The sequence below is a fragment of the Labrys sp. WJW genome (genome assembly GCF_001676615.1).
In the GTDB taxonomy this organism is placed as follows: domain Bacteria; phylum Pseudomonadota; class Alphaproteobacteria; order Rhizobiales; family Labraceae; genus Labrys; species Labrys sedimenti.
In genome coordinates this window covers 1-57,115 of record NZ_LYXZ01000029.1, presented here as the reverse complement: position 1 = coordinate 57,115, position 57,115 = coordinate 1, and the positions used below count along the sequence as shown (strand labels likewise).

Here is a 57,115-nt window from a genome sequence, read left to right as displayed (position 1 = left end):
ACCATGCGCACGGCTTCGTCGGGATGGACGCCCCTTTCGATCAGCGACAGCGCCTCCCTGTTCACAGGAACATCCGAGGCACCTGCTATATTGGGCAGCCGGTGGCCGGTGACGAAACCCCTGCGGCTGACGACAAGAAACTGGGTGAGCGGCTCCGGACGATCAGGCCCGCTGGTAATCACCGCCGCCAGCGGCGAGGCCATCATCCAGGCCAGATCCGGCCGGGTGGACCATTGGGCCCGAATGGTCTCGAGCCCGCCGCGCTGACACTCCAGGCCGACCGGCTCGCCATCCGGCGCCAGGGCGTAGAACACCGCAAAGCCGTGCAGGTCGCCCTTGCCGAGCCTTTCTGCCTCGGCCCAGGCCGCCCAGACCGCCCGGCCCGCTTCGACCCCAAAGGCAGCAATGCCGATCGTCACGCCCCGAACTCCCCGATTGCCATCAAGATTGCGTTCCCCCAAACGAATCCGGCCGCAAGCCGGGCACCCTCCCCGCTCGCGGCCAGTGATCTCGAACGGACCTGGAGCAATGCGCGATCAGACGGAAACGCTATTTTGCTCCAGCTCTTTGGTTCGACGCGTCCTTGCGATTCCTGGCGATGCCACCAAATCGCAAAACGCTTTCGCGATCAGACCTTGACGACGCTCGCCTTGTAGATCTGATCGATTGCCTTGCCCAGCGTATCGTTGAATTCGGCATCGCTCATCGAGACACGCAGGTCTTCGGCGAGAGCGCGCGAGAAGGAAGCAATCATGCCATGATTGTGGCTGAGCTTCTCGCAGGCATCCGGACAGGTGTAGCCACCCGAGAGGGCCACCAGACGAGCCACGGCTTTGTGATCGACCAACGGCTTGTAGAAATCGGCGACGGTCGGGATGGTGAGCTTGAGCATCACCTGCTCGCCCGCCGGCAGCGCGTCGAGTTCCCGGACGATCTCATCGCGCAGGATGGCCTCGGCTTCCTGCTTGGTCGGGCTCTTGATCGAGACTTCCGGCTCGATGATCGGCACGAGGCCATGGCCGAGGATCTGCTTGCCGACTTCGAACTGCTGCTTGACGACGGCGGCAATGCCGGTCTTGTCAGCATTGGCGATCACCGAGCGCATCTTGGTGCCGAAGATACCCTTCTTCACCGCGCGCGCGAGCAGGGCATCGAGTTCGGGCATCGGCTTCATCACCTGGGCGCCGTTCTCTTCTGCCGCCAGGCCCTTGTCGACCTTGAGGAAAGGCACCACGCCGCGATCTTCCCACAGATAGGTCGGTACCGGCTTGCCCTTGGCATCGCCGTCCATGGTCTTCTCGAACAGGATGGCGCCGATCACCTTGTCGCCGGAGAAAGCGGGCGACGTCATGATGCGCACGCGCATTTCATGCACCAGGCGGTACATCTCTTCGTCGCCACTATAGCTGGATTCGGCGATGCCATAGAGACGCAGGGCGCCGGGGGTGGAACCACCGCTCTGATCGAGGGCGGCGATGAAGCCATCCTTGCCGGTCATCTGTGACATCATCTTGGCGTCTGCCATGCTGGTCTCCCTGTTGCGGGCCGGTGCGCAGCGCGCCCAGCCTCCACGGTTGCCTAGAACAAAGCGCGTTTAGACGAAAACGCTCCTTCGCTCTAGCTCATTGTTTCCGAGCCAATCCAACCGATTGGCTGGAGCGTCCTTGCGATTGCGCCAAATCACCAAACGCATGCTCTTCGAGTCAGCGCGAGTATCGGCATGCCGGAAGAGTGAAGCAAGGGGCTGGACAGTGAAAAGCTTTCGCAGGGAAGCGGGAAATAGGGATCCGGACACCTTCCGGCCCTGACACGAGCACGGGGGTTCGACAACCGTCAGCCACAGCGTTTTTTGCCTGTCGATACCGTCAGCGCTTGCGCGGATCGCCCGCATCGCGAATGGCGGCCTGGTGATACCAGGCGCCGTCTATGTCGACGGGCGGCAAGGGCTGGGTCTCGCGCGAGGAAAGCCGTGTCTCGTCGCGCCCGAGGCTGGATCCCATGCGCGGCCGTGCAGGGAATAGGTAGATCTTGGCGGTCTCTTGCCGGGTACTCGCAGTCATGCTCGTCTCCCTTGTCTGGTGCACCCCGGGGAGGCGACCAAACCAGGATCGAGTCTTAGCACAGCCGTCCGCGCCTTCCTATCATTTGCCTGCTTTGCAGGCAGCGTTTGCCTAAACTATGTGCATTCGAGGCTAAGCCAGCACACTGCGCAGGAAGGCAGCACTCCCGGCAATGACAGCTCCTGCCCCATTCTTCCGTCGACGGCGCGGAAAGACGCGGATTTAACCACATCCGGACCGATGGGATGGCCATCCTCTGCGACAAAAGCGCCGCACCCCCGCGCGCTGGCACGCTTCCTGCTTATTGCACTGCAACCGGCGGCGGTCCGGTGCGAACCGGCTGCCGTCCATTCTATTCACATTAGCGAGTATCCTGAGAATGACGAAGTACAAGCTCGAGTATGTCTGGCTCGACGGTTACCGGCCGACCGCCAACCTGCGCGGCAAGACCATGGTCCGCGAATTCGACGCCTTCCCCACGCTCGAGCAGCTGCCGCTCTGGGGTTTCGATGGTTCCTCGACCAAGCAGGCCGAAGGATCCAGCTCCGATTGCGTGCTCAAGCCGATCCGCGTCGTCCCCGATCCCGAGCGCCTGAACGGCGCCGTCGTGCTCTGCGAAGTGATGATGCCCGACGGTGTCACCCCGCATGTCTCCAACACCCGCGCCACCATTCTCGACGACGATGGTGCCTGGTTCGGTTTCGAGCAGGAATATTTCTTCTACAAGGACGGCCGCCCGCTCGGCTTCCCCGAGCATGGCTTCCCGGCCCCGCAGGGCCCCTATTACACCGGCGTCGGCTACAAGAATGTCGGCAACATCGCCCGCGAGATCGTCGAGAAGCATCTCGACATCTGCCTGGCCGCCGGCCTCAATCATGAAGGCATCAATGCCGAGGTCGCCAAGGGCCAGTGGGAATTCCAGATCTTCGGCAAGGGCTCCCGCGCCGCCGCCGACGAGATGTGGCTCGCCCGCTACTTCCTGCTCCGCCTGACCGAGAAGTACTCGATCGACATCGAATGGCATTGCAAGCCGCTCGGCGACACCGACTGGAACGGCTCGGGCATGCATTGCAACTTCTCGACCACCCATCTGCGCGAAGTCGGCGGCAAGGCCTATTTCGAAGCCCTGATGGCCGCGTTCGCCGCCAACAAGGAAGCCCACATCGCCGTCTACGGCCCGGACAATCATCTGCGCCTCACCGGCAAGCACGAGACCGCCTCGATCGACACCTTCTCCTGGGGCGTGGCCGACCGCGGTGCCTCGATCCGCGTGCCGCACTCCTTCGTGCGCAACGACTACAAGGGTTATCTGGAGGACCGCCGTCCCAACTCCCAGGCCGACCCCTATGAGATCGCCTCCCAGGTGCTCAAGACCATCGCTTCCGTCTCGACCGCGGTGAAGGCCGCGGCCTGACCCCGAACGGTTCTCGACAAAACGGCGCGGATCGAAAGATCCGCGCCGTTTTGCATGCTGCATCCGGATGAAGCCAGCGCGCGCCCACCATGCATCTTTGCCGGTCGCCCTTTCGGGCTGGCTGTGCTATAGCCCCGGCCAACATCAGGAATTTTGCATGTCGGCCCCTTCGCTCGAACAGGCAGCGAGCCCTCAGGCCATTCCCATGGGAATGGCCGATACCGTTGCCGCCCCACAAGCCCTCTCCGCCAAGCCCTCCCTCGCCGGGATGGACCGCGCCGCCTTGACCGAGGCTCTCACCACCGTGGGCGTGCCCGCCGGCGAGGTGAAGATGCGCGTCAACCAGCTGTCGCACTGGCTCTATGTGCGCGGCGCCAGCCGTTTCGATGCCATGACCAACGTGTCCAAGCATCTGCGCGCTTTGCTGGAGCAGTCCTACACGCTCGACCGCCCGGAGATCATCGCCGAGCAGATCTCGGCCGACGGTACGCGCAAATGGCTGATGCGCATGCCCTCCACCGGCCCCGCCGACAAGGGCGCCGAGATCGAGACCGTCTACATCCCCGACGAAAAGCGCGGCACGCTGTGCGTTTCCTCGCAGGTCGGCTGCACGCTCAACTGCTCCTTCTGCCACACCGGCACGCAGAAGCTGGTGCGCAACCTCACCACGGCCGAGATCGTGGCCCAGCTCCTGGTGGCGCGTGACCGCCTCGGCGACTGGCCGGGCCAGGAGGCGCCGGAGGGCGCGATCGTGCCGCGCGATGGCGGCCGCTTCGTCTCCAATGTCGTGATGATGGGCATGGGCGAGCCGCTCTACAATTACGACAACGTCGCCGTCGCCCTGAAGGTGATGTCCGACCAGGACGGCCTGTGCCTGTCGCGCCGGCGCATCACGCTCTCCACCTCCGGCGTGGTGCCGATGCTCGGCCCGCTTGGCGAGGACATCAATCCGGCGCTCGCCATCTCGCTGCATGCCACCAACGACAATCTGCGCAACGAGCTGGTGCCGCTGAACAAGAAATATCCGATCGCCGAGCTGCTGGATGCCTGCCGCAACTATGCGGGCCTGTCCAATGCCCGCCGCATCACCTTCGAATATGTCATGCTCAAGGGCGTCAATGACAGCCCGGCCGAGGCGCGCGCCTTGGTCAAGCTGCTCAAGGGCATTCCGGCCAAGATCAACCTGATTCCCTTCAATCCCTGGCCCGGCACCTTCTACGAATGTTCGGACTGGGAGACGATCGAGGCCTTCTCCGACATCGTCTTCAACGCCGGCTATGCCTCGCCTATCCGCACGCCGCGCGGGCGCGACATTCTCGCCGCCTGCGGCCAGCTCAAGAGCGAGAGCCAGAAGATGCGGGCCCGCGAGCGCCTTGCCATCGAGGCCGACGCCATGAAGAAGCTGGCGGTGGAGGCCTTCTACGCCCACGGCGTGGAAGAGTAGTCCTCCTGGGATCGCAGGCGTCTCGCCTGCTCTTCCTCACCTGCCAGTGTAATGCTTCCAAGTGCAGGCGAGGTGCCTGCGGTCCCAGAAAGCTCATGTCCTCTCCCCCACCCGCCCCCAACCGCCCGCGCGGCGTCATCGGCTTCGTCGACCGTCTGGTGCTGGTGGCCTTTGCTGCCGTCCTGGCCGCCATCGCCGCGCTGGTGGTCGGCGTGATGGGCCTCGCCAATCACGATTTCGGCCAGGAACTCACCGCCACCGCCGAATTATTGGGCCTGAAGGCCCTGGCGACGCTGCTCGACGGCACGGCGGTGGAGGATATCGGCGCCATGATCCAGCAGGCCGCAACTGCTGCCTTGGCGATCTGGCTCGCCCCGATCGCGCTGGTCGCGGTGATCGGCGAAACCATGGGCAAGGCGAGCTGGATGTTCTACGCCGTGGGCATGGCGCTCGCCTTCGCGGTGGCACCGATGGTGATGAGCCTGAACATCCTCGCCATCATGCTGCTCTACCGCGCCTTGCTGGGCCTCCTTGCCATCGGCATCGTCGCCGGCACGGTCTACTGGCTGGTCGCCGGCCGGAGCGCCGTGGGTTGAGCGGAGCCGGGATTGCACGCCATGGTTCTTTTGGCCCGATTTAACCATTTACTCACCGCGTCCGCGTAGGCTTCGAAGCGTTCCGGTCGAACTTTCGCCGGAATCCCTGTCTTTCGTCGCAGTTGCGCGAGGCGCTCCGATTCACGATGATCGGCGCCACCGCTTCCTGCCCTCTTATTCGGGATCGATCGAGCCAGCATGATGTCCTCAACCCTTCGCATCGCGCTCATCGCCACCGCCGTCGTCGCATTCACCGGTTCGGCTCTGGCAGCACCTCGCAAACCCAAGGCCGAAGCGCCGGCCCCGGCTGCCGCAGCCGGCGCCCAGCCGACGCCGCTCGGCCAGTTCGGCGATTGGCAGGCCTTCCAGAACGGCACGGCCAAGGGCAAGTCCTGCTTTGCCATCACCAGCCCGAAGGACCGCAAGCCTGCGCGGCTGAAGCGCGACCCGGCCACGCTCTTCATCACCCGCCGCCCGGGCGAGGGTGTGAAGAACGAGCTGAGCATGATCACCGGCTTCGGCATGAAGGATGGCGGCGACGCCACCCTGAAGGTCGGCCGCTCCTCCTATACGCTCTACACGAAGGGCAGCAATGCCTGGGTGAAGAACGCCGCCGAGGAAGGCACCGTGGTCAATACCATGCGCAAGAGCCGCGAGGCGGTCTTCACCGGCGCCTCCAAGCGCGGCAACAAGACCATCGACCGCTATTCGCTCGACGGCCTGCCGCAGGCCCTCGACGCCATCACCAAGGGCTGCCCGTAAGGCCTTGAGCCTTCTCCATGAAAAAGCCGGCCTCGGAGGCCGGCTTTTTTACGAAATCGGCTGATACCAGCGCCTTACACCGTCTTGGCAGCGAGCCTGTCGCGGAAGACGAGATAGCCATAAACAGGCATCACCACGAAAACCATGGCGATCTTGATGGCATAGTCGGCAATGCCGAGGCTGACCCAGGGCACGTCCGTGCCGACGAAGGCGATCACCCAGAACAGCACGCTGTCGACTGTCGAGGCCAGGATGTTGGAGATGGACGGCGGCACCCACCAGGCATACTGGCGGAAGCGGTTGAAGACCTGCGCATCCACCATCTGGCCGGAGATGAAGGCGACGCCGCTGGCGATGGCGATGCGCGGATCCGCCGCCACGAAGGAGACGATCACCGCGATCACGAAGGAGGCCATCACCACCTTGCGCGTCATTTCCACGCCATGGCGCCGATTGCACAGATCCGTGATGAAGAAGGCGACCGGGAAGATGAAGGCGCCCCAGGTCAGGAAATCGGACGTGCCCGGCACGACATATTGCACGCCCCAGTTGGCGGCAGCCACGATCACGGCGTGGGCCAGCACGTAGGACCAGCGCAGGCCGGCGAAGAAAGAGAGAGACGAAGAGCTGCTCACGGCGTCATACCCAGCGAAAACACGGAAATTGCAGGCTGGCATACAGCAAAAGCCGGATCAGGCCTACCCATAAAACAGCATGGCGGGCCTTCGGCGCATTCGCTCTCGTCACGCCGCCGTGTCACGTGGCTTCACGAAGGGCTCGATGCCGGAAAGCCCCGTGTAATGAATTTCCAAGGGCAGGCCGAGACGGGCGGCGGCGGCGGCGGCTTTCTTCTCCAGCGCCTTGTCCGGGATCTGCACCAGAAACATCACCCGCTTGTAATGGCCGAAATACATCGGCAGCAATTGCGGATGGACGTCGAGCTTCAGGCCCTTGACCACGAAGCGGTCGAAATGGCGCACCAGGAAATCGGTGAGGTAGAAGGTGCCGATCTCCTCCTCCTGCATGCGGTCGAAAACGTCCGCGCCGGCAAAGAAGGAATAGCAATGCGGCCCTTCGATGCGCTCGACGCCCTCCTCCTTGAGGACCTCGTCGAGCAGGCCACCGGTGCCGCAATCGCCGTAGAGCACCAGGATCTCGTCATATTTGGCACGGTTGGCGCGGATCTTGCGGCGAATGCCGTCCGGGATCTTCTGCGGATAATTGTGCCAGATCGCCGGCAGGCAGGTGACCTCCATATGGTCCCAGCCATTGGCCGTCTTCACCGCCAGGAATTCGCGCGCCAGCGCCCCGCAGGCAATCACCAGCGTCGAGCGGGGTGCGTCTGTCTGTTTCGAAGGACTGGTCATCGCCCACTCCCCGAGGTCGGTTCCCGCCGTCCATCGGGCGGAACGGCGTCATGCCGCCCCGCATGGATGCGTCGTCAGGCTCAGCCCGCCATGCCCTGGCGCTTGCCGATCAGCGACTTGGCCATCTCCACCGCAATGGCGGCGTCGCGGCAATAGGCATCGGCGCCCACGGCTTCCGAGAAGGCCTCGTTCAGCGGCGCGCCACCGACCAGCACGATGTAGTCGGAGCGGATGCCCTTCTCCTTCATCGTGTCGATCACGACCTTCATATAGGGCATGGTCGTGGTGAGCAAAGCCGACATGCCGAGAATTTCGGGCTGGTGCTTCTCCAGCGCCTCGAGATAGTTCTCGACCGGATTGTTGATGCCGAGGTCGATAACCTCGAAGCCGGCGCCTTCCATCATCATGGTGACGAGGTTCTTGCCGATGTCGTGGATGTCGCCCTTGACGGTGCCGATCACCATCTTGCCGACCTTGGGGGCGCCGGTCTCGGCCAAGAGCGGGCGCAGCACGTTCATGCCGGCCTTCATCGAATTGGCGGACATCAGCACTTCCGGCACGAACAGGATGCCGTCGCGGAAGTCGACACCGACGATGCGCATGCCCTCGACCAGGGCCTTGGTGAGCACGTCATAGGGCGTCCAGCCGCGCTTGAGCAGGATATTGACGCCCTCGACGATCTCGTCGGCCAGGCCGTCATAGAGGTCGTCGTGCATCTGCTCGACGAGCTCGTCATCGGGGAGTGCGTTGAGATCGAGATCGCCGTCGGACATGACTTGCTGTTCCTGCACTGGGTGAAGCACGGATTACTATAGAACGCTTCTTAATGCGAGGTAGCCTGACAGGGGCGCCTTACGCTGTCGCACCGGGGACATCGTATATTCAATCTGCGACAACAGCTCAAAAGAGCGATAGCTGCCAGGCAGCGGGAACCCGATTTCGGGGGCGGATCTTATCCACAATCCGGCTCCCGCAAACCGAGCCCGCTATTGGCTCGGCCGGCTCGTCCAAGCTTGTGGGTCGGGCACCTTTCGCAAGAGCGCTCATTTGCCCCACAGCCTGCCGTTCCGGAGCCTTTGCGATTCCCGCCGAGTCCGGCTATTCGCGGAGCGCTTCGGCAAAACGTTTCGTGCCCGACGTCGTATTGGCTTGCGTGAACGTTGCAGGAAATAGTAGGCCTACCTAACGGAATGTCGTGGCGCCGGCCTTTGGCGTGATTTCGATACTGATGGCTGTTCGGAAAAGGTTGTGATGCCCGGTTTATCTCGTCGTGTCTTTGTTTTCGGTGCTCCTTTGCTGCTCGCCGGCTGCGCCTCCTCGCGTGCCACCATCGGCTCCCTGTTCGATAGATCGAGCGACAGCGGCTTCAACTATCGCGAGATCTATGCCGGCGGCACGGAGAACGGCCATGACTATCCGCCCATCAATCTGAAGGCGATCGATCCCAGATATTTGCGGCGCGTCGTAGTCGCCCCCGCCGGCGAGAAGCCCGGCAGCATCATCGTCGATCCCGACAATCGTTTTCTCTACCATGTCCATGACGACGGCACCGCCACCCGCTATGGCGTTGGTGTCGGCCGCGAAGGTTTTGGCTGGAGCGGCAAGGCCACCATCCGGCGCAAGGCGGAATGGCCGCGCTGGACGCCGCCGCCGAAGATGGTCAAGCGCGATCCGCTGGCCGCCAAATTCGCCGGCGGCATGGAAGGGGGCGTCGAAAACCCGCTCGGGGCCCGCGCCATGTATCTCTACCAGGGCGACCGCGACACGCTCTATCGCCTGCACGGCACCAACGATCCGACCTCGATCGGCAAGTCGATGTCGTCGGGCTGCATCCGCCTGCTCAACCAGGACATCATGGCCCTCTATCACAACACCCCGGTGGGCGTGCGGGTGGTGGTGCGGCCTTCCCACGGCGGTACCGAGGCGAGCTGACACGGGCGCTGAGCCCGCAATCGTCCTCAGCCCGGCTTGCGCAGCCCGCTCGACACGGCTCCGACCAGCGCGAGGCCCGCGCCGATCCAGGCGATCAATTCGGTCTGTCCTTGCGCGACCAGGCTGAAGATGACGGCCGCGACGGCTGCACCCATCGACTGGCCAAGCAGCCGGCCGGTCGATTGCAGGCCGCTGGCCCCGCCGCTGCGCTCGCGCGGCGCGCTGGTGATGATGATGCGGTTGTTGGGCGACTGGAACAGGCCGAAGCCGAAGCCGCACAAAGCAAGCCGCCAGACGATATCGAAGCTGTCGGGCCGCTCGCCCATGCTGGCGACGGCCGCTAGCCCCGCCGCCAGCAGGCAGAGCCCGGCAATGCCGAGCTTCTCAGGCGAGATCCGATCGGACAGCCGGCCCGAGATGGGAGCGATCAGCGCCGTCATCAGCGGCCAGGGCGTCATCAGGAATCCCGTGGCCGCCTCGGAATGGCCGAGCGTGCGCTGCAGGAAAAAGGGCAGCGCCACATAGGCCATGCTCTGTGACGCGAAGGAGCAGATCGAGGTCGCCATCGACAGCGAGAAGACCGGCCGCCGCAAGAGATCGACCGGCAGCATCGGCACCGGCTGCTTCACCGATCGCCGGACCAAGATGAGGGCCGCCACCGCGGCCCCACCGATCATCGCGAGCGCGATCGGCATGGTTCCGGTATCACCGAGGCCATCGAGCCCCGCGATCAGCAGGCCGAAGGCGAAAGCATTGAGGACGGCGCTGATCCAGTCGAAGCGATGGCCGGATGCCGGCGTCTGCGGCAAGGCCCGGGCTGCGACGAAGAGGGCGATGAGGCCGATCGGTACGTTGACCAGGAACAGCCATTGCCAGTTCGCCACGGTCAGGATGGCCGAGGCCACGCTGGGCCCCGCCGCCGACGACACCGCCACCACCAGCGCCGTGTAGCCGACACCCGAGCCCAGGGAGGCCTTGGGGAAGATATAGCGCACCAGGGCGATGTTGACGCTCATGATGCCGGCCCCCCCAAGTCCCTGCACCGCCCGCGCCAGCGCCAGCACCGGTAGCGACGAGGCCTGGGCACAGGCAAAGGAGGCCGCGGTGAACACGGCCAGACCCGCCCAGTAGACGCGCTTGTAGCCGATAATGTCGCCAAGCGAGGACAGGGGCAGCAGCGAGATGGTGACCGCGAGCTGATAGGCGGTGACCACCCAGATCGATTCTGCCGGGGAGACCGCGAGTTCGCCCGCGATCGAAGGCAAAGCGACATTGACGATGGCACTGTCGAGCACCGCCATGGTCAGCGCCATGGCAATGGTCAGGAAGGCCAGGAAGCGTTGGGGAATGGGCAAGCCATCCATGGTGGCGGCGTTCATCAAATACTCACAACCGATGAGAGCCGATGGTATCGGTGTCGTCGGGACAATGAATTGGGAAAAATCACCGGAAACGGCAAACAGGGCGCCGCAACGGCGCCCTGTTTTTACGCGTTCTGGATCACCGGAGAAGTGCCAGCTTTATCCTAGTATTAAAACCAACAGGACCCACGATCCTGCAAGGTTTCCTGGATGAGGATGGCCGTCAGCCCTGGCCGCCAACGATGTCGCGGGCGGCCTTTTCGATGATAGCGCGGATCCGCTCGGCCTCGGCCTGCGTCCAGGGACCACGATGCATCTGCAAAGCGTGCCGGAACGTATGCAGGGCCTCGCGCACCATCTCCGGCGTGGAACGGGCGGAGAAGGCGCTGGCAGCAAGATCCATACGGGCCATCACGCCGTCGACCGCATCGCGGTTCTCGGCAAGGAAGGCCTCGCCTTCGGGGGTAATGGTGTAGAGCTTCTTGGTGCCGTCCGAGGCCTCGCTGCGGATATGGTCCTGCTCTTCCAGGAGGGTCAGCGTGGGATAGACCGCGCCGGGGCTCGGAGCGTAGGCGCCGCCGAACTTTTCCTCGATGGCGCGGATCAGTTCATAGCCATGGCGCGGTTTCTCGGCGATCAGCGCCAGGATGACCAGGCGCAAATCGCCATGGCCGAAGACGCGGCCACGACCGCCAAAACCACGGCCGAAGAAATCGCCGGGGCCATCGCCTTCGAAACCGCCGCGCCCCCAGCGCCCGCCACGGCCCGGCGCACATTCCTGCTGCCCCTCGCGGCCCCAGCCGCGAAAACCGCCACGGCCCCAGAACTCGCCGCGTCCGCGGCCCTCATGATGTCGTCCAAACATTCGATATACCTTTCGTTCTATCTTTAAGATGGATCTTAAGATATATCGAAAGATAGATTACGCAAGAGCCTTTCTGAAAATTCTGCTGCGGCGACGGAGATGATGGGAGACAGACGAGACAGGGGCCATTGTGGCGCGTGGACAGGGTGTTCCGCCCCGCAACGCTGCGATGATTGACAGCGAAGGCCCCCTGCAGCACTCTTTCGGCGCTGCGTAGGGCGCACCGGCGGACTGTCGGAAGGGCAATGCCCGCCTACAATCGAAAACACGATTGCGCCCATGCCGAACCTCGAAAACCTCAGGAAGCAGGCCAAGCAATATCTGCGTTGGCATCGCGAGCACTATCACCCGGTCGCCGCCGAGATCCGGGCTGCCTTGCCGCGCTTCCACGGCCTCGACGATCACCAGATATTGAAGGCGAATTTCCAGCTTGCCGATGCCCTGGAACTCGTCGCTCGCCAGTCAGGCTTCGTGGGATGGGAGGCGCTCAAGACAGGAGTTTCGACCATGACGGATATCCCCGCACCGCCCCTGCCGGAACCCTTTTTGAGCTCGGCCGCGGCCCAGCTCTTCGTCACCGACATCAAGACCTCCTGCGACTTCTTCACCACCAGGCTCGGCTTCAGTATCGACTTCGTCTATGGCAATCCGCCCTTCTACGGGCAGGTCAGCCGCGACAGGGCCCTGCTGGCCCTCAGATTGGTGTGCGAGCCGGTCTATCTCGGCGATGTCAGGCAGCGCGAGCATCTACTCTCCGCCGCCATCACGGTCGACAGCGCCGCCGAGATCAAGCAGCTTTTCCTGAATTTCCAGGCTACAGGCGTGGTCTTCCACCAGCCGCTCAGAAAAGAGCCGTGGGGCGCCAGGACCTTCATCGTCCTGGATCCCGACGGCAACCTGATCCTGTTCGCCGGCCCCGCCGGATAAAACGCAACGCCTGGCCGGAACTGCCCGGGTGACATGGTCGGCAAGGACACTCAGTTGGCCGCGATCTCGCGCAGCAATTTTGACTTGATCGATCTCAGCACATTGGCCCTGTCGTCCACTTTCAGGAGAAAGGCCCCGGGGCCGCCGATGACGTGATCGCGGTAATAGATATCCGCCGGCACCTCGCCGAGCCGGCGAGGGTCGACCCAGGTCGGCATAGGCAGGCCGTTGATGGTAATGCCTCGCAGAATTGCGACGTCGCGAGCACGGTCAGGCGCCTCGCCCCTATTGTTCTCGCCATTGCCCGAGATATCGATCACCCGACGCAGGGCAGCGAAATCATTCTCCTCGATCATCCTCGTCCCGAACCGGATCATGCCAGTGATATAGGTGGTGCCGGCCGAGCGTTTCGCCGAGCCGGCCGTGATGCGGGATGCAAAGCGCTCGGCATCCGCCCTGTTCCGGAGCAAGGTCCATGGCACCACCACGCGCTGCCCATCCGACCATTCGACATAGCTGGCTGCAATCCGGCCCAAAGGCCCGGTGGAGAGGGCCGCAACGACCTCGGGATCCCGAAAGGCCTGCGCATAGCCATCGGTCTGCACGGACAGATTCTCGTCTGACATCGAAAAGGAAATATCCGCAGCAAGAACCAGCTCGAGATCGACGGCGAGTTGCCCCGCAGACGAAGGCGGCGCCCACGGCATCGTCACTGCGACCAGGAAAAGCAGCAAGTTCCGCATGAGGGCCCCTCGTTGGGGTCAGCCGCCGCGTGAGACACCGGACCTAAGTCAAAAAGCTCGAGAAAGCGTCCAGACTATGCGTCTCTACCCTTTCGGTCACAAACTTCTTTTTTGAGCGACGCCCCCCTCGATACAACACGGCCTTCAACACTTCGGCCCCCGCCCCCGAGATAGGGTGAGCAGGCTGCCCGGGCACTGAGGCGCCCTTGAGAAACGACGCTCCGTCGTCCCCCGGCAAGGCTGGAGAAGACGGAGCGCTCATTCTCGAACGATCCCCATGATGTTTTACTTTAGACGGCAGCGATGGCCTTCCGCTCTCGCAGCCTGGTGACAATGCGCTCGCGCTCCTCGACATAGATCGAGGCGGAAGCCCGTGCGGCCTCGATCGCGGCGACCGGCGCCGTCGCCGGAGACCCCGCGTCGAAGGGCGGTGCCGGCGCATATTCGAGCTTGAGCTGGACGGCCTCCGCCTCCTCGCGCCCCCGCAGCCTGGCGATGATGTCGAGCGCGAAATCGATACCGGCCGTGACGCCGCCGCCGCTGATCAGCCGGCCGTCGGCGACAATGCGCTCGGCCACCGGCACTGCGCCGAGCGGTTCGAGCAGATGATGCGAGCCCCAATGCGTCGTCGCCCGCTTTCCCTCCAGGAGCCCCGCCGCACCCAATACAAGGGAACCGGTGCAGACGGAGGTAACGAAGCGGGCGCTCCAGGCCTGGCGGCGCAGGAAGTCGAGGACGACCTCGTCCTCCATCAGCGGGTTGACGCCAGCCCCGCCCGGTACGCACAGCACGTCGAGAACCGGGCAGTCCTGCAATGTCGTGGTGGGCTGCACAGGCCAGCCCGAGGTCGCCGTCACCGGATCGAGATCCTTCCAGATCAGGTGCTGTACGACGCCCGGCATCGCGGCAAAAGCATCGAAAGGCCCGGCCAGGTCCAGCAATTGCACCTTGGGAAAAACCAGAAAGCCGATCTGCAGGATCATGAGGGAGCTCCGTTCCAAATCTTGAGGTTGACAGAACCACTCTAGCGCGGCAGCCTCTGGCGCAAATGTCGTTTGACCCGCATTTTGCGCCAAACCCAATCGACGGGCCGTGGACCGGCAGGCCACCGCGCACGATCGATCTGCTGGCTTTTCCGGGGTTTCAACTCCTCGACATCGCTGGCCCCATGCAGGTGTTCGCCTCGGCCAATCGTCTCCTGGAGGATGACGGGCTGCCCCCGGCCTATCGCCTGCGCATTGTCGCCCGGCAGGACCCGGTCGCGGCCTGGGCCGGGCTGACTCTGCAGGCCGAACCCCTGCCTGCCGCGAGCGAAGCGTGCGATACGCTGGTGATCGCCGGCGGGCGCGCCGTGCATGAGGCCGCCGAGGATGCCGCGCTCGTTGCCTGGGTCGCGGCCAGGGCGGCGACCGCGCGAAGGGTTGCGGCTGTCTGCACAGGTGCGTTCCTCGCCGGTGCCGCCGGCCTGCTCGACGGCAGGCGCGCCGTGACCCATTGGGATTCCTGCGCCCTGCTGGCCGAACGCTTCCCGGCGGCGCAGGTGGAAGCCGATCCGATCTTCATCGAGGACGGCCATCTATGGACCTCGGCCGGTGTGACCGCCGGCATCGACCTCACCCTCGCTTTGGTCGAACGCGACCTCGGCCGTGCCATGGCGCTGGCGGTGGCGCGTGAGCTGGTGGTCTTCCTCAAGCGGCCGGGCGGACAGTCGCAATACAGCGCGGCCCTGGCGCTCCAGCATGGCGCCTCCCGCTTCGAAACCCTGCATGGCTGGATGCGCGAAAACCTTGCAGCCGACCTGTCGGTCCCCGCCCTCGCCGCGCAGGCCGGCATGAGCGAACGCAGCTTTCAGCGCCGCTACCGGGAGGCCACCGGCATGCCGCCGGCCCGGGCCGTCGAAAGGCTTCGGGTCGAACAGGCGCGCACGCTGCTCGCCGACACCACCCAGCCCCTCAAGCAGATCGCCGCTCGCTGCGGCTTCGGCTGCGAGGAGACGATGCGGCGCGGCTTTGCACGGCATCTCGCAACGACGCCGCAATCCTATCGCGAGCGATTTTCTGCCGGGCGATGATATTGATCGAAGCGTTTCATGCTGCCCCATTCCGGAAAGCGTGATTGACAGAACCTGCCGTCCCGTTAATCTGACAATTGCGAGGTACGTAACTCATTCGCCTATGCAGATGGCGAAGAGGGCGTTGGCGGGAAACGAAAACCAGGAACCGGATTTGTCCGACGGGGAAGCGAGCGGGGCTGCCGCGCAGAACCAGACCGTGCCGGTGCTGGCTGCCAGCGGCCTGTCCAAGAGCTTCGGCACCATCGAGGTGCTGAGCAACATCGCGCTCGACCTCAAGCCAGGCGAGGTCCACGCCATCATCGGCGAAAACGGTGCCGGCAAGTCCACCCTGATGAAGATCCTGGCCGGCCATCTCCAGCCGAGCAAGGGCAGCCTCGCCATCGATGGCGAACCGGTGCATTTTACCGGCCCCGTCGACGCCGAGCATCGCGGCATCGTGCTCGTCCATCAGGAGATCCTGCTCGCGCCCCACCTCACCGTGGCGCAAAACATCTTCCTCGGCCGGGAAATCCGTCGTGGCCCCATGGTCGACGACCGGACCATGAACCGCGAGGCCGCGCAGGCAGTCCGCGAACTCGGGGCAGAGATCGCACCGACCCGGGTGGTCGAGCGCCTCTCCATCGCCCAGCGCCAGTTGGTCCAGATCGCGCGCGCCCTGGCGGTGCCGCACCGCGTGGTGATCTTCGACGAACCCACGGCTTCCCTCACCCCGGTGGAGACCGACGCACTCCTCAAGGTGATCGGCGCGATCCGCGCCAAGGGCACGGCCGTGCTCTACATCTCGCATCGCCTCAACGAGGTGAAGGCCATCGCCGACCGCGTCACCGTGCTGCGCGACGGCAAATGGATCGCCACCAGGCCCGCCGCCGAGCTCCAGCCCATCGACATGGCGCAGCTGATGGTGGGACGCGACATGGCCAATCTCTATCCGGTCAAGACTTCGGCGGAAGCGAATGCGGCAGCCGCCGAAGACCCCCTGCTCGCCGTCGAGCATTTCAACGTGCCCGGCTTTGCCACCGATGTCAGTTTTGGCCTCGAGGCCGGCGAGATCCTCGGTTTTGCCGGCCTTGTCGGGGCAGGACGCACCGAATTGTTCGAGGGCCTGCTGGGCCTGCGCTCCGGCAACGGCAGCCTCAGGCTCGATGGCCGGCCGGTGCATTTTCGTGAGCCTCGCCAGGCCATGGAAGCCGGCATCGTCTATCTCTCCGAGGACCGCAAGGGAAAGGGCCTGTTGCTGGCGCAGGACCTGCGCACCAACCTCACCTTGGCCGCGCTCGATCACTTCACCTCGGGACCCTTCATCGACAAGGCGCGCGAATGGAGTGCCCTCAACCAGGCCTTCCAGGATTTCGACATCAGGGCCCGCTCCAAGACCCTGCTCGCCGGCCAGCTTTCCGGCGGCAACCAGCAGAAATTGCTGCTCGCCAAGATGATGCTGCTGGAGCCGAGGATCATCATCATCGACGAACCCACCCGCGGCATCGACATCGGCACCAAGGAGCAGATCTACCGTTTCATCGCGGCGCTGGCCGCCCGGGGCAAGGGCGTGATCGTGATTTCATCGGAGATGCAGGAGCTGATCGGCGTATGCCATCGCATCCTGGTGATGCGCGGCGGGCAGATCGCCGGTGAAGTCAGCGGCGCGGCGATGACGGAGGCCGAAATCGTGGTGCACGCCACCGGCGTTTCCAGGCAAGAAGCGAGAGCACAGACATGAGCGGAGAGCTCGCCCCCACCAAGGCCGCAAGCCGCATCCAGGATTTCGATCTGCGCGCTGTCGCGCCCTTCGCGGCGCTCGCCGTGCTGATGGTCCTGGGCTACTTCGTCAACGCCCGTTTCATCGACCTCGACAATATCACCAACGTCCTGGCCCGCAGCGCCTTCATCGCTACCATCGCTGTTGGAGCCACCTTCGTGATCACCGCCGGAGGCCTCGACCTCTCGGTCGGCTCGATGGCGGCGCTGGTCTCCGGCGTGATGATCCTCTTCCTCAACAAGGCCATGATCGGCGACGGCTATATGCTGCTCGCCATCGGCATGATCCTGGCTTTGCTGCTCGGTGCTTTGTGCGGTGCCGCCAACGGGCTGGGCGTCACCGCGGGGAGGCTCGAACCTTTCATCGTCACGCTCGGCACCATGGCGATCTTCCGTTCGCTCCTGATCTGGCTCGCCGATGGCGGCTCGATCGCCATGAAGTCGATGGAATTGAGGGCCGATTACCGCCCGGTCTATTTCGGCAATATTTTCGGCCTGCCCTTCCCCGTCTGGGTGATCATCGCGGTGGCCGTCATCGGCGCCTTCCTGCTTTACCGCACCACCTTCGGGCGCCACGTCATGGCGGTCGGCTCCAATGAGGATGTCGCCCGCTATTCCGGCATCTCGGTCGGGCGCGTGCGCATGCTCACCTACATCATCCAGGGCCTTTGCGTCGCCATCGCCGTGCTGGTCTATGTGCCCCGGCTCGGCTCGACCACCTCCACTACCGGGCTTGGCTGGGAATTGCAGGCCATCACGGCGGTCGTGGTCGGCGGCACGGCACTGCGCGGCGGCGTCGGGCGGATCTGGGGCACCATCTGCGGCGCTCTGATCCTGGAAGTGATCTCCAACATCATGGTGCTGTCGAACTTCGTTTCCGAATATCTGGTCGGCGCCGTGCAGGGCGCCATCATCATCATCGCCATGCTGGTGCAGCGCTCGCTCGCCCGGAGGAACTGAGCCCATCTGGAGCAAAGCGCGCTTAGGCGGAACGCTCGTTTGCTCTCACTCTTCGGTTCGACGCGTCTTTGCGAGCCTTGGCGTGACCGCCAAATCGCAAAACGCTCTAGTCCATATGCAGCGGGCGGGACCAACCCGCCCCGACGGAACGAAAAGCGCTAGGGAGGATATCATGCGCAAATTGCTGACCGGCCTGATGGCAGCCGGTCTCTTCACCATCGCCGGGGCAGCGGCGTTCGCCGCCGACACCAAGACCATCGCCGTCTCGATTCCGGCCGCCGACCATGGCTGGACGGGCGGCGTGGTCTATCACGCCCAGCAGGAAGCCAAGGCGCTCGAAGCGCGCTATCCCGGCCTCAAGGTCATCGTGAAGACCTCGCCCGATGGCGCTGCGCAAGCCAACGCCCTCGAGGACCTGACCACGCAGGGCATCAACGCCCTCGTCGTGCTGCCGCATAATTCCGACGAACTGACCGACCCGATCCGCCAGGTAAAGGGCAAGGGCGTGTTCATCACCGTGGTCGACCGCGCCTTGCGTGACCCGATCCAGGACCTCTACGTCGCCGGCAACAATCCGGGCCTGGGCACCGTCTCGGCCGCCTACGTCAAGGAAAAGCTCGGTGGCAAGGGCGACGTCGTGGTGATCCGCGGTCTGCCCATCGTCATCGACGAGCAGCGTGTCAACGCCTTCAACGAGGGGCTCAAGGGTTCCGAGGTCAAGGTGATCGACAGCCAGTTCGGCAATTGGAGCCGCGACGATGCCTTCAAGGTGATGCAGGACTTCCTGACCAAGCACCCGAAGATCGACGCGGTCTGGTGCCAGGACGACGACATGGCCGTCGGCGTGCTGGAGGCGATCAAGCAGGCCGGCCGCAGCGACATCAAGTTCGTGCTTGGCGGCGCCGGCATGAAGGACATGGTCAAGAAGGTCATGGACGGCGACGCCACCATCCCGGCCGACGTGCTCTATCCGCCGGCCATGGTGGCCGTGGCGATGGATCTCACCGCCGCCGGCCTCTACGACAAGCTGCCCGTGCGCGGCTCCTATATTCTCGATGCCACGCTGGTGACCAAGGACAACGCCAAGGATTTCTACTACCCCGACTCGCCGTTCTGAGCGGAAGCGAAAAGACGAAAGTCGCCCTTCAAGACCGAGGGCGGCTTTTTTTGTAGCGACTACTAGGTATCATTATACCTTCATAAACAATACCTATTTGGCGCTACAGTCATACCTCCACAATGCAATCTAATACTTAAGCATCATCGCGGCGGTAGCATCTCATTACCCAATTTCGCCCCAGAAACGTCACATTCCAGACGCAATTCATCCACGGCAAAACTCACCCGCACGCCGATGAAGCACCACAAACCGAAAGCACAGATACGCCTAAACTGCCTTAATTCGACATGAAACCCGTCGTAATATGTAAGTATATTTTAAATTACTCTCCGTACAAAATATAAAACAACATAAAAAATTGATTTAAATCGATTTATTTTCAATAAATCGACGTTGCGATTTACTGTATTTTGGCATATTTTTCTATAGGCATTCAGGTTCCGGTCGATTGAGAAAGCACCCACAGCTCCTTTCCCCGGAGTTCCAGCCGAATGTTCGAGTTTTCCAGGTGGAGGTCGACATGTCTGAGCAATATCGGAAGGATTGGCGCAAGATTGCAATGTTCGCTGGACTGGCGACTACTTTGCTTCTTGTCGCCCCGCAGGCCGCTGTGAGCGGCAGCTTCGGCAATACTGTCGGCGGCGTCGGCAACGCCGTAGGCGGCGCCGTGGGTGCGGTCGGTGGTGCCATCGGCGGGGCGAATGTCGGCGTCAGCGCCAAGGTGGGGCCGGTCAGCGCCAACAGCAACACCAGCCTCAACAGCAGCGGATTGAACTCCAATACGACAGCCTCGGTCGGCAATGCCGCCACGGCCAATGTCAGTGCATCGGCAACACCCAGCACCGGCGTCAAGGCCAATGTCGGCGTCAATTCCTCGCTCGCCGATGCGGATGTGAGCGCCTCGCTCAACAACAATACGGGCGTGAATGTCGACGTGGGCGTCAATGTCCCCGGCTCCAGCACCGGAACACCTGGCACTCCCGGCAATCCAGGAACTCCCGGCACCCCGGGCGTTCCCGGCACGGGCGTGAATATAGGCAACATCTCCAGCCAGATCGCTTCGATGAGCAGCGCCCAGCGCATCGCCCTCAAGAAACGCTGCAAGCTGATCCTCGGAGCCAGCGACGACTATGACGCGCAGCTCATCAAGCTGTGCCAGATCCTGGCCAAGCTCTGAAGCCGTTCCACGAACGGAACCAGACCGCACAGAACGACAAGGGGCTGGCCCTCGAGGCCGGCCCTTTTCCTTGGAGGAGGCAGGCAATGCGGAGAAATGGCGTTTCAGTCCGATCGTCCTGCAGCTCCTGCAAGCCCCTCAGAACGATCCGGCAAAGTTGCCGCCATCCATCAGGATGTTCTGGCGCGTGAGGTAGCCGGTCTGCGCTCCGGCGAGAAACGCACAGACCGAACCGAGTTCGTCCGGATCGCCGAAACGTCCGGAAACCTCGCCTTCCCGCCACTCCGCCAGGACCGCTTCGGGCGATTGCCCCGGCCTGGCCGAGGCGGCGGCATTGTCCCGCAGCCTGTCGGTGCCGAAGGAACCCGGCAGGATATTGTTGATCGTCACATTGTGGCGGGCGATGTCGCGGGCGAGGCCGGCGACGAAGCCGGTCAGGCCGGTACGGGCGCCATTCGACAGGCCGAGATAGGAGATCGGCGCCTTCACCGTCACGGAGGTGATGTTGATGATGCGCCCGAAGCGGCGAGCGATCATGCCGTCGAGCGTCGCCTTGATCAGTTCGATCGGTGCCAGCATGTTGGCATCGAGCGCGGCCAGCCATTGCTCGCGGCCGAACTGGCGGAAGTCCCCGGGCGGTGGGCCGCCGGCATTGTTGACCAGGATGTCGGGCTGAGGGCAGGCCTCAAGCAGCTTGCGGCGTCCTTCCTCGCTGGCGACATCGGCAACCACGGGCGTGACCGTCGCCTCCGTCGCGGCGCTGATCTCGGCCGCGGTCCGCTCCAGCGTGGAGGGCGTGACGCCATTGATCACCACATTCACGCCTTCACGCGCCAGGGCCAGCGCACAAGCCTTGCCGAGCCCCCGGCTGGAGGCGCAGACGATGGCGGATTTTCCTTCGATACCGAGCTTCATGGTCCCATGCCTCTTCGTGTCGGATGCCTGCAGGCTTTTCGCAGGGCTGCCGTCTGCCGGCAAGCCCGCGATGTGCCGGCAGACGCAAGGCGGCAGCGTCCCGCCCTGCCGGACCGGCATGGCACCATGCCTGCATTTGCAGCCCCATGATTTGCAGCCCCATGCTCGTGACGCGCCGCCGGGACTACTAGCTTTCGCCTTGCAGGGTGTCGCTCGAAGCGGAAGGCGCCTATAGCTGGGCCTTCAACCCGCAGGCAGTTCCGGAGAAACATGCAATGGCCTCGGACCCGGCCAAGAGTGACAATCTGCCCCGCCCGATCGCAGCCGTTCTCGCCATTGCGCTACGTGGCGAGGAATTCCTGCTGGTTCGCCGGGCCAATCCGCCGGACCAGGGCCTGTGGGGCTTCCCGGGCGGCAAGATCGAGCCCGGCGAGGGCGTGCTGCAGGCGGCCCTGCGCGAGCTCGAGGAGGAAACCGGCGTGCGTGCCCGGGCCGTGAAGGCCTTTGCGGCCCTCGATTCCATCGATGCCCGTCCAATCGGCGAAGGCGGCCACCATTATGTGCTGGTCGGCGTGCTCTGCCATTGGCAATCCGGCGAGGCCGTTGCCGCCGACGATGCCCTGGAAGCCCGCTGGTTCGACCTGCCGACCCTGCTGGCAAACCGGGCCCGCGCCAGCATCGACGTCGACACGCTCGCCCGCGAGGCCCTGGCCTTGGCGCGCACATTGCCATGACAGCGCTCAATCCGCTCCACGCCCCAGGCACGGGCGTCACGATGGCATCGCAGCCCGACCGACGCGGGCCTTGCCGATCGGCAGAACCCGTCTATCCTTGACCGCGATCGCGGCCTTCGGCGACCTGGCAGCCGCGCTCGACATGAATAGAGGCGTCGCCCACCGGTAAGATCACAAGCATGCCGCTCTTCTCCCTCAGCCCCCGTGCCGGCTCGAAGGCACCGCCACGGCCTTTGCATCAGCAATATCCCGGTTCATGCAGCTCGACGATCCACTCCACTCTTGCTGGAGGAACGACGTCATGAAGATTGCGGTGATGGGTGCCGGTGCGGTGGGCTGCTTCTTCGGCGCCCTGCTCGCCCAGGCCGGCCATGGCGTCACCCTGATCGGGCGCCCGGCCCTGGTCGAGGCCGTCAGGGATGGGGGATTGCTGCTCGAGCGCGATGGCGAACGCTGGCACGTAGCCGTTCTTGCCGATACCAGACCGGAGGCCGTCGCCGGGGCCGAACTGGTGCTGTTCTGCGTGAAATCCTTCGACACCGAGGCGGCGGCCGCCGCCATCGCCCCCCATATTGGCGGCGATTGCTCGGTCTGGAGCCTGCAGAACGGCATCGACAACGCCGACCGGCTCGCCCATATCCTTCATAGGCCTGCCGTGCCTGTCGCCGTCTATGCCGCGCTCGAAGCGCCTGCCGCCGGCTATGTCCGCCACAAGGGCGGCGGCAAGATGGTGATCGGCCCCTCGACCCGAAGCGAGGAATTCGCAGGCTTGTTCGCCGCCGCCGGCATTGCGGCTCGCGTCGCGCCGGATGTCGTCGGCACGCTGTGGACCAAGCTGGCGGTCAATTGCGCGCTCAATGCCCTCTCGGCGCTCGCCGCCCTGCCCTACGGCCGATTGGTCGGCCGCGAGGGCGTGGATGTGCTGTTGAAGGGGGTCCTCGCCGAGTGCCGTGTCGTAGCCGAGGCTTACGGCGTCACCTTGCCTCCGACGCTGGAGGACACCGTGTTTGGACTCGGCACCAGCATGGCGGAGCAGTATTCCTCCACCGCCCAGGACCTGGCCAGGGGCCGGCGCACGGAAATCGACGATCTGAACGGCGCCATCCTGCGCCGGGCCGCCGCACGCGGCCTGGAGGCGCCGCTGAACCAGGCGCTGTGGACACTGGTCAAGCTGCGCGAAGCCAGTTCGCCGTCACCCTCGCCCTGAGCGCCGGGCCTATTCGACCGGCGGCGCATATTGGACGCCGCCCAGGCTCCACAGCTGGTTGAGGCCGCGCGGTATGCCGAGCTTGGCGGCATCGCCGAGATTGCGTTCGAACACCTCGCCGTAATTGCCGACCTGTCGTACCACATTGGCCGCCCATTCATTGGCCAGCCCGAGCCCGGGGCCCAGCTTGCCCTCCGTACCGAGCAGGCGCTTGATCGCCGGTCGCGTCGAGTCCTTGGCCTGGTCGAGCGTCGCCTTGGAGACTCCCAGCTCCTCGGCGTCGACCATGGCGAAATGTACCCATTGCACCAGATTGCGCCATTTCGGATCGTCCAGGCGCACGGCCGGGCCGAGCGGCTCCTTGGAGATGACATCGGGCAGGATCAGGTGCTCGCCAGCATCGGCGAGCTCCAGGCGTTGGGCATAGAGCTGGGAGACGTCGGAGGTGAGAACCAGGCAATCCTTCTTCTTGTAGCGCTCAAGCGCCTCGGCCGCCGACCCGACCAGCACCGCTTCGAACTTCATGGAATTGGCCTCGAAATAATCGGCCAGATTGTGCTGGGTGGTAGTGTCCTTGAGCACGCAGATCTTGCTGCCGCCAAGTTCCAGGGCCGAATTCACCTTGGCGCTGCGCGGCACCATGAAGCCCTGGCCATCGAAATAGGTGATGGCGGCAAAGCTCAGCCCATATTCGAGCTCGCGCGACAAGGTCCAGGTCGAGTTGCGCGAGAGGATGTCGACCTTGCCCGAGCGCAAGGCCTCGAAGCGGTCGCTCGCCGACAGCGGCACGAACGCCACCTTGGCGGCATCCCCGAGGACGGCGGCCGAGACGGCGCGGCAGAAATCGACGTCGAAGCCCGACCATTCGCCGGAGGCGGATCTGCTGGCAAAGCCCACCAGCCCTTCATTGACCCCGCACAGAAGCTGGCCGCGCGCCTTGACCGCCTCCAGGGTCTGCGCCTGCGGGCCGCCCGCCAACCCGAGTTGCAGCGCCAGGATCGCCACGATCCCCACAATGATCCGATGCATGGCTATCCCCCGTGCCTTGCTCGATGATGGACAAACGACAGCGCCTCGCCGAACGGGCGAGGCGGGTTGATCTCGACTAGAGCTTGGGTGCCTGGCGTACCACCACGCGGGTGCCGACGGGAACGCGGTCATAGAGATTGATCACGTCCGGATTGACCAAGCGGATACACCCCGAGGACACGGCATAGCCGATGGTCTCGGGTTGGTTGGTGCCATGGATGCGGTAGCTGGTGCTGCCGAGATAGAGGGCACGGGCCCCCATCGGATTGCCAGGGCCGCCCGCCATGAAGCGCGGCAGATAGGGCTGGCGCTTGATCATCTCCGGTGGCGGTCGCCAATCGGGCCATTCCTGCTTGCGCGAGATCTTCAACAGGCCCGACCACTGGAAGCCCTCGCGCCCGACGCCGATGCCATAGCGCATGGCGGTCTTGTTGTCCTGGATGAGATAGAGGAAGCGTTCCTCGGTCTGGATCACGATGGTGCCGGGCGGCTCGTTGGAGCGGTAATAGACCGGTTGCGGCCGGTATTCGGGCAGGAGCTGCTCCTCCGCGGCATCCGGCACGAAGCCAGGCTTTTCCAGATCCTTGCTGGGATCGAGAGGACGTGGCTGTGCCGAAGCCTGCGCCAGCAGGCCGGCCAATCCCAGGGCAACTGCGACGCAGCCGACAGCGAGCGGGGTGATCCAGGAACGCCTCGTCATGGAAGCCCCCCTGTCATGCCACGGCGCAGCGCACGAACATCATCGTGCCGTAGCGCTTGGCAACGCCGGGATCCACCCAGCGCGTCACCATCACGCCCTTGTCATAGGACAGGATCTGACGGTCCGCCCGCTCGCCGGGCTTGCCCTGCGGCCCGATATAGACGCCGCCATCGGAGGCGGTCTTGAGATAGACTTCCTGCGGCGTCGCCTGATCGGCCAGATGCATGGTCACCCCGCCCTGGGCGCCCTTGCCGATTACATAGGGATTGGTGCAAGCCGCCTTGGCGGCGGCCTCGGTGCGGACCTTGTCGGTTTCTTCGCGATAGGAGGCCAGGCCCCATTTGCCGACGAGTTCTTCGGAGGTCACCGCAACCGTCGGGGTCGCCACCACCGGCGTCGGTGCCGAGGAGGTGCCGCAGCCGGCCAGCAAAGCGGCGCAGCTGACGAGAAGGCCCATCCGCACGGACCACCCTTGTCGCGTCCCCGCGAGAGTCTTCGCAAACAGATCCGCGCCCATGTATCCCTCCCCATCGGAACACAAAACGACCACCCCGGGACAGCGGCCAAGCAATAATGGGCACCCTGTCAGTAGGTGGTTCGGTTAAATCACGGACAGCACCCGTCTTTGCCGGCTATGAACAGTCATCGTACCAAAGACCGGGCATGAATGATCACGCGTGCCAAGCTGCAACATTGGCAATGGCGGGCGCAAGTGTTTTCTGGCGACGACCTGCACTCTGAGCGCAAGGAAAACCCCGCCTCGTCGGCGGGGTTATGTCGCTCGGGGATCTCTGGCGGCCGGTCCCTTCCGGAGTCATGATCAGCCGCGGATGTATAATTGGCGACTTGGTGTGAATTCGCCGTGACGCGTTGCCCGGCCTTTGCCGCGAGCCCTGCGCTTTCCACGATCGAATGATCAGAACTTGTAGTTCGCGCCCAGACGAACGGTATGGAAACCCGTGCGCAGCCTCGTGTGGATGGTGTAATCGGTCGGCTCGCCACCATTGATTTCTGTCGCGCTGATTTTCGACCGACCAAGATCGATATATTGATATTCAAGCCTGGCGGTCCAATGCTCGCTGAGAGCGTACTCCGCGCCGCCGCCGACCGCGAAACCAACTCTGGTCCTGCTGGTACGAGGATGAGCGAGGAAATCGCCGTTGACATAGTTCTGGGTGTATTTGACCCCACCGACGGCCAGACCGCCGGTCGCATATATCAGGATATTGTCAAAGGCGTAGCCGATTCGCGGACGAACCGTGCCGAACCAGTTGACCTGGCTCTTCGTGCTCAGGAAGTAACCCGTGGCGGTGCCGATACGCCCGGTCTTGTCGCTGATGTCGCCGCCCTGGATATCGCCTTCCAGGCCGAAAACAAAATTGCCCGCCTGCCGGTTATAGCCAGCCTGCACGCCGCCGAAGCCCCCCTTGGACGAAAGGCTGCCATAGCTGTCCACGAAGGAGCCAGTGGCCGGAAACAGCTCCGACATCGTCACATCGCGGCTGGATCCGAAGGCATAGCCACCATTGATACCGGCATAGAAGCCCGTCCAGTTGTAGGCGACTGCAGGAACAACGGGTTCGACTGCAGCAGGGGCCAGATCGGCAGCCGAAGCACCGGCCGTGGCAAGCAAAAAGGCGGCTACCGAAATCCGTACCTTCATTTCCCCAAATCCAGGCCCTACCGAATGACAAACTTTCCTACCACGTCACCTCCTGCAAGTATGTGATTTTAAGGCAACAGTTCTTCCATATTCAAACAACCGAACATACGATTTCAATCGTACTAAATTTACAACTAAATTCAATTCTCTCAAATAAGAACTGAAATAAATCGTAGAATTTATTCAAGACATACATGTCTTCCGATTTTTCAGCCTGAAGAATCGGCCGTTCCCTCTGAGCATTCCGGCTGCTCGATCACCATGCCTCCGGAGCTGTTCGTGTCGAACATCGGATACTCGTACCCACGGGCATGAAGGGAATAACGACCGGCAGATACCAGAGAGGCGCATGGATGCGCGGGCCAACATACGAAGGCCGAAGCCCTGCGCGAGACGCGAAGGCACACCAAAGCAGCGAGGGTCCCGGAAACACAAAAGGCACCGCGCTTGCGATGCCCTGGGTCTTTTCGTCGTTCGAGGAAGCGATGGTGGGCGCGACAGGGATTGAACCTGTGACCCCTACGATGTCAACGTAGTGCTCTCCCGCTGAGCTACGCGCCCATCGCTTGCGGAGGCCGGCCTGATAGCAGGTTGAATCAGGCCATGCAAGCCATTCGTCCCGCTATTTTTGAGGAAAGTTCAGGCGGCCTTCAAAAGCTTGTCGACTTCGTTGACCAGATCCTTGAGATGGAAGGGCTTGGACAGCACCTTGGCGTCGCGCGGCGCCTGCGAATCGGGATTGAGCGCCACGGCCGCAAAACCGGTGATGAACATCACCTTGATGTCGGGATCGAGCTCGGTGGCCCGGCGGGCTAGCTCGATCCCGTCCATTTCCGGCATGACGATGTCGGTGAGCAGCAATTCGAATGGTTCTTCCCGCAGCCGGTGATAGGCCGACAGGCCGTTGTCATAGGACATCACCTCGTGTCCGGCATTCTGCAGGGCGCGCACCAGAAAGCGGCGCATATCATTGTCGTCTTCGGCAAGGAGAATCTTGTTCATGATGGCGTCCCGAATCCCCGGCAGGGCCGGAGCTTGTTCGAACTCTATAAACCGTCGTCAGGGTAAACGCCCCGTTTACATCGCAATAGAGTTAATCCCGAATTCGTGATGCTGCCAGGGTTGCTTGTGTCCGCGATGGAGAAAATCATGCAGTGGGGCTTGTGATGCTTGCCTGCGCATGATTTTGTCGAGATATGTCGGTATCGCCTGGCTTGGCCGCTCTCCCCTCGGGGACGCGTCGCGAAGGTGAAAGCAACCCGCCGCTGGAGTCCGTGGACGGCATGGAAATCGAGCTCAGCCCTCCCTTCGACGTGGTCGAGCCGGCGGCCTATTCGGCGCCCCTTCTGTTCAACTCGCCTCATTCCGGCCGGGTCTATCCGCGCTCCTTCCTGGAGGCGTCCCGCCTCGACCCGCTTTCGCTGCGCCGTTCCGAAGATGCCTTCGTCGACCTCCTGCTCGCCGATATCGCTGCCACCGGCTCGGCAGTGATGAGCGCGCGCTTTCCCCGCGCCTTTCTGGACGTCAACCGTGAGCCCTACGAGCTCGACCCGCGCATGTTCGACGGCAGGCTGCCGAACTATGCCAATACCCGCTCCCTGCGGGTGGCCGGCGGCCTGGGCACGCTGGCGCGGGTGGTCAGCGAGAACCAGGAAATCTATGCCCACCGCCTGCCGGTGGACGAAGCGTTGCGCCGGATCGAGGAGCTCTACAAGCCCTATCACCGCACGCTGCGCCGCCTGCTCGGCCAGATCCACCGCGAATTCGGCGTGGCGCTGCTGGTCGACTGCCATTCCATGCCGTCCTGCGGCCTGGCACGCGAGGACAGGCCTCGGGCCGACATCGTGCTGGGCGACCGTTACGGCACCAGTTGCTCGCATCTGATCATGGATTGCGCCGACGAGGCGCTGCGCAATCTCGGCTATTCGGTCGCGCGCAACAAGCCCTATGCAGGGGGATATATCACCGAGCACTATGGCAATCCCGGTGCCGGCTTCCATGTCATCCAGATCGAGATCAACCGCTCGATCTATATGAACGAACAGAACTTCTCCCTGCTGCCGGCCTTCGACCGCCTGAAGCAGGACCTCACCGTGCTGCGCGACACGCTCGCTGGCCTGCCCTTCCACTATCTCGATGCATTCCACCTGGCCGCCGAGTGAACCAGCCCGTTCTGCCCGCCCCTGAAGCCAATTGGGTTTTCGGCTACGGATCCCTGATGTGGAATCCCGGCTTTGCCTATGAGGAACGGCAGAACGCGCTGATTCGCGGCCTGCACCGGGCCTTGTGCATCTGGTCGCATGTCCATCGCGGCACGCCCGAAAAGCCCGGCCTGGTGCTCGGCCTCGACCGGGGCGGCTCCTGCCGGGGCGTTGCCTTCCGCGTCGCCTCCGAAAATTGGGACGCGACGGTGGACTATCTGCGCCGGCGCGAGCAGGCCACCAGCGTCTATATCGAGATCCTGCACGAGGCCCGGCTCGAGGATGGCCGCCATGTCCGGGCGCTGGCCTACCGGGCCGACCGGGCGCATCAACAATATTGCGGCAAGCTGCCGGATCGCCAGCTTCTGGAGGTGGTGCGCGGCGGCGTCGGGCTTTCGGGCGCCAATCCCGACTATGTGCTGGCCACCCACGACCATCTCGACGAACTCGGCATCCCCGACCGTACGCTAGCCTGGCTCTCGCACCAGTTACGGGGATGATGCGACAGCATGTGGGGCCGGCCGACGGACCTACCCCCTTCACAAGACCGACACGTTAATCCTACATTGTGTTGGACGAACAGCCGAATCGGCCTTTTCGGCTGGACTGATGGTGACGGGAGCGCTTCGTGACAGCGCATGTTTCGCCTGCTGTGTTTCATCCGCCGGTCTCGCCCGAGGCGTGCCCCGCCCTCGTGCTGAATGCCGATTACCGGCCGCTGTCTTATTATCCGCTGTCGCTATGGTCCTGGCAGGATACGGTGAAAGCGGTCTTCCTCGACAGGGTCAACATCATCTCCGAATATGACAAGGTGGTGCGAAGTCCCACCTTCGAGTTCCGATTACCCTCGGTGGTGTGTCTCAAGACCTACGTCAAACCCAGTCGAAACCCCGCCTTCACCCGCTTCAACGTCTTCCTGCGCGACTGTTTCACCTGCCAATATTGCGGAACGCGCTCGGATCTGACCTTCGACCACGTCATTCCCCGCTCCCGGGGCGGACAGACCACCTGGGAAAACGTCGTCGCCGCCTGCTCGCCCTGCAATCTGAAAAAGGGCGGCGCCATGCCCGCCGAGGCCGGCATGCATCCCAACCAGAAGCCCTACGCCCCTTCCCTCAGCGACCTGCACCAGAACGGCCGGCATTTCCCGCCGAACTATCTGCATGAAAGCTGGCTCGACTATCTCTATTGGGATACCGAACTGGAGCCTTGATCGGCTTCATGCGCCGGGGCATGCTTTGCGCGTCGCGACAGCTTCGTTCCACGCTTTCGGCGCGATTTGATGGCGACCTTTCCGATTGTTAACGAGCGCTCACTATGGAATTCTCCTATGGTGAAGCGGCCGCAAGGCAATCATCAGACAGATCTGGGGCGAGGTGCGTTTTCTCCAAAACGCACCTATTTCCCTAATTCTTTGTTTTAACGCGTTTTCTTCAACGAAAAGTCGATCGGCTTTTCTGAAGGACGCCTCGGGTGCTGTTAGCACGCCGACCGCTTGTTACGACCGCGAAGGGAGGTTCCATGCCGCACGAGACACCGTTGATTGCAACGATCGTGGCGGGCTTGGGACTGGCATTCATCTTCGCGCTCGTCGCGCAGCGATTGCGGCTGTCGCCGATCGTGGCCTATCTGCTCGGCGGTGTGGTGATCGGCCCCTTCACGCCCGGTTTCGTGGCGGACCAGAATCTGGCCAGCGAGCTGGCCGAACTCGGCGTCATCCTGCTGATGTTCGGTGTCGGCCTGCATTTTTCCCTGAAGGACCTGCTTTCCGTCCGCGCCATCGCCATCCCCGGGGCGCTGGGCCAGATCGCGGTGGCGACGCTGCTCGGCATGGGCTTTGCCTGGATCATGGGCTGGGGGCTCGGCACGGGCCTGGTCTTCGGCCTCGCCCTCTCGGTCGCCAGTACCGTGGTGCTGCTGCGCGCCATGCAGGAGCGCAAGCTGATCGAGACCGAACGCGGGCGCATCGCCGTCGGCTGGCTGATCGTCGAAGATTTGGTGATGGTGATCACCCTGGTGCTGATTCCCCCGCTGGCCGGCCTTCTCGGTGGCCATGCGCCGGGCGAGGTGGCGCCCTCCGGCCTTGCCGCCAATCTCGGCCTCAATTCGATCGCCGCCACCCTGATGGTCACCGCCATCAAGGTCGCCGCCTTCGTGGCGCTGATGCTGGTGGTCGGGCGCAAGGTCATCCCCTGGGTCCTGCATTTCGTCGCCCATACCGGCTCGCGCGAACTCTTTCGCCTGGCCGTGCTGGCGATTTCACTGGGGGTCGCCTATGGCGCCGCCGTGCTCTTCGGCGTCTCCTTCGCGCTGGGGGCCTTCTTCGCCGGCATGGTGCTGGCCGAGTCCCCGCTCAGCAAGCAGGCCGCCAACGAGACGCTGCCGCTGCGCGATGCCTTCGCGGTGCTGTTCTTCGTCTCGGTGGGCATGCTGTTCAACCCGGCGATCCTGCTCCAGCACCCGTTGGCCGTGCTTGCCACCTTCCTGATCATCGTCGTCGGCAAGTCGATCGCGGCCTTCCTGATCGTGCGCGGCTTCGGCTACTCCAAGGGCGTGGCGCTGACCATCTCGGCGAGCCTGGCCCAGATCGGCGAATTCTCCTTCATCCTGGCGGTGCTCGGCGTCAAGCTGCAGATCATCCCCGGCACGGCGCGCGATCTGGTGGTGGCGGGCGCGCTCATCTCCATCGTGATCAATCCGATCCTGTTCATGGCGCTGGATCGTTTCGTCTTGCGCCCCGAACGCCAGCCGGCTGCGGCCAAACCCGAGACCAAACCGGATGCCGAGCCCGAGGCGCCGTCTCAGCCCGAGACCGAGCCGGGCGCACCCGTGGCGGAAGCCGTGACTGCTTCCGCCCCCCCGCCTGAGGACGACGACATCGAGGTGGTCCAGCCGACCAAGCTCAGCCAGCACGCCATCCTGGTCGGCCATGGTCGCGTCGGCAGCCGGGTAGCCAAGGCCCTGCATGAGGCCGGTATACCGTTGGTGGCGATCGAAGAATCGCAGAACGAGGTCGAGAAGCTCAAAGCCGCGGGCATCGAGGTCTATTCCGGGCCGGCCGGCGACTACGAGACTCTGGAACTGCAGAATCTGGCCGGCGCGAAATGGCTGGTCGTCGCCATTCCCGACGCCTTCGAAGCCGGTCACCTGGTGGAACAGGCCCGCAAGCTCAATCCGTCCATCCGCATTCTCGCCCGGGCGCACAGCGAAGAGGCCGTCGACTATCTCAAGGGGCTCGGGGCCGACGTGATCCTGATGGGCGAAGAGGAAATTGCGCGCGGCATGATCCGCGACCTGCTGCACCCCGTGGAAAGCCATCCCGGCCAGGCTGCCTGAGCAGGTGCGACTTGGTCATTGCCGGGCCAGCCGGCCTTTCGCGAGCGGAAAACGCCCGAACGGGGAATGACCAGGTCAAGCCCAGGCACGGCAATACGAGACCGCTTGGGCTGATGTCTGACACTTATCCTCGCTAAACACAGGCCGGTGCCAGCTTTCACCTCAACGTTAATGCCTCGATAACCGTACGAATTATTAATGAATTGATACTCTTTACCCGCATTTTCAGCGGCTTTATTGCTATTCCATGAATAGAGCGAACCATTTTTAGACACCAACTCCATTTTGGATAGCGGGCGAAACCCACCGGCGCCCCGTGTCGTCAACGTCAGATCGAGATGCAGCACGAACCGTCGGGTCTAGGCCCGGGCGGATCGCGGCTGCCTGCAAGGCATTGGGGGAAAGCGGCGATGCAGACGCCCACCGTCGACGAGGCAGATCAGGGACAAGAGTCAATGGCGGGCCATCCGCCCCTTGCGAGCGATGGTCCGCCTCGTGGCGCCCGGGCGAGCGAGCCCACCATGCCGGCCGAAAGATGCAGGCGGCGACCGATAGCACCCACAAAGCTGCAGAAGAGCGCCGGGCGCATCACGCTCATCGTGGTGGGGTTCGTCTGCATCTATGTGGCGATCCTGGCCCGGCTGGTGCAGTTCGGCATCGCGCCGGACGAGCAATATGACGCGCGCCGCTCGGCGGCCGACCAGTTGGCGGCGTCCCGCCCTGACATCCTCGACCGCAACGGAAAGATCCTGGCGACCGACGTGCAGGTGCCTTCGCTCTATGCCGAGCCACGGAAGATCATCGATGTCGACGAAGCGACCGAACTGCTCACCGCCCAGATGCCCGAGTTCGACGCGCGCGACCTGAGAGCGAAACTCTCCTCGGGCAAGGGCTTCATCTGGCTCAAGCGGGAGATCACGCCCGAGCAGCGTAACCGCATCTATGCGCTCGGCCTGCCGGGCATCGGCTTCCTCAACGAGGCCAAGCGCATCTACCCCAACGGGCCGACGGTGAGCCATGTGCTCGGCGCTGTGAACATCGACAACCAGGGCATCGCCGGCATCGAGCGCTATATCGACAGAAAGCGCGGCCTCTCCGAACTGCAGGCGCTCGGCTATGCCTCAGACCCGCATGACCTCAAGCCGGTCCGCCTTTCGATCGATCTGAGGGCCCAGGCAGTGATGCGCGACGAACTTGTCGCCGGGATGGAGCACTATCAGGCCAAGGCGGCGGCCGGCGCCATCATGGACGTCAATACCGGCGAGATGATCTCGCTGGTATCGTTGCCCGACTTCGATCCCAACAACCCCGCCGAAGCGCTCGATCCCGTCAGGATCAACCGCATCAATGTCGGCGTGTTCGAGATGGGCTCGACCTTCAAGGCCCTGACCTCCGCGATGGCCATCGAATCGGGCAAATTCACCACCGCCTCCATGCTCGATGCCCGCACCACGCTCAAATATGGCCGTTTCACCATCCATGACGACCATGCCCGCCGGCGCATGCTGAGCCTGCCGGAGGTGTTCACCTATTCGTCCAATATCGGCTCGGCCAAAATGGCCCTCTCCCTCGGCGTGGACGCCCACAAGGCCTTTCTCAAGATGATGGGCCAGACCACGCGGCTGATCACCGAACTGCCCGAGAATGCCATGCCGATTCTGCCCAGGCGCTGGAGCGAGATCAACACCATCACCATCGCCTTCGGCCACGGCATGGCCGTGGCACCGCTGCAGGCGATGATGGCGGTGGGAGCGATGATGAATGGCGGCCATCTGATGAAGCCGACATTCCTGGCACGCAGCGAAAGCGATGCCCTGGCGGGTTCCAAGCTGGTCTTGAAGAAGCACACCTCGGACGTGATGCGCTACATCATGCGCCTCAACGCCACCGACGGGTCCGGCAAGAAGGCCAATGTTCCCGGCCTTGGCGTCGGCGCCAAGACGGGTACCGCCGAAAAGGTCATCAACGGGCGCTATTCGAAGAAGCTCAACTTCACCACCTTCATGGCGGTGTTTCCCTTCGACAAGCCGAAATATCTGGTGCTCGTACTCTATGACGAGCCCAAGGGCCTGCCGGAGACCTATGGCTACTCATCGGCGGCCTGGAATGCCGGCGTCACCACCGGCAAGATCCTGGAACGTGTCGGGCCGCTGCTTGGCGTCAAGCCGCGCTTCGAAGAGATTCCAAACCCGGTGCCGCCACTCTACGCTCCCCGCAGCGAAGACCATCCGATGGAGTGGCTGGTCACGCATTGAGGGGAGAGCGGCTCGCCTTCCTAGCCGGCCCCGTCTGCAGCGATCATCGTCATTGCGAGCGAAGCGAAGCAATCCAGCTCTTCAAGGATGGCAAAACTGGATTGCTTCGCTCGCAATGACGGCCCCTCCTCAAGGAAAATGCGTACCGGGCGGCGCCGGGATGGAGGCGAACACCTCGGCTACGTCATCCTCGAAGATCGCCGCCGTCAGCTTGCCGCCATAGCAGGCACCGGTGTCGAGATTGATGCGGTTGGTGCGGAAATCCGGCTCCTCCACCGAGGTGTGGCCATGCACGATCTTCTTTTCGAAGAGCTGGCCGGAGGGCAGGAACTCGTCGCGGATCCAGATCAGGTCATATTCCTTCTGCTCGGCCAGCGGCACATCCGGCCGCGCGCCGGCATGCACGAAGAAATAATCGCCGAAGGTGAGGCTGAGCGGCCGCGTGCGCATGAATTCGAGGTGGTCGGGCAGCATCCTGGCGCGGAACTCGGCCCTCAGACGCTCGACATCCCGCTTCGAGTGGGGGTCGGCCCCCTTGATGTCGACGCCATAGCTGCCGACGGTCGCCATGCCGCCCCATTTAAGCCAGACATCGGCGTCGGGGTCGCCTGCCAAGAAGGACATTAGCAAGGTTTCGTGATTGCCCCTGAGCACATGGAGCTCGCAACCCGGCAGATCTCCCATCAGCCGGCCTACGACACCGCGGGAGTCGGGGCCGCGATCGACGAGATCGCCGAGGCTGATGACGATGTGGCGCCGGTCCGGCTTGGCCCGGGCCCGGGCTTGCGCCTTGGCCAGGATCTCCTCCATCAGCCCGAGATGGCCGTGGACGTCGCCGAAGGCAATGATGGTCGTCCCCGCCGGCGCGCGCGGCGGGATGGGAAAGGGTACCGTACGATTCTGCATGGCGACAGCATAACAGCAGCGCCTGCGCCAGCAAGGGGATGCGGCAATGCCGCTCAGGCCCGATAATCCAGGCCGATGTCGAGGATCGGCGCGCTATGGGTGAGCCAGCCCACGGAGATGAGGTCGACCCCCGAAGCCGCGATTGCCGGTGCCGTCTCCGCCGTGACGCGGCCCGAGGCCTCGGTGAGCGCCCGCCCGCCCACCATGGCCACCGCCTCGCGCAATTGGGCGGGGTTCATATTGTCGAGCAGCACCGCGTCGACGCCGACCATGAGAGCCTCTTCGAGCTGGGCCAGCGTATCGACCTCGAGCTCGATCTTGACCATGTGCCCTGCCGCGGCCTTGGCACGCTCCAGCGCCGGGCGGATGCCACCGGCGATGGCGACATGGTTGTCCTTGATCAGGATGGCATCGTCGAGACCGAAGCGGTGATTGCCGCCGCCGCCGGCCCGCACCGCATATTTCTCCAAGGCGCGCAGACCCGGAGTGGTCTTGCGGGTGCAGACGATCGTGGCCTTGTGGTCCCTGACCGACTCCACCACCGAAGCGGTCGCGCTGGCGATACCGCTAAGACGGCTGAGAATGTTGAGGGCGGTGCGCTCGCCGGTCAGCAAGGCGCGGGCCGAGCCGGAGAGGGTGGCGATCACCGAGCCCGGCGAGACCCCGGCACCATCGCCACGCTCCACCGAAACGGCGATCGCGGGATCGATCAGGCGGAAGGCGGTGACCGCGATGTCGAGCCCGGCGACCACGCCGTCCTGACGCGCCGCCAGCACCGTGGTCGCCTTCAGCGTCGCCGGCACGATGGCATCGGTGGTGAGATCTCCGGCCCGGCCGAGATCCTCCACCAAGGCGGCGCGGATGATCGGCTCGTAGAGCAGGGGGGAGAGCGGTAGGAGTGGCATGTCAGGCACTTTCGGCAAAAGGAAGGGTGGCGGCGACCGCGCGGGCCGCGGCGAGCGCCTCGTCGAGGCAGAGGAAAGAGGGCGAGGCCTCCGGCAGGGTCGACGGGAAATCCGCCCGGCAATGAGCGCCGCGGCTCTCCTGGCGGCGGAGGGCGGCGACGGCCAGCATCAGGCCGACAGTGGCCGGCCCTGAAACGGGGCCCCTGCTCCTCGTCAGCGGCAGCAGCGCGGCGATCGCCGCCTCCAACCCGGCGCGATCCCTGACCACGCCGAGCGCGCGGGACAGGATCGGGCGTATGGGGTCGGCAACGAAGGTGCTGAGATCGGTGACGGCCGGCGCGCCAGCACCTCCCCCGAGCCTGCGGCCTCCGGCCGGCGCGGCGCGCGCACTGTCGGCAACCCAGGCGGCGCAGACGGCGGCCTCGGCCAGGGAATTGCTGGCCAGGCGATTGGCACCGTGCAGCCCGGTGCAGGCCACCTCGCCGCAAGCCCACAGGCCAGGCAGGGAACTGCGGCCCTCATCGTCCACCGCGATGCCGCCCATGTGGTAGTGCTGGGCCGGGCGCACCGGCAGCGGCTGCAGCGCGGGATCGAAGCCGGCCTGCCGGCAAATCCGGTCGATGCTGGGAAAACGGCGCGCGAAGCCGGCGCCGGGCTGGCGACGGGCATCGAGAAACACCCGGTGGCCCGCCGCCAGATGTTGCCAGATACCGCGGGCGACCTCGTCGCGCGGAGCGAGCTCGGCACCCGGCAGATGGCCGAGGAAACGCCCGCCGGTCTCGTCGATCAGCACGGCCCCCTCGCCCCGCACGGCTTCGCTGACCAGCGCCATCGGACGGGCGGCGGTGTCGAGGGCCGTCGGGTGGAACTGTACGAATTCGAGGTTGGAGAGCCGCGCACCGGCGCGAGCGGCCAAGGCAAGTCCTTGTCCCTGGCTGGCGCGGGGATTGGTGCTGTCGGCGAACAGGCCGCCAATGCCGCCGGTGGCCAGCACGACACGGGCGGTGGCGATCACCATCAAATCGTTCTTCGCGTCGGCGCAGACCATACCGGCAATGGCACCGTCCTCGACGAGGAGGCGCCGGGCCTCGACGCCTTCCAGCACGGTGATCGAGGGCGTGGCGCGCACGGCGGCAGCGAGAGCCCGCACGATCTCCCGCCCGGTGGCGTCGCCATCGGCATGCACGATGCGGCGACGGCCATGGGCGGCTTCGAGGCCGAGCTGGAAGCTTCCGTCCATCTCGTCGAACTTGACGCCAAGGCCGGCGAGCCGGCGCACCGCCGCCGGTGCGGCCGCGACGATGCGGCGGGCTGCCTCGGCCTCGACCAGGCCGGCGCCCGCCGCCAGGGTGTCGGCGAGATGCAAGTCGGGCGTGTCGTCATCAGCCAGACTGGCGGCGAGCCCGCCCTGCGCCCAGCCCGTCGAGGTCTCCGCGCCAAGCGGTGCATGGGAGAGCAGCACCACCGGCTCGGGCGCAAGTGAAAGCGCCGTCATCAGTCCGGCAAGGCCGGCCCCGACCACCACCGGCCGGTCGCGATAGAGTTGAGGATGATCGCTCATAGCTCGAGCATCCTCTCGACGGCCCGGCGGGCAGCGACCGCCACGGCGGGATCGATGGTGACTTCGTGCCGATTGGCCTCCAGCGCCTCGCGAATATTGGCGAGCGTGATTCGCTTCATATGCGGACAGAGATTGCAGGGACGGATGAAATCGACGCTGGGGTGGTGCACGGCGACGTTGTCGCTCATCGAGCACTCGGTCAGCAGCACCACGCGGGCGGGCTTGTGCTCGGCGACATAGTCGGACATCAGCGCGGTCGAGCCGGAAAAATCGGCTTCCGCCACTACCTCCGGCGGGCATTCGGGATGGGCGAGCACGATCACGCCGGGATGGTCTTCGCGAAGCTGGCGCACCTCGGTCGGCGAGAAGCGCTCATGCACCTCGCAATGGCCCTTCCAGGCGATGATCTCGACATCGGTCTCGGCGGCGATGTTGCGGGCGAGATATTCGTCAGGCAGCATGATCACCTTGGGCACGCCGAGCTTTTCGACGATGCGCTTGGCATTGCCCGAGGTGCAGCAGACGTCGGATTCGGCCTTCACCGCCGCCGAGGTGTTGACATAGGTGACGATGGGCACGCCCGGATAGGTCGCCCGCATCAGGCGCACATCCTTGGGCGTGATCGAATCGGCCAGCGAGCAGCCGGCACCGAGATCGGGGATCAGCACCGTCTTGTCCGGGTTGAGCAGCTTGGCGGTCTCGGCCATGAAATGCACGCCTGCCAGCACGATGACATCGGCATCGGTATCCACTGCCCTGCGGGCCAGGGCCAGGCTGTCGCCCACCACGTCGGCGACGCAGTGGAAGATCTCCGGCGTCTGGTAGTTGTGCGCCAGGATGACGGCGTTGCGTTCCTTCTTCAGCGCCAGGATGGCGTCGACATCGTCGGCAAAGACAGGCCATTCCATCGCCGGAATGACACGCCGGACCCGCTCATAAAGCGGCGCGGTACGGGTGAGGACGGCGGAATCGAGTAGCATTATTTATACTCCCATTGAGCATATATCCGGCATATGCTTAATCCGAGCATAAGAGATGTCAAGCGAATTATGTTCACTTAGAGCATAAAGATTCGACGGCACGATCGAGAGAAAGATCAGCTGAAACCCAAGCCCAGGCAGAGCTGCGACTGGCACGATAAGCCTTCTCCCCTTGCGGGAGAAGGTGCCCCGAAGGGGCGGATGAGGAGTGTTGGCGCGCACCCATCAAACGTTGTGTATCTCCCCTCATCCGTCATTGCTTCGCAATGCCACCCAAGGCACTTCCAAAGGAAGTGCCAGGTCCCGCAAGGGGAGAAGGAACCGCGCCAAACTTGCGAAGCGAGCCGCTACCCCCGCGCCAGCGGCAGCTTGGTGCCGGCGGCCACGCGCTCAGCCAACACGGCCTGGCGGAAGCGGAACAGCTTGGCAGGGCGGCCGATGGTCTCGGCGGCCATCGCGCCGGTCTCCTCCACCAGTTCCTGCTGCTCGATCAGCCGGCGGAAGTTCTGCTTGTGCACCAGGCGCCCGGCCAGGGCCTCGACGCTGCGCTGCAGTTGCAGCAGGCTGAAGGTGGCGGGCAGCAATTCGAACACCACGGGGCGATATTTGATCTTGGCCCTGAGACGGGCGATTCCGGTGGCGAGGATACGGCGATGGTCGGCATGCATCGGCCTGCCCGGCACAATCGGCATGCCGCCCAGCGCGGCTTCCGGCACCAGCCCGGCCTCATAGAGCAACTCGTAGCGCTGCAGCACGAGTTCCTCGTTCCAGGCAAAACCTTCCAGCCCGAAGGTGATATCAACCCGTTGGGAACGGATCTCGCGCAGGGCTGCGCTGTCGGCCGCCCCGGCCCAGGCCTTCAGCGGTGCGGCGATACCGGCCTGGAAAAACCCCGGCAGGCCGGCACGATGGTCCTCCCAGGGAAAATATTCGTACCAGTCGCGCCAGCCGGTCTCTTCGTCCCGACCGGCATTTTCCCGGGTCAGCCCGAGATAGGAGATCGAGATCGCCCGCTGCATGTCCTCAGCCCCGCGATCCTTGTCGGCAAAGGTATAGAGCTGCTCGACATAGCCCAGCGGATGGCCAGTCTGGCCCTCCACCCAGCTACGCAATCCCGTTTGCAGCGAACGATGACCGGCCTCGAAGGGCCCCGAGGGCAGGCCCCGCCCCTCCTGCACCGTCATCACCCGCGGCCGCCCCGCGGTGACCGCCACGAGCACGGCGATCAGGTCGGCGGTGACGAGGTTGCCGGTCTCTGGCGGCACGATCGATTTCTCCGGGCAAAGGACAGAAGGGAATTGTGGCCCAAAGAGTCGCAGTTGCGGCCGCCCGGAGCAAGCAAGCCGCAGCTTTTGACCAAAGGTTTCAACAAGTGAAGTGCTTCAGGCGGCCCAATTCAAAAAATCGTCGCCTGCGCGCCCTCGAACAACACGGCCGAGAGAGGCCCGCCGAGGCAGACGCCCGTATCCAGATTGATGCGATTAGGGCGGAACTCGATTTCGTCGCAAGGGGAGTGCCCGTGCACGATCTTCTTGCCGAAATCGCCAGGAAAATCGAGGAATTCGCCGCGGATCCACAAAAGATCCTGCGGATCCTGCCGATCCAATGCGACATAGGGGCGAACCCCGGCATGAACGAAGAAATAGTCGCCGAAAGTGACGTGGAGCGGAGAGTTCCTGAGGAAATTCAAGTGGTAGGCTGGGAGTTTGGCAAGGAAAGCCCGCCGCAGGTCCGGCAGAGCCTGCCTGACCTGGGCCAGGGGTAAGCGTTCCGAAAGAACGCGTCTAGCGTCGATGCCATAGCTCGCCATCGTCTCGAAGCATCCGATGCGGCCCCATTGCTGTTCATTGGCGGAAGCATCGATGAAGTCGAGCATCATCTGTTCGTGATTGCCGCGCAGCACGATCGTTTCACACCCCGGTACGCCCTCGATCAGCCGTTCGACGACGCCGGCGGAATCCATACCGCGATCGACTAGATCGCCGAGGCTGATGACGATATGGCGGCGCTCGGGGTGAGCCGCAGCATGGGCCTCGATGCGATCGAGAAGATCTTGCAATTCATTCAGACAGCCATGGACATCCCCAAAGGCAATGATGCTGAGGCCGTCCGGCACGCGAGCTGTGTTTTGCATGATTTCTTCTCTGGCGGGCCAGCAAGTGCCGAGCTGTATGTCAAAAAATCGTCGCCTCCGTCCCCTCCAGCAGCACGGCCGTCAAGGGACCGCCGAAGCAGGCGCCGGTGTCGAGATTGATGCGATTGGGCCTGAAGGTCGCGATGTCGACCGGCGTATGGCCGTGCACGATGCGCTTGCCGAAATCGCCGTCCCAGTCGAGGAACTCGTTGCGGATCCACAAGAGGTCCTCCTCGTCCTGCCTGTCGGGCGGACGGCCGGGGCGAACGCCGGCATGCACGAAGAAATAATCGCCGCAGGCGTAGCTGAGCGGCATCTTCGCGAGAAAGGCGAGATGATGTTCCGGTATCGCGTCGAGAAAGGCGCGGCGCAGGCCATGAAGCGTCGGGCCTTCGGCGAGGGTTCGTTCCAGATCGATGCCGTAGCTCGCCAGCGTGCGCAGGCCACCATTGTGCAGCCAGGCCTCCGCATCCTCACCGCCGCGGATGAATTCGAGCATCATGGCCTCGTGATTGCCCTTGAGCACCACCAGTTCGCAGCCCGGCAGGCCGGCCGCCAGCCGTTCGACCACACGGGCCGAATCCGGGCCACGATCGACGAGATCGCCGACGGAAACGACGATGTGCCGCCGCTGTGGCAAATAGGCCAGGCGCGCTTCGATCTGTTCGAGCAGGTTTTCCAGCTTGTCGTAGCAGCCGTGCACGTCGCCGAAGGCGATGACGCTGATGTCGTCGGGGATAGCCGGCAGATGGAATGACGCCATGATGCGCTCCCTCCTATGCCACAATAAGGGGCGTGCGGGCCGGGCGGCAAGAGGCGGACGAGACGTCCGCGGTCCCAGCCTCGGAGGTTCCCGAGCAAGCCTTGCCAGGCCGCGCGGGAAGCGTTGTCCCTGGGACTGCGGACGTCCCGTCCGCTCTCGGAAACACCGCATTCGAAGAGCGGAGCAGCCTTTCAGCCGCTCAGAACACCACGGCCTCGATGCCCTCGAACCGCACCGCCGTCAGCACGCCCGAGGCGTAGGCCTTGGTGTCCAGATTGATGCGGTTGCGGTTGAAGTCCGGCTTGCGCACGGGGGTGTGGCCATGGACGATCTTCTTCTCGAAGCGCTGCTTGGAATGCAGGAATTCCTCGCGGATCCAGACGAGGTCGCGGTCGTCCTGCTCATCCAGCGGCACGCCGGGGCGCACGCCGGCATGGGCGAAGAAATAGTCGCCGATGCTGTAGGAGGTGGGCAGGGCGCGCAGGAATTCGAGATGGGCCGGCGGTATGGCGGCCAACATGTCCTGGCGCAGGCGATCCGGCGTCTTCTCCACCTTGTAGTTCTGCCGGCTGGCAATGCCGTAGCTCTGCAGGAAGGCATCGGCGCCGAAGAAGCTGCGCCAGGCGTCGCCGATCGGTTTGTCGTCCAGAAAGCCCAGCAGCGCGTCCTCGTGATTGCCGAGCAACACGACCAACTCGCAACCCCGCACGCCATTCATCAGCCGCTCGATCACCCCGGCGGAATCGGGGCCGCGGTCAATGAGATCGCCGACGCTGACCACGATATGCCTGAGGCCCGGCAGCAGCGAGGCCCGCCTCTCGATGCGCGTGAGCAGGGGTTCCAGCAGGTCGAGCCGACCGTGGATATCGCCGATGGCGATGACGGAGGTTTCGGGCGGCATGCCGGGCGGCTCGGGAAAGCGCTCGATCTTCTTCTTGGCCGCTGGTTTGACGATCGGTTTTGCTATCGGTTTCTTGGGCATGGCGGACTCCCTCTCCCATACCGGGAGAGGGTCAGGGAATGAGTTCCCTTACTTCCGCGTGCCCGCCCCAAACGTCAACAAGAGCGGGCAATTGTGACGTGGAGAACTCGGGATGGCGCCCGACGACGGGGCGCTTGTAGCCTTCTCCCCTTGCGGGTGTCGTCAACTCTCTTGAGTTGACTAGAGGTCCCGGCAGGGGGATGAGGGGTGTTGACGCATACCGTGCAAAGTCGCGTATCTCCCCTCATCCGGCGCTTCGCGCCACCTTCTCCCGCAAGGGGAGAAGGCTGGTCGCGCTATTATCGGTGATGATGAGTTCCCTCAGCTCCGCGGCTTGGTGTTCTCGGGGTCGTAGAGCGGCTTGTAGCCGACGCCGGCCACCTCGACCGGATAGGACTCGCCGAAATATTCGACCTGGAACTTGCGGCCTTCCTGCGCATGGGCATGCGGCAGATAGGCAAGCGCGATGTTCTTGCCGATCGTCGGGCCATAGGCGATCGAGTAGGTGTAGGAACGCCGGCCAAGCTCGTCGACCAGCGTCTCGCCGGTCGCCGGATCCATCACCGGCAGGATACCGACGGGATAGCGGGCGACGCCCTTGGCATCCACATTGTCCGTGATCACCAGCGTGCACAGCATCGCCGGCTGGTGGGCGCGGGCGCGGTGCTCCAGATGCTTGGCCTTGCCGCAGAAATCGGCCTCCTTGACCTTGGGGCGCTGGAGGTCGGTTTCGATCAGGTTGTACTCGGTGTTGAGCTCGGCATTCTGCAGGCGCAGGCTCTTTTCCATGCGACGGGAATTGGCATAGGTCTCCACGCCCACGGCCATCACGCCGGTGGAGCGCAGCGCATCCCAGACGGCGAGGCCATCCTCGTAGCGCATATGCAGTTCCCAGCCCTGTTCGCCGACATAGGAGATGCGGAAGGCGGAAACGTCCTTGCCGCCGATGCGGAGCGGCTTGATGGCGGCGAAGGGGAAGTTCTCGGGATCGAGCCCGGCCGGATTCTCCACCACCTTTTTCAGATTGACGCGGGCGTTCGGGCCCCAGATGCCGATGGTGACGTATTTCTCGGATGTATCGGTGACGGTGACGTCGAAGCCCTTGTCCTGGGCGACGCGGCGCAGATAGTTGAGGTCGCGCGGGCCGGCATCGGCGCCGTCGACCACGCGGCAGCGGTCGGCCATGCGGAACACGGTGAGGTCGGCGCGCACCATGCCGTCCTCATCGAGGAAATGGGTATAGATGCCCTTGCCGACATTGGCGTCGCCGCCGATCTTGGCAGCGCAGACCCACTCCATCAGCGCGACATGGTCGGGGCCCTCGACATCGATCATGGCGAAATGCGAGAGGTTGATGATGCCGCAATCCTCGCTCATGGCGAGCTGTTCGGCATTGGAGACACGCCAGAAATGGCGGTTGTCCCATTCGTTGGCACGCACCGGCACGCGGTTGCCGTATTTCTCGAGCAAATGCTCGTTGGCGGCGTAGCCATGGGCGCGTTCCCAGCCGCCGAGCTCCATGAAATAGCCGCCGAGCTCCTTCTCGCGCTCATAGAAGGGCGAGCGCCTGACGTTGCGGCCGGTGTCATAGGGCTCACGCGGATGCACGGCCGGATTGTAGATCTTGCGGGCCGCCTCGCCGCAACGCCCCTCGATGAAGCCCTCCTCCAGCATGTGCGGGGAGAAGCGGGCATAGTCGATCTTGTTGTGGTCGATCGGCGTGCGCCCGTCGGTCATCCAGTCGGCAATCAGCTTGCCCATGCCGGGGCCGTCCTTGACCCAGATCGCGACCGCATACCACAGGCCCCGCACCTTCTGGCTTTCGCCCATGGACGGGCCGCCATCGGTGGTGACCTGCAGCAGGCCGTTGAAGGAATGGCCCTCATTGTAGCCGAGCTCGCCGAGGATCGGCGTCAGCTCCATGGCGCGTTCGAGCGGACCGATGATCTGTTCCATGTCGAGGTCGCGCTGCGAGGGCGACAGGCGCGCCTCGTGCTTTTCGAGAAGATCGCGCGGATGGCACAGGCGCGGATTGGTTTCCTCGTAATAGCCCCACTCGATCTGGCCGCCCTCGGCGGTCTTGGGATCGCCGGTGTCGCGCATATAGGCGGAGTTGCCCTGGTCGCGCATCAGCGGCCAGCCGATTTCCTTGCCGGTGCCGGCGAACTCGTTATAGGGCCCGAAGAAGGTCAGCGGATGGTCGACCGGCATCACCGGCAGGTCCTCGCCCGCCATCTCGGCGATCAGGCGGCCCCACAGGCCCGCGCAAACAACGACATGGTCGGCCTCGATGGTGCCGCGGCTGGTGACCACGCCCTTGATGCGGCCGTTCTCGATGATGAGCGAGGTCGCCGCCGTGTTGGCGAAGACCTGGAGCTTGCCGGCGGCCTCGCCCTTGTCGACGAGCTTGCCCGCCACCGTCTGCGAGCGCGGGATGACGAGGCCGGCATCCGGATCCCACAGGCCGCCCTGCACCAGATGCTCCTCGATCAGCGGGAACTTCTCCTTGATCTCGGACGGTTCGATCAGGCGGGCACGGGTGCCGAAGGCCTTGCCGGAGGCGACCTTGCGCTTGATCTCGTCCATGCGGGCATCGTCGCCCACACGCGCCACTTCAATGCCGCCAACGCGGGCGTAATGGCCCATCTTCTCGTAGAAATCGATGGAATAGAGCGTGGTCCAGCAGGACAGGAAGTCGTGGCTGGTGGCATAGCAGAAGTCGGAAGCATGGGCGGTGGAGCCGATATCGGTCGGGATGCCCGACTTGTCGATGCCGACGATGTCGTCCCAGCCCCGCTCGATCAAATGATGGGCGATCGATGCGCCGACGATCCCGCCCAACCCGACGATGACGACCTTCGCCTTTTTTGGAAACACTGCCATTTGCCTGCGACTCCGGATGCGTTGCGGGGGACCTTAGCGCCTTCACCGCCGCGGTTGCTGCCTGGGTGCGACCATCTCGCAAACCCGTGCGACCATCACCGCAGGAAGCGGCGCCGATGCCATCCCGTTGACGACTAGCTCTATAGAAGACGCGCCGGAACGATGTCGCATATGGGCCGGGACATGGCCAGAAAACGACGTCGTGAAAAAACCTGTCGTTGAGGCCGATCGCCAGCCGAGCCATTCCCTTCTCCCCTTGCGGGTGTCGTCAACTCCCTCGAGTTGACTAGAGGTGCCGGCAGGCGGATGAGGGGTCTCACAGCCAATCCAGGTCGTGCTTGCGAATGAGCATCAGAATAGCAAGGTCGCGAGCCCCCTCGTCCGCCCCTTTGGGGCACCTCTAGTCGACTCAAGGGAGTTGACGACACCCACAAGGGGAGAAGGAAGAATCCCGTCCTGTGCGCGCCGTCACGGCGGCATCCCGCTGCCTGTGGCTTGGTCGGGCATCCACCATCGGACCCCGCCATGAACCGCTCCCTTCGTCCCCCGCTGCTCGCCGTCTGCCTCGCCGGCCTCCTGCCGGACGCGGCCTCCGCCATGGAACTGTGCCATCTGCGCAAGACGCCGGATGGCTTCGTCGCCCTGCGCGCCGGCCCGGGTCCGCAGCATCGCCTGGTCGCCCGCATGAAGCCCGAGGACGAAGTGCAATATGGCCAGGGCCGGCAAGGCAAATGGGTCGAGGTCACCTGGTGGCGCGGCGATTCGCGCCTGGAACAGGATGGCTTCAGCAAGGGCGTCCATGGCTGGGCCTTCTCGCCGCTGATCGCCAAGGATTGCGGCTGATCCCCGGGAAAGCGTGACACCATCATGCTTGAGGTCTCGTACCGTTTGCGCCTAAGGGTGGTCTGTTCCGAACCACCCAAGCCAGCGGTTTTCAGCCATGCACCAGCCCCTCCCCGCCACCAACGGCATGAACGGCGCCGAAAGCCTGGTGCGCACGCTGGTCGATAGCGGGGTCGAGGTCTGCTTTGCCAATCCCGGCACTTCGGAAATGCATTTCGTTGGTGCGCTCGACCGCATCGAGGGCATGCGGCCGGTGCTCGGCCTGTTCGAGGGCGTGGTCACCGGCGCGGCGGATGGCTATGCCCGCATGACCGGCAAGCCGGCCGCGACACTGCTGCATCTCGGTCCCGGCCTCGCCAATGGCCTCGCCAATCTCCACAATGCCCGCAAGGTGCCGGTGCCGATGGTCAATATCATCGGCGACCATGCCTCGGCGCATCAGGGTTTCGACGCGCCGCTGACCTCGGATGTCGCCGCCTTCGCCCGTCCCGTCTCGCATTGGGTGCATTCCTCGCCCAATGCCCGCAGCGTCGCCGCCGATGCCGCCCGCGCCGTGCAGGTGGCACGCACTGCGCCGGGGCAGATCGCCAGCCTGATCCTGCCGGCCGACACCGCCTGGCTCGCCGCCGACAGGCCGGCCGCGCCGCTGCCCGTCCTCGGTCCAGCCCCCGTCTCGGACAGCGCCGTGGTGCAATCGGTGGCGGCCCTCAGGGCCGGCGGCCCGGTCGCTTTCCTGCTGCGTGGCGAGGCCTTGCGAGGACGCGGCCTCGCGGCAGCCGGCCGCATCGCAGCCAAGACCGGAGCCCGGCTGATCTGCGACACCTTCGTGCCCCGGGTCGAGCGCGGCGCCGGGCGCGTTCGCGTGGAACGACTGCCCTACCGCCCCGGCCCGGCGATCGATTTCCTGCAGGGCACCCAGACGCTGATCCTGGTCGGCACACAGGCGCCGATCGCCTTCTTCGCCTATCCGGGGCAGCCGAGCGAATTGACGCCGCCCGGTTGCCGGCCTCTCGTGCTCGCCTTTCCGCACGAGGACGGCACCGGCGCCCTCGAGGCCCTGGCCGAGGCGATCGGCGCGAGCGCACCCGGCAGGGTTTCCGCGCATGAGCCGCCCGGCTTGCCTGCGGACGGCCCCGTCACGGCCGAGGGCATCATGCGCATCGCCGGCCATTTCCTGCCGGAGAACGCCATCATTTCCGACGAGACGATCTCCTCGGGCTTCCCCTTCTACCCGCTCAACGAAACCGCCGCGCCGCATGACAGCCTACAGCTCTCGGGCGGGGCGATCGGCGACGGCATGCCGGTGGCCACCGGCGCCGCCATCGCCTGCCCCGACCGCAAGGTGGTGTCGCTGCAGGCCGACGGCAGCGCCATGTACACGCTGCAGTCCCTCTGGACACAGGCGCGCGAAAAACTCGACGTTACCACGGTGATCTACGCCAACCGGGCCTACAAGGTGCTGATGGACGAAGTGGCGGGCGTCGGCCTCGGCAGCGTCGGGCCCAGGGGCCAGTCGATGTTCGACATCGGCAATCCCGATCTCGATTGGGTGAAGCTCGCCGAAGGCATGGGCGTGGAGGCTGTCAGGGTTGAGAGCCATGCCGCCCTCGCCGATGCCTTCAAGGCGGCGATGCGCCAGCGTGGCCCGCGGTTGATCGAGGCGGTACTGTAAGCAGGATTTCGGTGTGCCGATCTCCAGATCGGCATCTTCTCGCCGGAGCGCGTCGTTTCCAAGAATGCCGATCTCGCTCCATCACTTTATGGAGCTGAGGAGATCGGCACACCGTGTTTCCCCTCACACCCGCCCGCTCAGATGTCGCGCCTTGCGCAGCTCGGGGAACCAGTGCCACCACAGGCCGGCCACCGCGATGGTGGCGACGCCGCCGAAGATCACCGCCGGCACAGCACCGATCAATCCGGCCGAGATGCCGGCGCGGAACTCGCCGAGTTCGTTGGACGCACCGACAAAGACCTGGTTGACCGCGTTCACCCGGCCGCGCACCGCATCGGGCGTCCAGAGCTGGATCAGGGTCTCGCGCACATAGACGCTCACCATGTCGAAGCCCCCCATCAGCGCCATGGCGAGGATGGAGAGCCAGACCACGGTGGAGGCGCCGAACACAGCGGTGAACAGCCCGAACAGCGCCACGCAGACGAACATCACCACGCCGGCGTGGTCCTTGATCGGGTGACGCAACAGCAAGGCCGCCACCACGATGGCACCGACACCGGGCGCCGCCCTCAGCATGCCGAGCCCCCAGGGACCGACATCGAGGATGTCGCGCGCATAGACCGGCAGCAGTGCCGAGGCGCCCCCGAGCAGCACGGCGAAGAGATCGAAGGAGATGGCGCCGAGCACGATCTTTTCGTGCCAGATATAGCGAAAACCCGCCACCAGCGTCTCGAAGCTCGGCTTCTCCTTGACTGCCTTCAATTGCGGCGGTGGCGCGATGGTGACGGTAAGCAAGGCGGCGAGGCCGAGCAGCACCAGCGCCGTGCCATAGGCGATATTGGCCGACAGGCCATAGAGCAGGCCGCCGGCGACCGGGCCGATCACGGTGGCGATCTGCCAGGACGAGGTGCTCCAGGCGATGGCGCTGGCGAGATCCTCCGCCGGCACCAGATTGGGCATCAGCGATTGCTGGGCCGGGCCGAAGAAGGCCCGGAGCGTGCCGAACACCACCAAGGTGACGAAGATCGGCACGGCCGTCTGGCTGCCCCACAGGCCGAACAGCATCAGGGCGAGGGCACACAGCGCCTCGCCGGCGAGGCAGAGCGCCATGATCCGCACGCGGTTGAAGCGATCCGCCACCGCGCCGGTGACCAGCACCAGCAGGAAGGCCGGCAGGAACTGCACCAGGCCGACGATGCCGAGATCGAAGGGATCGCGCGTAAGGTCATAGACCTGCCAGCCAACGGAAACGCCGATGATCTGGGCCGAGAAACTACCGAGGAAGCGCGCCAGCCAATAGCGCGCGAAACCGCCGTGACGGAAGGCGCCTACGCGCGAAAAGGAAAGATCTGGCATGTCCGGGACCACGGGAAGAAGGGTCTTCTTGTAGAAAGGCTGGGGATTCGGAGCAAGGTCCCATGGGCAAAGTCCGGAACAACGTTGGTTTTGGTTGGAACGCCTCGTGTTACAGCGCGCTGTACGGATGTGTCATTGCGAGCAAAGCAATCCAGGAGCCGCAAGCATCGAGCCTTGCGATGTCTGGATTGCTCCGCTGCGCCCGCAATGACGAGACGCTGCCCGCTGCGCCGTCTTGTTCAGGCAGCGAGCGCCTTGGCGGATTTCACCAAGGCTGGATCGACCCAGCCGCCGAAACCGACTGCGATCCGGTTCCAGCCATTGATGACATTGATCAGCAAAGTGAGCTTGACCCGCTCCTCCTCGCTGAAATGCGCCTTCAAGGCCTCGTAGGCCGCTTCATGCGTGTGCCCTTCGCTAAGCCGCGTCAGGGCCTCGGTCCAGCCGAGCGCAGCCCGCTCGCGATCACTGTAACAAGGCGCGTCGCGCCAGGCCGGAAGCAGATAGATACGCTGCTCGGTTTCACCGTTTTCGCGGGCGAACACCGTGTGCATGTTGAGGCAATTGGCGCAGCCATTGATCTGGGAGGCTCGGATCTCCACGAGCTCGCACAGGCCCGGATCGATATTGGCGGCGATGACGAAGGAAACGCGCTGCCACTCCTTCATCAGCGCGGGAGCGGCGGCAAGGGGATTGAGCTTGGGGGTCATGGTCGGTCTCCTCGGTTGATACCGAGGCCATGACGATCGACCGTTCAACTTTGTGACATCCCAGTGGACTTTTCTGTCGCCGACATCGGTTCGGGCAGTCTTCACACGCCCGTCCCGCCCAGCCTTTCCCGGAGGAAACGGCGGGTGAGTTTAGCCCCTGTCGGCGAGATGGTGTGGCCGACACCGCGCAGAATGTGGGTCTGCACCCTCATGCCCGCTCCCTGAAGCATCACGGCCGCCCGCCGGGTTTCCTCGGGCGGCACCGCTCCATCAGCGCTGCCATGCACCAGCAATACCGGCGTGTTGTGGGCCGGCGCAAAGGGAACAGGCGTGACGAAGCGCCCGGAAAGCAGCACCAGCGCTCCGATGGGCCAGCGTCCGCGGGCCACGGCATCGAAGGCCAGGGTCGCGCCCTGCGAGAAGCCGACCAGGGCGACGCGGTCCAACCGGGCCGCCAGCCCGTGCGCGTCAACGAGGGCGCCGATCAACGCATCGAAGGCCGGCCGCGCCGCCGCGATGCGCGCCAGCCGGTTCTCCGGCGTGACGCCCTCCAGGCTGTACCATTGCCGGCCCGGTCCCTGCTCATAGGCAAAAGGCGCATCCGGGGCAATCACGGCCGTATTGGGCAGGGAGCGATGCAGCACGCCCGCCAGCGGATCGAGATCATAGCCGAAGGCAGCAACGCCATGCAGCAGGATGACGAGGCTGCTTGTTACCTGAACCGTCACGACACGCTTGGCAATCTCAGCGGCCCCCGCCGACCCTGCTGCGCAGCGCCATACCGGTCATCAGCGAGGCGAATCCGTAGAACAGGAGCTCGACACCGAGGAGGATACCGAGCAATGAGGAAGCCGATTGCTGGAAGTCCGAGAAGATCAGGATTGCCAGCAGAATCGAAATCAGGCCTGACAGCAGCAGCCAGGTCCAGTTGGCGGAAGAGCGGATGTTGAAGGCGACGATCACCTTGGCAAGGCCGTAGACCAGGAACATCGCCCCCAGCAACGCCGTCAGGGAGACCACGCCGGCCAGGGGATTGAGCAGCAGGGAGGCCCCGAGCAGCAGCGCGAGAATACCCATGAGCGCCGTCATCAGGAAGCCACCCCAGGCCCTGATCACGGTGGCATGCACCAATTGCCCCACGCCGAGCACGATGAAGGCCCAGGCTGCCCAGACCACCACCACCAGCGAGGCGAAACCCGGATGGATCAGCGCCAGGATGCCGCCGATCACCGCGATCACCCCGAGAATGACGAACCAGGGCCAGGACCGCTGCAGAACTTCCATCGTCGTCTCCCCCTTTGCCGTTGAAGAACGATGAGCAACATAGCATTGCCGCAACCGGATTCGAGCTTTCAGCAACAATATGGTTTCGATGACGCTTCAGCCTATCCTCGGCGGTCGCCGGCCCTCGCGCAGCCGCCTCCAATATCCTGCCTACGCCGCGCACGTCGCTTTCCGGCAATTCGGCGGCGCGCTTGAGCCGCAGGCGGGCGACGCATTCCCCTATTCAAGTCTCAGGTCCAGAATTCTCGGGAGAACGCCATGACGGACGCAGCCGACAACGCCACGCATACCGAAGCTCCGTCCGCCTCGCGCCGCGGGCGCGACGCCCGCCGGGCCGCCCGCGTGCAGCGCGGCGGCACCTCGGTGCCCTATATCAGCCGCAACATCCCGCTCACCGAAGTGCTCTCGGAAGAAGCGATGCAGATCATCGAGCACAATGCCGAGACCCTTCTGGAGGAAGTCGGCATCGAGTTCCGCGAATATCCGCGCGCGCTCGAACTGCTCAAGGCCGCCGGCTGCGACATCAAGGGCGAGCGCGTGCGCTTTCCCCGCGGCCTCGCCCGCAAGCTGATCCAAACCGCCCCCTCGCAATACACCCAGCATGCCCGCAATCCCGAGCGCAATGTCGTCATCGGCGGCAACAACACGGTGTTCGCGCCCAATTACGGCTCGCCCTTCGTGCACGACCTCGACAAGGGCCGGCGCTACGGCACCATCGAGGACTTCCGCAATTTCGTGAAGCTGGCCTATGCCAATCCCTATGTGCACCATTCGGGCGGCACCGTGTGCGAGCCGGTCGACCTGCCGGTGAACAAGCGCCATCTCGAGATGATCTATGCGCATATGCGCCTGAGCGACAAGCCGTTCATGGGCTCGGTCACCGCGCCCGAGCGCGCCCAGGACACGGTCGACATGGCCAAGATCCTGTTCGGCGAGGAGTTCATCCAGCAGAACACGGTATGCACCAGCCTGATCAACGCCAACTCGCCGATGGTGTGGGACAACACCATGCTGGGAGCGGCCGACGTCTACGCCCAGAACAACCAGGCCTGCATCATCACGCCCTTCATCCTCTCCGGCGCCATGAGCCCGGTGACGGTGGCCGGCACCCTGACCCAGGTGCTGGCCGAGGTGCTGGCCGGCGTCTCCTTCCTGCAGTTGGTGCGTCCCGGCGCGCCCGCCATCTTCGGCACCTTCGTCTCCACGCTCTCGATGCAGTCGGGCGCACCGACCTTCGGCACGCCGGAAGCGGCGCTCGCCATCTACGGCGCCGGCCAGCTCGCCCGCCGCATGAAGCTGCCCTTCCGCTCCGGCGGCTCGCTCTGCGCCTCCAAGATCCCGGACGCCCAGGCCGCCTATGAGAGCGCCAACACGCTGATCCCGGCGATGTTCGGCGGCGTGAACTTCATGCTGCATTCGGCCGGCTGGCTCGAAGGCGGCCTTTCGGCCTCCTATGAGAAGTTCGTGATGGACTTCGACCAGCTCGGCGCCATGCATGTTCTGGCCAAGGGCGTCGACATGTCCGAGAACGGCCAGGCCATGGACGCCTTCCGCCAGGTCGAGCCGGGCGGCCACTTCCTCGGTTGCGCCCACACCCAGGCCAATTTCGAGACCGCCTTCTACCGCTCCAACATCTCCGACAACAATTCGGTGGAGCAGTGGGAAGCCGAGGGCAAGCAGGACGCCGCCCAGCGCGCCAACAAGATCTGGAAGAAGACGCTGGCCGACTACGAGGCCCCCGCCATCGATCCCGGCAAGGATGAAGCCCTGCGCGATTTCATCGAACGCAAGAAGGCTGCCGTTCCCGACGCCAATTACTGAGATCGCCTTGCCGGCACGTTGCTCACGCCGCCCATCTGGGCGGCGTTTGCTTTAGAAAAATCATCCTTCCCCTCAATTCCGAACCTGTTCGCAACCATTCCCGCTCCGTTGCCAAGTCTCTCGCACAACCTATGGTGGCCAAACGCCTTGGGATTTGATGGTGCCGCCTCGAATCGCAGCAATGCGCCGAAGCAAAGAGCCAGGGCAAAGCACCACATGGGAGAATCGTCATGATGGGCCGCAGGGCATTCCTGGCGAGTATCGCCGCCAGCCTGACGACATCGGTCCGTGCCGAGGACCCGGCTCCGATGGATTCGAATGGCACCGTGCTCGGCCCCTTCCAGGTGGAGCCCCTGGCGGGCCTTGCCGACATTCCCGCCCCCACGCTCGAAGCACTGCAGGACCAGGTCACCGTCCTCAACTTCTGGGCCTCGTGGTGCCAGGCTTGCCGGGAAGAGCACCGCTATCTCGTCGACCTCCAACGCAAGGGCGTTCGCATAGCCGGCGTCGCCGTCCAGGACCAGGACGAGGCGGTGCTGCATTATCTGGAAAAGGCGGGCAATCCCTACGGTCTCGTCGGCATCGACAACAAGCGAGAGCTCATCACCATGCTGTCCTTGCGTTCGATCCCGCAGACCTTCCTGATCAGCCGGCGTTGCGAGGTCGTCTGGCAGACGGACGAAGGCCTCGACAATGCGCTGGTGGCCGAACTCCTCGGCAAGATCGGGGCCATCGGCGGCTAACGCTACAGTCGTAATTCTGTTGCTTGAGCGTCATTGCGAGCGAAGCGAAGCAATCCACAAGCTACGAAATCCCTATTTTTCGGTCCCTGGCTTGCTTCGCTTCGCGCGCAATGACGCGTGAAAATCGACTGAAAATCAAAATTCCAACTGGAATGCGGCCGCGCCGCCTCACAGAGCCGCCACCTTGCGCCGGATCTCAGCGATCTCGTCGGCATGGTCGCCGCTCCGGGAGAGCAGGTCGATCAGCGCCTCATAGGCGTCTGCCTGGTTTTCCACCGCGGCGCCACGCAGGCGCGCCAGCTTTTCCAGAAGCTCGATCTGGCGGCGGCGTGTGGCGATGGCCGGCTCGGTGCGGTCCAGCCCCTGCTCGGCCCTGGCGATCTTGTCGAGGATGCGGGCTCGGCGGCGCAGAAGGCTGTTGTTCTCGGGATCGTCGGCGAGGCTCTTGTCGCTCGCTTCGAGGGCCTGGCCGAGATGGGTCAGCGCCGCCTGGTATTTGCCGGCTTCCAGATAGGTATCGCCGATATTGATGCTCGACACCGCCAGGAAGTCCTGATCGAACTTCTTTTCGCCGAGCTTGTCGAGATGGGCAAGATTGGTTGCCTGCGCCCGCTTGTAGTGGATCAGCTTCATCATGGTGGAGCGGGCCGCATGGCCCATCGCCACCTGGATCGCCGACATGGCCTCGTAGGAGCCACCCCTGTCCGGATAACGCTCGAGCAATGTCGCGCCAACCTGCGCCCCTTCCTGGTAGCTGGCCTGCGCGCCCTTGTCGTCGCCGACATGGCGCTGCTCGTCGCCGAGATCGCGCAGAGCCCAGACAGTGTCGCTGAGTTCGTCGAAACCCGCAGGGTTCTTCTCCTTCTGCTCGCGCCGGATCTCCACGCGCTTGCGGGCCTGGTCGAGCGCCTCCTTCTCCCGGTTCGCGGCATCGAAGGCGTCGGAGAGATCGCGATAGGCGTCTGCCAGGCCGTCCAGGCGACCGGCCCGCTCGGCGGGATAGCGCGCCAGCGGCTCGCGCAGAGCGACCTCGCGTTCCAGCAGACCAATGCGCGGCGCCTCGATACCGGCATCCTCCAGACGTTTGGCCAGGACATGCAGGGCATCGGCGATCCGCAGGACCAGGCGTGCCTTCTCCTTGCCGTCCAGCCCGTCGATCGCCCGCAGGCGAGGCTCGGCGGCATAGTCGATCAGAGCGCGCGCATGGTCGTCGGCATCGAAGCGGCGTGCATCCCGCCGGCCGAGCTCGAACAGGTTTCGCGCCGCCGCGAAGAAGCGCCAGCTCTTCTCGCCGTCAACCGGCGCGGCCGCGAGTTCCAACATGGACTGGCGATAGCGCCGCATCGCCGCCTCCGCCTCGCCTTTCGTCTGGTAGCGGGCGGCGATCATATCGCGCAATTGCGCCCGGCGTTCAGGCTCTGCGAGCACGGAGAGCAGCTTTGTCTCGATGGTCTCGGCCGTGGCGACGTCCTGCTTGTCGATGCGCTCGCCAGCCAGCGTCACGGCCGCCAGGATGAGGTCGTCGCCGCTGCCCAGGGCAGGATCACCCTGCGTTCTCGCGCGCAGCCGCTCCAGCCCCTCGGCGAGGGTCGCGGCGGCTCGGACCGGCTCGGTCCTGCCCTGCGCCACCGCCCTGACGCGATAGCTGGCGACGAGCGCCTCGGTCTCAATCGCATCGAGACGAGCCGAACCCGGCGCCGGCTCGGCCAGGACAGCCAGGGCCTCGGCGTCGGCGAGGGCCAGCACCGTCTTCTCGGTAACGTTGCGGTCGTCGGCCCGCATCGTCAGCGCATTCACCAGGAACCTGCGCGCCTTCGGATCGGCGGGCGCGACGCTGGTCCAGCGACGGCAGATCTCGACGAGACGGTCGTACCTGCCCTTGTCGTCGTAATTGTCGCGCACAGCCTCGGCCAGGAGCGGGAAGCGAGCCCGGTCGCGCGGCGCCCGTTCGAGCCGAGCCGAGAAGGCCTCGATCGCCGCCCGCAGCACGGCCGCCTGGGCCTTGCCGACATCACGGTCATAGTCCTCCATCGCCTCGTCGAGGTCGAAGACCGCCCGGCGCGCCATCAGGCCCGCCAGCAGGTCGGCGTCATCCGCCGTCAGGGCAGCCCGGCCGCGGCGCACTGCATCGCTGCGCATGGCACGAAGATCGGCCAGTGCCGCCTCCACCAGTGACGAGACCTTGGCGTCACCCTCCTCTCCTTCCACTTCGATGGTGGGAATGGTGAAGAGGCGCACCAGGGCGGCGACCACGGGATCACCCGCCTTATCGGCCTTGGCGAGGAGATCGGCCAGGGAGGCGGCGATGGCGACCGGCTTGCGGTCGTCCCCGCTCAGCACGATCAGTTCGAGCCGGGCAAGATCATCTGCGGAATTGGCTTCGAGAGTCTTGCGCAGGGCCTCGATACGAGCCTGGCGATCCTTCTCGTCCATGTCCTGGAGGATGGTGAGCACCGTCTGATAGGGGAGACCCAGTGGAGTCCTCCCCGTCGTCGCGCAGGCCGCCGGCTCGCCTGGACAGGATGCAGCAACGGCCAGCGGCGGCGCTATGAAGGCCAAGCCCAGACCCAAAGAGCCCAGAACCAACCAGACGCCAACTCGCCACCCCAACCGCATGCCATTCCTCCGCAACCGCAAGACGTTACGTCATCCTGGCGACGAAAGGAAACAACAGCGTGACCCTGGTTCAGGAGAGACGACATGCCGTGTCTCCGGGTGTCGAATCGCACGGAAATAGCGGGGCCGCGGTGGCATCGTCATCCCATCAGAGCAAGCGCAGCCCGCGCAAGACGAGAGATGGGAACGAGACGATGTTCAAGAAGATCCTGACCGGAACCCTGGTTGCCGCGACATTGGCCGGCACTGCGATCGCCACCACCGGCACCGCCGAAGCCCGCTATGGCCGTGGTGGCGCCTTCGCCGCTGGCGCCGGTATCGGCCTGCTGGGTGGCCTCCTCGCCGGTTCCGCTTACAAC

General features: G+C 64.4%; 52 protein-coding genes and 1 tRNA gene (1 of these 53 cut by a window edge). 22 read left to right on the top strand and 31 right to left on the bottom strand.

Features of this window, described 5'->3' with window-relative positions; translation table 11 throughout:
• The 3 genes from BA190_RS18595 to BA190_RS18585 form a co-directional block, all read right to left on the bottom strand.
• Positions 1-419 carry the 5' portion of a hypothetical protein gene (locus tag BA190_RS18595; protein ID WP_068290597.1) on the bottom strand. 235 nt of this gene lie to the left of the window's left edge, so 419 of the gene's 654 nt are visible here — the first part of the coding sequence; its start codon is at positions 417-419; its stop codon lies off the left edge, out of view.
• A gap of 209 nt (positions 420-628) precedes the next feature.
• A complete protein-coding gene (locus tag BA190_RS18590; RefSeq protein ID WP_068290594.1) occupies positions 629-1,525 on the bottom strand; it encodes a fructose bisphosphate aldolase in 897 nt (298 codons plus the stop codon).
• Positions 1,526-1,865: 340 nt separating this feature from the next.
• Positions 1,866-2,060: a DUF2735 domain-containing protein gene (locus tag BA190_RS18585; RefSeq protein ID WP_068290592.1), complete on the bottom strand. Its 195-nt coding sequence runs from the start codon at positions 2,058-2,060 to the stop codon at positions 1,866-1,868.
• 379 nt (positions 2,061-2,439) lie between these two features.
• On the opposite strand from BA190_RS18585, the gene BA190_RS18580 reads away from it, so the two are divergent.
• The 4 genes from BA190_RS18580 to BA190_RS18565 all read left to right on the top strand — a co-directional run bounded on the left by BA190_RS18580 (position 2,440) and on the right by BA190_RS18565 (position 6,276).
• Positions 2,440-3,474: a glutamine synthetase beta-grasp domain-containing protein gene (locus tag BA190_RS18580; RefSeq protein ID WP_068290590.1), complete on the top strand. Its 1,035-nt coding sequence runs from the start codon at positions 2,440-2,442 to the stop codon at positions 3,472-3,474.
• Positions 3,475-3,631: 157 nt separating this feature from the next.
• A complete protein-coding gene (gene rlmN, locus BA190_RS18575) occupies positions 3,632-4,918 on the top strand; it encodes a 23S rRNA (adenine(2503)-C(2))-methyltransferase RlmN (RefSeq protein WP_068290588.1) in 1,287 nt (428 codons plus the stop codon).
• Positions 4,919-5,013: 95 nt separating this feature from the next.
• Entirely contained in the window at positions 5,014-5,514 is a 501-nt protein-coding gene (locus BA190_RS18570; protein WP_068290586.1) for a hypothetical protein, read from the top strand.
• A gap of 198 nt (positions 5,515-5,712) precedes the next feature.
• Positions 5,713-6,276: an invasion associated locus B family protein gene (locus tag BA190_RS18565; RefSeq protein WP_068290584.1), complete on the top strand. Its 564-nt coding sequence runs from the start codon at positions 5,713-5,715 to the stop codon at positions 6,274-6,276.
• Positions 6,277-6,350: 74 nt separating this feature from the next.
• On the opposite strand, the gene BA190_RS18560 is transcribed toward BA190_RS18565, so the two are convergent.
• From BA190_RS18560 to BA190_RS18550, 3 genes are all read right to left on the bottom strand, one after another.
• Positions 6,351-6,911 (bottom strand): VUT family protein, encoded by a 561-nt coding sequence (locus tag BA190_RS18560; protein ID WP_162275139.1) that lies wholly within the window; start codon positions 6,909-6,911, stop codon positions 6,351-6,353.
• A gap of 108 nt (positions 6,912-7,019) precedes the next feature.
• Complete coding sequence (locus BA190_RS18555) at positions 7,020-7,643, bottom strand: DUF1638 domain-containing protein (protein WP_068290582.1); 624 nt, start codon at positions 7,641-7,643, stop codon at positions 7,020-7,022.
• A gap of 80 nt (positions 7,644-7,723) precedes the next feature.
• Entirely contained in the window at positions 7,724-8,416 is a 693-nt protein-coding gene (locus BA190_RS18550) for a B12-binding domain-containing protein (RefSeq protein ID WP_068290580.1), read from the bottom strand.
• A 478-nt stretch (positions 8,417-8,894) separates the two neighbouring features.
• On the opposite strand from BA190_RS18550, the gene BA190_RS18545 reads away from it, so the two are divergent.
• Positions 8,895-9,575, top strand: a complete 681-nt coding sequence (locus tag BA190_RS18545) for a L,D-transpeptidase (RefSeq protein WP_068290578.1) — start codon at positions 8,895-8,897, stop codon at positions 9,573-9,575.
• 26 nt (positions 9,576-9,601) lie between these two features.
• Here the strand turns inward: BA190_RS18545 and BA190_RS18540 are convergent, their stop codons facing one another.
• Positions 9,602-10,954 carry an MFS transporter gene (locus BA190_RS18540; protein ID WP_068290576.1) on the bottom strand — a complete coding sequence of 451 codons (1,353 nt, stop codon included), beginning with the start codon at positions 10,952-10,954 and terminating at the stop codon, positions 9,602-9,604.
• 205 nt (positions 10,955-11,159) lie between these two features.
• On the bottom strand, positions 11,160-11,801 hold the full coding sequence (locus BA190_RS18535) for a PadR family transcriptional regulator (protein WP_082979848.1): 642 nt from the start codon (positions 11,799-11,801) through the stop codon (positions 11,160-11,162).
• Between the two features lie 279 nt (positions 11,802-12,080).
• On the opposite strand from BA190_RS18535, the gene BA190_RS18530 reads away from it, so the two are divergent.
• The gene (locus tag BA190_RS18530) at positions 12,081-12,728 is read left to right on the top strand and encodes a VOC family protein (RefSeq protein ID WP_068290575.1); all 648 of its coding nucleotides are present in this window, start codon (positions 12,081-12,083) and stop codon (positions 12,726-12,728) included.
• A gap of 50 nt (positions 12,729-12,778) precedes the next feature.
• On the opposite strand, the gene BA190_RS18525 is transcribed toward BA190_RS18530, so the two are convergent.
• A complete protein-coding gene (locus tag BA190_RS18525; RefSeq protein WP_068290573.1) occupies positions 12,779-13,471 on the bottom strand; it encodes a DUF1194 domain-containing protein in 693 nt (230 codons plus the stop codon).
• A 290-nt stretch (positions 13,472-13,761) separates the two neighbouring features.
• Positions 13,762-14,454 (bottom strand): DJ-1/PfpI family protein, encoded by a 693-nt coding sequence (locus BA190_RS18520; protein ID WP_068290572.1) that lies wholly within the window; start codon positions 14,452-14,454, stop codon positions 13,762-13,764.
• Positions 14,455-14,519: 65 nt separating this feature from the next.
• Between BA190_RS18520 and BA190_RS18515 the strand changes: the two genes are divergently transcribed.
• The 5 genes from BA190_RS18515 to BA190_RS18495 all read left to right on the top strand — a co-directional run bounded on the left by BA190_RS18515 (position 14,520) and on the right by BA190_RS18495 (position 20,557).
• On the top strand, positions 14,520-15,542 hold the full coding sequence (locus BA190_RS18515; protein ID WP_082979847.1) for a GlxA family transcriptional regulator: 1,023 nt from the start codon (positions 14,520-14,522) through the stop codon (positions 15,540-15,542).
• A 109-nt stretch (positions 15,543-15,651) separates the two neighbouring features.
• Positions 15,652-17,262 (top strand): sugar ABC transporter ATP-binding protein, encoded by a 1,611-nt coding sequence (locus BA190_RS18510; protein ID WP_082979856.1) that lies wholly within the window; start codon positions 15,652-15,654, stop codon positions 17,260-17,262.
• Positions 17,259-18,260 (top strand): ABC transporter permease, encoded by a 1,002-nt coding sequence (locus BA190_RS18505; RefSeq protein WP_068290571.1) that lies wholly within the window; start codon positions 17,259-17,261, stop codon positions 18,258-18,260. Before BA190_RS18510 ends, BA190_RS18505 begins: the two co-directional genes overlap by 4 nt.
• 172 nt (positions 18,261-18,432) lie before the next feature.
• Entirely contained in the window at positions 18,433-19,377 is a 945-nt protein-coding gene (locus tag BA190_RS18500) for an ABC transporter substrate-binding protein (protein WP_068290570.1), read from the top strand.
• 523 nt (positions 19,378-19,900) lie between these two features.
• Positions 19,901-20,557, top strand: coding sequence for a hypothetical protein (locus tag BA190_RS18495; protein ID WP_082979846.1), 657 nt, complete (start codon positions 19,901-19,903; stop codon positions 20,555-20,557).
• 138 nt (positions 20,558-20,695) lie between these two features.
• Here BA190_RS18495 and BA190_RS18490 read toward each other — a convergent pair whose 3' ends face one another.
• A complete protein-coding gene (locus tag BA190_RS18490; protein WP_068290645.1) occupies positions 20,696-21,472 on the bottom strand; it encodes an SDR family oxidoreductase in 777 nt (258 codons plus the stop codon).
• 275 nt (positions 21,473-21,747) lie between these two features.
• Between BA190_RS18490 and BA190_RS18485 the strand changes: the two genes are divergently transcribed.
• Positions 21,748-22,206: an NUDIX hydrolase gene (locus tag BA190_RS18485; RefSeq protein ID WP_068290568.1), complete on the top strand. Its 459-nt coding sequence runs from the start codon at positions 21,748-21,750 to the stop codon at positions 22,204-22,206.
• A 301-nt stretch (positions 22,207-22,507) separates the two neighbouring features.
• Entirely contained in the window at positions 22,508-23,413 is a 906-nt protein-coding gene (locus BA190_RS18480) for a ketopantoate reductase family protein (protein WP_068290567.1), read from the top strand.
• A gap of 9 nt (positions 23,414-23,422) precedes the next feature.
• On the opposite strand, the gene BA190_RS18475 is transcribed toward BA190_RS18480, so the two are convergent.
• From BA190_RS18475 to cpdR, 6 genes are all read right to left on the bottom strand, one after another.
• Positions 23,423-24,442, bottom strand: a complete 1,020-nt coding sequence (locus tag BA190_RS18475) for an amino acid ABC transporter substrate-binding protein (protein ID WP_068290565.1) — start codon at positions 24,440-24,442, stop codon at positions 23,423-23,425.
• A 76-nt stretch (positions 24,443-24,518) separates the two neighbouring features.
• Positions 24,519-25,142: a L,D-transpeptidase gene (locus tag BA190_RS18470; RefSeq protein WP_082979845.1), complete on the bottom strand. Its 624-nt coding sequence runs from the start codon at positions 25,140-25,142 to the stop codon at positions 24,519-24,521.
• A gap of 13 nt (positions 25,143-25,155) precedes the next feature.
• Entirely contained in the window at positions 25,156-25,599 is a 444-nt protein-coding gene (locus BA190_RS18465) for a hypothetical protein (protein WP_156771585.1), read from the bottom strand.
• Between the two features lie 459 nt (positions 25,600-26,058).
• Positions 26,059-26,805, bottom strand: coding sequence for an outer membrane protein (locus tag BA190_RS18460; protein WP_068290563.1), 747 nt, complete (start codon positions 26,803-26,805; stop codon positions 26,059-26,061).
• A 486-nt stretch (positions 26,806-27,291) separates the two neighbouring features.
• Positions 27,292-27,366: transfer RNA gene (locus tag BA190_RS18455), tRNA-Val, on the bottom strand.
• Positions 27,367-27,444: 78 nt separating this feature from the next.
• Positions 27,445-27,810: a cell cycle two-component system response regulator CpdR gene (gene cpdR / locus BA190_RS18450; RefSeq protein WP_105864233.1), complete on the bottom strand. Its 366-nt coding sequence runs from the start codon at positions 27,808-27,810 to the stop codon at positions 27,445-27,447.
• Positions 27,811-28,079: 269 nt separating this feature from the next.
• Here cpdR and BA190_RS18445 point away from each other — a divergent pair, with 269 nt between their 5' ends.
• The 5 genes from BA190_RS18445 to BA190_RS18425 all read left to right on the top strand — a co-directional run bounded on the left by BA190_RS18445 (position 28,080) and on the right by BA190_RS18425 (position 34,597).
• Positions 28,080-28,967, top strand: coding sequence for an N-formylglutamate amidohydrolase (locus tag BA190_RS18445; RefSeq protein ID WP_371260345.1), 888 nt, complete (start codon positions 28,080-28,082; stop codon positions 28,965-28,967).
• Complete coding sequence (locus BA190_RS18440; protein WP_256390537.1) at positions 28,964-29,506, top strand: gamma-glutamylcyclotransferase; 543 nt, start codon at positions 28,964-28,966, stop codon at positions 29,504-29,506. Before BA190_RS18445 ends, BA190_RS18440 begins: the two co-directional genes overlap by 4 nt.
• Positions 29,507-29,658: 152 nt before the next feature.
• The gene (locus tag BA190_RS18435) at positions 29,659-30,219 is read left to right on the top strand and encodes an HNH endonuclease (protein WP_068290559.1); all 561 of its coding nucleotides are present in this window, start codon (positions 29,659-29,661) and stop codon (positions 30,217-30,219) included.
• Positions 30,220-30,527: 308 nt separating this feature from the next.
• A complete protein-coding gene (locus tag BA190_RS18430; protein WP_068290557.1) occupies positions 30,528-32,342 on the top strand; it encodes a cation:proton antiporter in 1,815 nt (604 codons plus the stop codon).
• Between the two features lie 338 nt (positions 32,343-32,680).
• Positions 32,681-34,597 carry a peptidoglycan D,D-transpeptidase FtsI family protein gene (locus BA190_RS18425; RefSeq protein ID WP_371260344.1) on the top strand — a complete coding sequence of 639 codons (1,917 nt, stop codon included), beginning with the start codon at positions 32,681-32,683 and terminating at the stop codon, positions 34,595-34,597.
• Positions 34,598-34,726: 129 nt separating this feature from the next.
• Here the strand turns inward: BA190_RS18425 and BA190_RS18420 are convergent, their stop codons facing one another.
• The 9 genes from BA190_RS18420 to BA190_RS18380 form a co-directional block, all read right to left on the bottom strand.
• On the bottom strand, positions 34,727-35,503 hold the full coding sequence (locus tag BA190_RS18420; RefSeq protein WP_068290553.1) for a metallophosphoesterase family protein: 777 nt from the start codon (positions 35,501-35,503) through the stop codon (positions 34,727-34,729).
• 53 nt (positions 35,504-35,556) lie between these two features.
• The gene (gene nadC / locus BA190_RS18415) at positions 35,557-36,408 is read right to left on the bottom strand and encodes a carboxylating nicotinate-nucleotide diphosphorylase (protein WP_068290551.1); all 852 of its coding nucleotides are present in this window, start codon (positions 36,406-36,408) and stop codon (positions 35,557-35,559) included.
• A 1-nt stretch (position 36,409) separates the two neighbouring features.
• Positions 36,410-37,969, bottom strand: coding sequence for an L-aspartate oxidase (locus tag BA190_RS18410; RefSeq protein WP_068290547.1), 1,560 nt, complete (start codon positions 37,967-37,969; stop codon positions 36,410-36,412).
• A complete protein-coding gene (gene nadA / locus BA190_RS18405) occupies positions 37,966-38,949 on the bottom strand; it encodes a quinolinate synthase NadA (protein WP_068290545.1) in 984 nt (327 codons plus the stop codon). Before nadA ends, BA190_RS18410 begins: the two co-directional genes overlap by 4 nt.
• A 347-nt stretch (positions 38,950-39,296) precedes the next feature.
• Positions 39,297-40,214: a hypothetical protein gene (locus tag BA190_RS18400; protein WP_245314823.1), complete on the bottom strand. Its 918-nt coding sequence runs from the start codon at positions 40,212-40,214 to the stop codon at positions 39,297-39,299.
• A gap of 131 nt (positions 40,215-40,345) precedes the next feature.
• On the bottom strand, positions 40,346-41,083 hold the full coding sequence (locus tag BA190_RS18395) for a metallophosphoesterase family protein (RefSeq protein ID WP_068290542.1): 738 nt from the start codon (positions 41,081-41,083) through the stop codon (positions 40,346-40,348).
• Between the two features lie 40 nt (positions 41,084-41,123).
• Positions 41,124-41,846, bottom strand: a complete 723-nt coding sequence (locus tag BA190_RS18390) for a metallophosphoesterase family protein (RefSeq protein WP_068290535.1) — start codon at positions 41,844-41,846, stop codon at positions 41,124-41,126.
• A gap of 199 nt (positions 41,847-42,045) precedes the next feature.
• The gene (locus BA190_RS18385) at positions 42,046-42,828 is read right to left on the bottom strand and encodes a metallophosphoesterase family protein (protein ID WP_082979844.1); all 783 of its coding nucleotides are present in this window, start codon (positions 42,826-42,828) and stop codon (positions 42,046-42,048) included.
• A 321-nt stretch (positions 42,829-43,149) separates the two neighbouring features.
• Positions 43,150-45,711, bottom strand: a complete 2,562-nt coding sequence (locus BA190_RS18380) for an FAD-dependent oxidoreductase (RefSeq protein WP_068290533.1) — start codon at positions 45,709-45,711, stop codon at positions 43,150-43,152.
• Positions 45,712-46,236: 525 nt separating this feature from the next.
• Here BA190_RS18380 and BA190_RS18375 point away from each other — a divergent pair.
• Complete coding sequence (locus BA190_RS18375; protein ID WP_068290532.1) at positions 46,237-46,554, top strand: SH3 domain-containing protein; 318 nt, start codon at positions 46,237-46,239, stop codon at positions 46,552-46,554.
• Between the two features lie 97 nt (positions 46,555-46,651).
• Positions 46,652-48,226: an acetolactate synthase large subunit gene (locus BA190_RS18370; RefSeq protein ID WP_245314820.1), complete on the top strand. Its 1,575-nt coding sequence runs from the start codon at positions 46,652-46,654 to the stop codon at positions 48,224-48,226.
• A 123-nt stretch (positions 48,227-48,349) separates the two neighbouring features.
• Here BA190_RS18370 and BA190_RS18365 read toward each other — a convergent pair whose 3' ends face one another.
• The 4 genes from BA190_RS18365 to BA190_RS18350 all read right to left on the bottom strand — a co-directional run bounded on the left by BA190_RS18365 (position 48,350) and on the right by BA190_RS18350 (position 51,576).
• The gene (locus BA190_RS18365; protein ID WP_068290530.1) at positions 48,350-49,582 is read right to left on the bottom strand and encodes an MFS transporter; all 1,233 of its coding nucleotides are present in this window, start codon (positions 49,580-49,582) and stop codon (positions 48,350-48,352) included.
• A gap of 239 nt (positions 49,583-49,821) precedes the next feature.
• Positions 49,822-50,292: a carboxymuconolactone decarboxylase family protein gene (locus tag BA190_RS18360; protein ID WP_068290528.1), complete on the bottom strand. Its 471-nt coding sequence runs from the start codon at positions 50,290-50,292 to the stop codon at positions 49,822-49,824.
• Positions 50,293-50,393: 101 nt separating this feature from the next.
• On the bottom strand, positions 50,394-51,020 hold the full coding sequence (locus tag BA190_RS18355) for an alpha/beta hydrolase (protein ID WP_068290527.1): 627 nt from the start codon (positions 51,018-51,020) through the stop codon (positions 50,394-50,396).
• Positions 51,021-51,036: 16 nt separating this feature from the next.
• Positions 51,037-51,576, bottom strand: a complete 540-nt coding sequence (locus tag BA190_RS18350; RefSeq protein WP_068290523.1) for an HdeD family acid-resistance protein — start codon at positions 51,574-51,576, stop codon at positions 51,037-51,039.
• A 258-nt stretch (positions 51,577-51,834) separates the two neighbouring features.
• On the opposite strand from BA190_RS18350, the gene BA190_RS18345 reads away from it, so the two are divergent.
• Positions 51,835-53,397, top strand: coding sequence for a trimethylamine methyltransferase family protein (locus BA190_RS18345; RefSeq protein ID WP_068290521.1), 1,563 nt, complete (start codon positions 51,835-51,837; stop codon positions 53,395-53,397).
• 230 nt (positions 53,398-53,627) lie between these two features.
• Entirely contained in the window at positions 53,628-54,140 is a 513-nt protein-coding gene (locus BA190_RS18340; RefSeq protein ID WP_068290519.1) for a redoxin domain-containing protein, read from the top strand.
• A gap of 168 nt (positions 54,141-54,308) precedes the next feature.
• Here BA190_RS18340 and BA190_RS18335 read toward each other — a convergent pair whose 3' ends face one another.
• A complete protein-coding gene (locus tag BA190_RS18335; protein ID WP_156771583.1) occupies positions 54,309-56,699 on the bottom strand; it encodes a hypothetical protein in 2,391 nt (796 codons plus the stop codon).
• Positions 56,700-57,115 lie beyond the last annotated feature (416 nt).

Bases quoted from the DNA above. Each gene is read 5' to 3' on its own strand.
- BA190_RS18590 (WP_068290594.1), bottom strand. From the start codon at position 1,525: ATGGCAGACGCCAAGATGATGTCACAGATGACCGGCAAGGATGGCTTC.
- BA190_RS18585 (WP_068290592.1), bottom strand. From the start codon at position 2,060: ATGACTGCGAGTACCCGGCAAGAGACCGCCAAGATCTACCTATTCCCT.
- BA190_RS18580 (WP_068290590.1), top strand. From the start codon at position 2,440: ATGACGAAGTACAAGCTCGAGTATGTCTGGCTCGACGGTTACCGGCCG.
- rlmN (WP_068290588.1), top strand. From the start codon at position 3,632: ATGTCGGCCCCTTCGCTCGAACAGGCAGCGAGCCCTCAGGCCATTCCC.
- BA190_RS18570 (WP_068290586.1), top strand. From the start codon at position 5,014: ATGTCCTCTCCCCCACCCGCCCCCAACCGCCCGCGCGGCGTCATCGGC.
- BA190_RS18565 (WP_068290584.1), top strand. From the start codon at position 5,713: ATGATGTCCTCAACCCTTCGCATCGCGCTCATCGCCACCGCCGTCGTC.
- BA190_RS18555 (WP_068290582.1), bottom strand. From the start codon at position 7,643: ATGACCAGTCCTTCGAAACAGACAGACGCACCCCGCTCGACGCTGGTG.
- BA190_RS18550 (WP_068290580.1), bottom strand. From the start codon at position 8,416: ATGTCCGACGGCGATCTCGATCTCAACGCACTCCCCGATGACGAGCTC.
- BA190_RS18545 (WP_068290578.1), top strand. From the start codon at position 8,895: ATGCCCGGTTTATCTCGTCGTGTCTTTGTTTTCGGTGCTCCTTTGCTG.
- BA190_RS18540 (WP_068290576.1), bottom strand. From the start codon at position 10,954: ATGAACGCCGCCACCATGGATGGCTTGCCCATTCCCCAACGCTTCCTG.
- BA190_RS18535 (WP_082979848.1), bottom strand. From the start codon at position 11,801: ATGTTTGGACGACATCATGAGGGCCGCGGACGCGGCGAGTTCTGGGGC.
- BA190_RS18530 (WP_068290575.1), top strand. From the start codon at position 12,081: ATGCCGAACCTCGAAAACCTCAGGAAGCAGGCCAAGCAATATCTGCGT.
- BA190_RS18525 (WP_068290573.1), bottom strand. From the start codon at position 13,471: ATGCGGAACTTGCTGCTTTTCCTGGTCGCAGTGACGATGCCGTGGGCG.
- BA190_RS18520 (WP_068290572.1), bottom strand. From the start codon at position 14,454: ATGATCCTGCAGATCGGCTTTCTGGTTTTTCCCAAGGTGCAATTGCTG.
- BA190_RS18515 (WP_082979847.1), top strand. From the start codon at position 14,520: ATGTCGTTTGACCCGCATTTTGCGCCAAACCCAATCGACGGGCCGTGG.
- BA190_RS18510 (WP_082979856.1), top strand. From the start codon at position 15,652: ATGGCGAAGAGGGCGTTGGCGGGAAACGAAAACCAGGAACCGGATTTG.
- BA190_RS18505 (WP_068290571.1), top strand. From the start codon at position 17,259: ATGAGCGGAGAGCTCGCCCCCACCAAGGCCGCAAGCCGCATCCAGGAT.
- BA190_RS18500 (WP_068290570.1), top strand. From the start codon at position 18,433: ATGCGCAAATTGCTGACCGGCCTGATGGCAGCCGGTCTCTTCACCATC.
- BA190_RS18495 (WP_082979846.1), top strand. From the start codon at position 19,901: ATGTCTGAGCAATATCGGAAGGATTGGCGCAAGATTGCAATGTTCGCT.
- BA190_RS18490 (WP_068290645.1), bottom strand. From the start codon at position 21,472: ATGAAGCTCGGTATCGAAGGAAAATCCGCCATCGTCTGCGCCTCCAGC.
- BA190_RS18485 (WP_068290568.1), top strand. From the start codon at position 21,748: ATGGCCTCGGACCCGGCCAAGAGTGACAATCTGCCCCGCCCGATCGCA.
- BA190_RS18480 (WP_068290567.1), top strand. From the start codon at position 22,508: ATGAAGATTGCGGTGATGGGTGCCGGTGCGGTGGGCTGCTTCTTCGGC.
- BA190_RS18475 (WP_068290565.1), bottom strand. From the start codon at position 24,442: ATGCATCGGATCATTGTGGGGATCGTGGCGATCCTGGCGCTGCAACTC.
- BA190_RS18470 (WP_082979845.1), bottom strand. From the start codon at position 25,142: ATGACGAGGCGTTCCTGGATCACCCCGCTCGCTGTCGGCTGCGTCGCA.
- BA190_RS18465 (WP_156771585.1), bottom strand. From the start codon at position 25,599: ATGGGCCTTCTCGTCAGCTGCGCCGCTTTGCTGGCCGGCTGCGGCACC.
- BA190_RS18460 (WP_068290563.1), bottom strand. From the start codon at position 26,805: ATGAAGGTACGGATTTCGGTAGCCGCCTTTTTGCTTGCCACGGCCGGT.
- BA190_RS18430 (WP_068290557.1), top strand. From the start codon at position 30,528: ATGCCGCACGAGACACCGTTGATTGCAACGATCGTGGCGGGCTTGGGA.
- BA190_RS18425 (WP_371260344.1), top strand. From the start codon at position 32,681: ATGCAGCACGAACCGTCGGGTCTAGGCCCGGGCGGATCGCGGCTGCCT.
- BA190_RS18420 (WP_068290553.1), bottom strand. From the start codon at position 35,503: ATGCAGAATCGTACGGTACCCTTTCCCATCCCGCCGCGCGCGCCGGCG.
- nadC (WP_068290551.1), bottom strand. From the start codon at position 36,408: ATGCCACTCCTACCGCTCTCCCCCCTGCTCTACGAGCCGATCATCCGC.
- BA190_RS18410 (WP_068290547.1), bottom strand. From the start codon at position 37,969: ATGAGCGATCATCCTCAACTCTATCGCGACCGGCCGGTGGTGGTCGGG.
- nadA (WP_068290545.1), bottom strand. From the start codon at position 38,949: ATGCTACTCGATTCCGCCGTCCTCACCCGTACCGCGCCGCTTTATGAG.
- BA190_RS18395 (WP_068290542.1), bottom strand. From the start codon at position 41,083: ATGCAAAACACAGCTCGCGTGCCGGACGGCCTCAGCATCATTGCCTTT.
- BA190_RS18390 (WP_068290535.1), bottom strand. From the start codon at position 41,846: ATGGCGTCATTCCATCTGCCGGCTATCCCCGACGACATCAGCGTCATC.
- BA190_RS18385 (WP_082979844.1), bottom strand. From the start codon at position 42,828: ATGCCCAAGAAACCGATAGCAAAACCGATCGTCAAACCAGCGGCCAAG.
- BA190_RS18380 (WP_068290533.1), bottom strand. From the start codon at position 45,711: ATGGCAGTGTTTCCAAAAAAGGCGAAGGTCGTCATCGTCGGGTTGGGC.
- BA190_RS18375 (WP_068290532.1), top strand. From the start codon at position 46,237: ATGAACCGCTCCCTTCGTCCCCCGCTGCTCGCCGTCTGCCTCGCCGGC.
- BA190_RS18370 (WP_245314820.1), top strand. From the start codon at position 46,652: ATGCACCAGCCCCTCCCCGCCACCAACGGCATGAACGGCGCCGAAAGC.
- BA190_RS18365 (WP_068290530.1), bottom strand. From the start codon at position 49,582: ATGCCAGATCTTTCCTTTTCGCGCGTAGGCGCCTTCCGTCACGGCGGT.
- BA190_RS18360 (WP_068290528.1), bottom strand. From the start codon at position 50,292: ATGACCCCCAAGCTCAATCCCCTTGCCGCCGCTCCCGCGCTGATGAAG.
- BA190_RS18350 (WP_068290523.1), bottom strand. From the start codon at position 51,576: ATGGAAGTTCTGCAGCGGTCCTGGCCCTGGTTCGTCATTCTCGGGGTG.
- BA190_RS18345 (WP_068290521.1), top strand. From the start codon at position 51,835: ATGACGGACGCAGCCGACAACGCCACGCATACCGAAGCTCCGTCCGCC.
- BA190_RS18340 (WP_068290519.1), top strand. From the start codon at position 53,628: ATGATGGGCCGCAGGGCATTCCTGGCGAGTATCGCCGCCAGCCTGACG.